Annotated in this window: 55 protein-coding genes, 4 tRNA genes, 3 rRNA genes and 4 pseudogenes (1 of these 66 running past the window's edge); 42 read left to right on the top strand and 24 right to left on the bottom strand. The window is 66.7% G+C overall.

What is annotated here, in order from left to right; translation table 11 throughout:
- Window positions 1-1,190, top strand: partial view of a glutamate--tRNA ligase gene (gene gltX / locus IQ220_RS12000; protein ID WP_193915246.1) — the 3' portion only. The gene continues 274 nt to the left of window position 1, outside the view; only the last 1,190 of its 1,464 coding nucleotides appear in the window; the start codon falls outside the window, past its left edge; the stop codon is at window positions 1,188-1,190.
- Here the strand turns inward: gltX and IQ220_RS11995 are convergent.
- Together IQ220_RS11995 and IQ220_RS11990 are read right to left on the bottom strand one after the other, a co-directional pair.
- Window positions 1,122-2,414, bottom strand: a complete 1,293-nt coding sequence (locus IQ220_RS11995; protein WP_193915244.1) for a cation:proton antiporter — start codon at window positions 2,412-2,414, stop codon at window positions 1,122-1,124. The two genes, gltX and IQ220_RS11995, sit on opposite strands and share 69 nt — an antisense overlap.
- Window positions 2,411-2,656: a hypothetical protein gene (locus IQ220_RS11990; RefSeq protein ID WP_193814193.1), complete on the bottom strand. Its 246-nt coding sequence runs from the start codon at window positions 2,654-2,656 to the stop codon at window positions 2,411-2,413. Before IQ220_RS11990 ends, IQ220_RS11995 begins: the two co-directional genes overlap by 4 nt.
- A gap of 89 nt (window positions 2,657-2,745) precedes the next feature.
- Between IQ220_RS11990 and polA the strand changes: the two genes are divergently transcribed.
- Entirely contained in the window at window positions 2,746-5,820 is a 3,075-nt protein-coding gene (gene polA / locus IQ220_RS11985; RefSeq protein ID WP_186699102.1) for a DNA polymerase I, read from the top strand.
- On the opposite strand, the gene IQ220_RS11980 is transcribed toward polA, so the two are convergent.
- The 6 genes from IQ220_RS11980 to IQ220_RS11955 form a co-directional block, all read right to left on the bottom strand.
- Window positions 5,762-6,223, bottom strand: coding sequence for a DUF6165 family protein (locus IQ220_RS11980; RefSeq protein ID WP_228009171.1), 462 nt, complete (start codon window positions 6,221-6,223; stop codon window positions 5,762-5,764). The genes polA and IQ220_RS11980 overlap by 59 nt on opposite strands.
- Before the next feature lie 79 nt (window positions 6,224-6,302).
- Window positions 6,303-6,419, bottom strand: a 5S ribosomal RNA gene (rrf, locus tag IQ220_RS11975).
- A gap of 146 nt (window positions 6,420-6,565) precedes the next feature.
- Window positions 6,566-9,451 (bottom strand): 23S ribosomal RNA (locus tag IQ220_RS11970).
- 497 nt (window positions 9,452-9,948) lie between these two features.
- Window positions 9,949-10,021 (bottom strand) — tRNA-Ala (locus tag IQ220_RS11965).
- A 9-nt stretch (window positions 10,022-10,030) separates the two neighbouring features.
- Window positions 10,031-10,104: transfer RNA gene (locus tag IQ220_RS11960), tRNA-Ile, on the bottom strand.
- Window positions 10,105-10,435: 331 nt separating this feature from the next.
- Window positions 10,436-11,920: ribosomal RNA gene (locus IQ220_RS11955) — 16S ribosomal RNA — on the bottom strand.
- The 16S, 23S and 5S rRNA genes sit together here with 2 tRNA genes alongside, the layout of an rRNA operon.
- Window positions 11,921-12,741: 821 nt before the next feature.
- Here IQ220_RS11955 and IQ220_RS11950 point away from each other — a divergent pair.
- On the top strand, window positions 12,742-14,205 hold the full coding sequence (locus tag IQ220_RS11950) for a glycoside hydrolase 100 family protein (RefSeq protein ID WP_186697212.1): 1,464 nt from the start codon (window positions 12,742-12,744) through the stop codon (window positions 14,203-14,205).
- A gap of 94 nt (window positions 14,206-14,299) precedes the next feature.
- Here the strand turns inward: IQ220_RS11950 and petD are convergent, their stop codons facing one another.
- On the bottom strand, window positions 14,300-14,782 hold the full coding sequence (gene petD / locus IQ220_RS11945) for a cytochrome b6-f complex subunit IV (RefSeq protein WP_186697213.1): 483 nt from the start codon (window positions 14,780-14,782) through the stop codon (window positions 14,300-14,302).
- Window positions 14,783-14,866: 84 nt separating this feature from the next.
- Complete coding sequence (gene petB, locus IQ220_RS11940; RefSeq protein WP_186697214.1) at window positions 14,867-15,538, bottom strand: cytochrome b6; 672 nt, start codon at window positions 15,536-15,538, stop codon at window positions 14,867-14,869.
- A 116-nt stretch (window positions 15,539-15,654) separates the two neighbouring features.
- Between petB and ctpZ the strand changes: the two genes are divergently transcribed.
- From ctpZ to IQ220_RS11905, 7 genes are all read left to right on the top strand, one after another.
- The gene (gene ctpZ / locus IQ220_RS11935) at window positions 15,655-16,902 is read left to right on the top strand and encodes a carboxyl-terminal processing protease CtpZ (protein WP_370561843.1); all 1,248 of its coding nucleotides are present in this window, start codon (window positions 15,655-15,657) and stop codon (window positions 16,900-16,902) included.
- On the top strand, window positions 16,899-18,140 hold the full coding sequence (locus IQ220_RS11930) for an HD domain-containing protein (RefSeq protein WP_193915242.1): 1,242 nt from the start codon (window positions 16,899-16,901) through the stop codon (window positions 18,138-18,140). Before ctpZ ends, IQ220_RS11930 begins: the two co-directional genes overlap by 4 nt.
- Window positions 18,140-18,865, top strand: a complete 726-nt coding sequence (minC, locus tag IQ220_RS11925; protein WP_193915240.1) for a septum site-determining protein MinC — start codon at window positions 18,140-18,142, stop codon at window positions 18,863-18,865. Before IQ220_RS11930 ends, minC begins: the two co-directional genes overlap by 1 nt.
- 84 nt (window positions 18,866-18,949) lie before the next feature.
- Window positions 18,950-19,768, top strand: coding sequence for a septum site-determining protein MinD (gene minD / locus IQ220_RS11920; RefSeq protein ID WP_193915238.1), 819 nt, complete (start codon window positions 18,950-18,952; stop codon window positions 19,766-19,768).
- A gap of 4 nt (window positions 19,769-19,772) precedes the next feature.
- A complete protein-coding gene (minE, locus tag IQ220_RS11915; protein WP_186697218.1) occupies window positions 19,773-20,090 on the top strand; it encodes a cell division topological specificity factor MinE in 318 nt (105 codons plus the stop codon).
- 59 nt (window positions 20,091-20,149) lie between these two features.
- A complete protein-coding gene (locus tag IQ220_RS11910; RefSeq protein ID WP_193915236.1) occupies window positions 20,150-20,359 on the top strand; it encodes a response regulator transcription factor in 210 nt (69 codons plus the stop codon).
- Window positions 20,360-20,432: 73 nt separating this feature from the next.
- Window positions 20,433-20,504, top strand: a tRNA-Thr gene (locus tag IQ220_RS11905).
- Between the two features lie 40 nt (window positions 20,505-20,544).
- On the opposite strand, the gene IQ220_RS11900 is transcribed toward IQ220_RS11905, so the two are convergent.
- The 7 genes from IQ220_RS11900 to IQ220_RS11870 form a co-directional block, all read right to left on the bottom strand.
- Window positions 20,545-21,114, bottom strand: coding sequence for a hypothetical protein (locus IQ220_RS11900; RefSeq protein WP_193915234.1), 570 nt, complete (start codon window positions 21,112-21,114; stop codon window positions 20,545-20,547).
- 26 nt (window positions 21,115-21,140) lie between these two features.
- On the bottom strand, window positions 21,141-22,406 hold the full coding sequence (locus tag IQ220_RS11895; RefSeq protein ID WP_228009170.1) for a family 10 glycosylhydrolase: 1,266 nt from the start codon (window positions 22,404-22,406) through the stop codon (window positions 21,141-21,143).
- A gap of 34 nt (window positions 22,407-22,440) precedes the next feature.
- Window positions 22,441-22,596: a hypothetical protein gene (locus IQ220_RS11890; protein ID WP_186697221.1), complete on the bottom strand. Its 156-nt coding sequence runs from the start codon at window positions 22,594-22,596 to the stop codon at window positions 22,441-22,443.
- 10 nt (window positions 22,597-22,606) lie between these two features.
- Window positions 22,607-23,230, bottom strand: a complete 624-nt coding sequence (locus tag IQ220_RS11885) for an L-threonylcarbamoyladenylate synthase (RefSeq protein WP_193915232.1) — start codon at window positions 23,228-23,230, stop codon at window positions 22,607-22,609.
- A complete protein-coding gene (gene prmC, locus IQ220_RS11880) occupies window positions 23,227-24,102 on the bottom strand; it encodes a peptide chain release factor N(5)-glutamine methyltransferase (RefSeq protein WP_193915223.1) in 876 nt (291 codons plus the stop codon). The genes IQ220_RS11885 and prmC overlap by 4 nt, the downstream gene beginning before the upstream one ends.
- Window positions 24,103-24,156: 54 nt before the next feature.
- Window positions 24,157-25,227, bottom strand: a complete 1,071-nt coding sequence (locus IQ220_RS11875; RefSeq protein WP_228009169.1) for a DNA-processing protein DprA — start codon at window positions 25,225-25,227, stop codon at window positions 24,157-24,159.
- Between the two features lie 198 nt (window positions 25,228-25,425).
- Window positions 25,426-25,878 carry an acyl-CoA thioesterase gene (locus IQ220_RS11870; RefSeq protein WP_193814561.1) on the bottom strand — a complete coding sequence of 151 codons (453 nt, stop codon included), beginning with the start codon at window positions 25,876-25,878 and terminating at the stop codon, window positions 25,426-25,428.
- A gap of 60 nt (window positions 25,879-25,938) precedes the next feature.
- Here IQ220_RS11870 and IQ220_RS11865 point away from each other — a divergent pair, with 60 nt between their 5' ends.
- Window positions 25,939-26,784: a universal stress protein gene (locus IQ220_RS11865; protein WP_186697225.1), complete on the top strand. Its 846-nt coding sequence runs from the start codon at window positions 25,939-25,941 to the stop codon at window positions 26,782-26,784.
- Window positions 26,785-26,834: 50 nt separating this feature from the next.
- On the opposite strand, the gene psbM is transcribed toward IQ220_RS11865, so the two are convergent.
- Window positions 26,835-26,942 carry a photosystem II reaction center protein PsbM gene (gene psbM / locus IQ220_RS11860; RefSeq protein ID WP_043368765.1) on the bottom strand — a complete coding sequence of 36 codons (108 nt, stop codon included), beginning with the start codon at window positions 26,940-26,942 and terminating at the stop codon, window positions 26,835-26,837.
- Between the two features lie 49 nt (window positions 26,943-26,991).
- Window positions 26,992-27,498 (bottom strand): 2Fe-2S iron-sulfur cluster-binding protein, encoded by a 507-nt coding sequence (locus tag IQ220_RS11855; protein ID WP_193915219.1) that lies wholly within the window; start codon window positions 27,496-27,498, stop codon window positions 26,992-26,994.
- A gap of 114 nt (window positions 27,499-27,612) precedes the next feature.
- Here IQ220_RS11855 and psbB point away from each other — a divergent pair, with 114 nt between their 5' ends.
- From psbB to IQ220_RS11795, 12 genes and pseudogenes are all read left to right on the top strand, one after another.
- Window positions 27,613-29,172, top strand: a complete 1,560-nt coding sequence (gene psbB / locus IQ220_RS11850) for a photosystem II chlorophyll-binding protein CP47 (protein ID WP_186697227.1) — start codon at window positions 27,613-27,615, stop codon at window positions 29,170-29,172.
- 15 nt (window positions 29,173-29,187) lie between these two features.
- The gene (locus tag IQ220_RS11845) at window positions 29,188-29,283 is read left to right on the top strand and encodes a photosystem II reaction center protein T (RefSeq protein ID WP_186697228.1); all 96 of its coding nucleotides are present in this window, start codon (window positions 29,188-29,190) and stop codon (window positions 29,281-29,283) included.
- A gap of 135 nt (window positions 29,284-29,418) precedes the next feature.
- Window positions 29,419-29,904 (top strand): transcriptional regulator NrdR, encoded by a 486-nt coding sequence (gene nrdR, locus IQ220_RS11840; RefSeq protein ID WP_186697229.1) that lies wholly within the window; start codon window positions 29,419-29,421, stop codon window positions 29,902-29,904.
- Window positions 29,905-30,004: 100 nt separating this feature from the next.
- Window positions 30,005-31,062 (top strand): annotated as a pseudogene (locus IQ220_RS11835) (30S ribosomal protein S1).
- 11 nt (window positions 31,063-31,073) lie between these two features.
- On the top strand, window positions 31,074-31,871 hold the full coding sequence (locus IQ220_RS11830; RefSeq protein ID WP_193915217.1) for an HAD family hydrolase: 798 nt from the start codon (window positions 31,074-31,076) through the stop codon (window positions 31,869-31,871).
- A 26-nt stretch (window positions 31,872-31,897) separates the two neighbouring features.
- Window positions 31,898-33,178 carry a methionine adenosyltransferase gene (gene metK / locus IQ220_RS11825; protein WP_193915215.1) on the top strand — a complete coding sequence of 427 codons (1,281 nt, stop codon included), beginning with the start codon at window positions 31,898-31,900 and terminating at the stop codon, window positions 33,176-33,178.
- A gap of 20 nt (window positions 33,179-33,198) precedes the next feature.
- Window positions 33,199-34,517: pseudogene (locus IQ220_RS11820) on the top strand (FGGY-family carbohydrate kinase).
- Window positions 34,518-34,667: 150 nt separating this feature from the next.
- Window positions 34,668-34,946 (top strand): DUF2470 domain-containing protein, encoded by a 279-nt coding sequence (locus IQ220_RS11815; RefSeq protein ID WP_193915213.1) that lies wholly within the window; start codon window positions 34,668-34,670, stop codon window positions 34,944-34,946.
- A 386-nt stretch (window positions 34,947-35,332) separates the two neighbouring features.
- Window positions 35,333-35,638 carry a phosphoribosyltransferase family protein gene (locus IQ220_RS11810; protein ID WP_193915211.1) on the top strand — a complete coding sequence of 102 codons (306 nt, stop codon included), beginning with the start codon at window positions 35,333-35,335 and terminating at the stop codon, window positions 35,636-35,638.
- A 30-nt stretch (window positions 35,639-35,668) separates the two neighbouring features.
- Window positions 35,669-35,741, top strand: a tRNA-Phe gene (locus IQ220_RS11805).
- A gap of 139 nt (window positions 35,742-35,880) precedes the next feature.
- A complete protein-coding gene (locus IQ220_RS11800; RefSeq protein WP_186697235.1) occupies window positions 35,881-36,114 on the top strand; it encodes a hypothetical protein in 234 nt (77 codons plus the stop codon).
- 73 nt (window positions 36,115-36,187) lie between these two features.
- Window positions 36,188-36,856, top strand: a complete 669-nt coding sequence (locus tag IQ220_RS11795) for a chromophore lyase CpcT/CpeT (protein ID WP_370566458.1) — start codon at window positions 36,188-36,190, stop codon at window positions 36,854-36,856.
- A gap of 6 nt (window positions 36,857-36,862) precedes the next feature.
- Here IQ220_RS11795 and IQ220_RS11790 read toward each other — a convergent pair whose 3' ends face one another.
- Window positions 36,863-37,201: a hypothetical protein gene (locus IQ220_RS11790; protein WP_193915209.1), complete on the bottom strand. Its 339-nt coding sequence runs from the start codon at window positions 37,199-37,201 to the stop codon at window positions 36,863-36,865.
- Window positions 37,202-37,558: 357 nt separating this feature from the next.
- Here IQ220_RS11790 and IQ220_RS11785 point away from each other — a divergent pair, with 357 nt between their 5' ends.
- The 7 genes from IQ220_RS11785 (at window position 37,559) to IQ220_RS11755 (ending at window position 42,291) form a co-directional block, all read left to right on the top strand.
- On the top strand, window positions 37,559-38,404 hold the full coding sequence (locus tag IQ220_RS11785; protein WP_186697237.1) for a phycobilisome rod-core linker polypeptide: 846 nt from the start codon (window positions 37,559-37,561) through the stop codon (window positions 38,402-38,404).
- A gap of 58 nt (window positions 38,405-38,462) precedes the next feature.
- A complete protein-coding gene (locus IQ220_RS11780) occupies window positions 38,463-38,729 on the top strand; it encodes a phycobilisome linker polypeptide (protein ID WP_193915207.1) in 267 nt (88 codons plus the stop codon).
- A gap of 289 nt (window positions 38,730-39,018) precedes the next feature.
- Window positions 39,019-39,537: a phycocyanin subunit beta gene (locus IQ220_RS11775; RefSeq protein WP_186697239.1), complete on the top strand. Its 519-nt coding sequence runs from the start codon at window positions 39,019-39,021 to the stop codon at window positions 39,535-39,537.
- Window positions 39,538-39,607: 70 nt separating this feature from the next.
- Entirely contained in the window at window positions 39,608-40,096 is a 489-nt protein-coding gene (gene cpcA / locus IQ220_RS11770) for a phycocyanin subunit alpha (RefSeq protein WP_186697240.1), read from the top strand.
- 214 nt (window positions 40,097-40,310) lie between these two features.
- On the top strand, window positions 40,311-41,135 hold the full coding sequence (locus tag IQ220_RS11765) for a HEAT repeat domain-containing protein (RefSeq protein WP_193915205.1): 825 nt from the start codon (window positions 40,311-40,313) through the stop codon (window positions 41,133-41,135).
- A gap of 5 nt (window positions 41,136-41,140) precedes the next feature.
- Window positions 41,141-41,803: a HEAT repeat domain-containing protein gene (locus IQ220_RS11760; protein WP_193915203.1), complete on the top strand. Its 663-nt coding sequence runs from the start codon at window positions 41,141-41,143 to the stop codon at window positions 41,801-41,803.
- Window positions 41,800-42,291 (top strand): low molecular weight protein-tyrosine-phosphatase, encoded by a 492-nt coding sequence (locus IQ220_RS11755; protein WP_193915201.1) that lies wholly within the window; start codon window positions 41,800-41,802, stop codon window positions 42,289-42,291. Before IQ220_RS11760 ends, IQ220_RS11755 begins: the two co-directional genes overlap by 4 nt.
- An 18-nt stretch (window positions 42,292-42,309) precedes the next feature.
- On the opposite strand, the gene IQ220_RS11750 is transcribed toward IQ220_RS11755, so the two are convergent.
- Together IQ220_RS11750 and IQ220_RS11745 are read right to left on the bottom strand one after the other, a co-directional pair.
- Window positions 42,310-43,860, bottom strand: coding sequence for a bifunctional pantoate--beta-alanine ligase/(d)CMP kinase (locus tag IQ220_RS11750; protein ID WP_193915199.1), 1,551 nt, complete (start codon window positions 43,858-43,860; stop codon window positions 42,310-42,312).
- 131 nt (window positions 43,861-43,991) lie between these two features.
- Complete coding sequence (locus tag IQ220_RS11745) at window positions 43,992-44,495, bottom strand: septal ring lytic transglycosylase RlpA family protein (RefSeq protein WP_193915197.1); 504 nt, start codon at window positions 44,493-44,495, stop codon at window positions 43,992-43,994.
- 414 nt (window positions 44,496-44,909) lie between these two features.
- Here IQ220_RS11745 and purM point away from each other — a divergent pair, with 414 nt between their 5' ends.
- Entirely contained in the window at window positions 44,910-45,950 is a 1,041-nt protein-coding gene (purM, locus tag IQ220_RS11740; RefSeq protein ID WP_186697247.1) for a phosphoribosylformylglycinamidine cyclo-ligase, read from the top strand.
- Window positions 45,951-46,044: 94 nt separating this feature from the next.
- Window positions 46,045-46,698: a 2-hydroxyacyl-CoA dehydratase gene (locus IQ220_RS11735; protein WP_193915195.1), complete on the top strand. Its 654-nt coding sequence runs from the start codon at window positions 46,045-46,047 to the stop codon at window positions 46,696-46,698.
- 27 nt (window positions 46,699-46,725) lie between these two features.
- Here IQ220_RS11735 and IQ220_RS11730 read toward each other — a convergent pair whose 3' ends face one another.
- Window positions 46,726-47,706 (bottom strand): aldo/keto reductase, encoded by a 981-nt coding sequence (locus IQ220_RS11730; RefSeq protein WP_193915193.1) that lies wholly within the window; start codon window positions 47,704-47,706, stop codon window positions 46,726-46,728.
- Between the two features lie 35 nt (window positions 47,707-47,741).
- On the opposite strand from IQ220_RS11730, the gene IQ220_RS11725 reads away from it, so the two are divergent.
- Together IQ220_RS11725 and IQ220_RS11720 are read left to right on the top strand one after the other, a co-directional pair.
- A complete protein-coding gene (locus IQ220_RS11725; RefSeq protein WP_186697250.1) occupies window positions 47,742-47,912 on the top strand; it encodes a hypothetical protein in 171 nt (56 codons plus the stop codon).
- A gap of 5 nt (window positions 47,913-47,917) precedes the next feature.
- Window positions 47,918-48,454 (top strand): hypothetical protein, encoded by a 537-nt coding sequence (locus IQ220_RS11720; RefSeq protein ID WP_186697251.1) that lies wholly within the window; start codon window positions 47,918-47,920, stop codon window positions 48,452-48,454.
- A gap of 175 nt (window positions 48,455-48,629) precedes the next feature.
- Here the strand turns inward: IQ220_RS11720 and IQ220_RS11715 are convergent.
- Window positions 48,630-49,766 (bottom strand): annotated as a pseudogene (locus IQ220_RS11715) (IS5 family transposase).
- Window positions 49,767-49,825: 59 nt separating this feature from the next.
- Between IQ220_RS11715 and IQ220_RS11710 the strand changes: the two are divergent.
- The 8 genes and pseudogenes from IQ220_RS11710 (at window position 49,826) to IQ220_RS11675 (ending at window position 54,566) form a co-directional block, all read left to right on the top strand.
- A complete protein-coding gene (locus IQ220_RS11710) occupies window positions 49,826-51,994 on the top strand; it encodes a DUF3427 domain-containing protein (RefSeq protein WP_228009168.1) in 2,169 nt (722 codons plus the stop codon).
- 9 nt (window positions 51,995-52,003) lie between these two features.
- A complete protein-coding gene (locus tag IQ220_RS11705; protein ID WP_193915189.1) occupies window positions 52,004-52,237 on the top strand; it encodes a DUF433 domain-containing protein in 234 nt (77 codons plus the stop codon).
- A gap of 47 nt (window positions 52,238-52,284) precedes the next feature.
- Window positions 52,285-52,479 carry a hypothetical protein gene (locus IQ220_RS11700; RefSeq protein WP_255460151.1) on the top strand — a complete coding sequence of 65 codons (195 nt, stop codon included), beginning with the start codon at window positions 52,285-52,287 and terminating at the stop codon, window positions 52,477-52,479.
- A 232-nt stretch (window positions 52,480-52,711) separates the two neighbouring features.
- The gene (locus IQ220_RS11695; protein WP_186699927.1) at window positions 52,712-52,906 is read left to right on the top strand and encodes a DNA-binding protein; all 195 of its coding nucleotides are present in this window, start codon (window positions 52,712-52,714) and stop codon (window positions 52,904-52,906) included.
- Window positions 52,903-53,292, top strand: a complete 390-nt coding sequence (locus IQ220_RS11690; RefSeq protein WP_193915187.1) for a type II toxin-antitoxin system death-on-curing family toxin — start codon at window positions 52,903-52,905, stop codon at window positions 53,290-53,292. Before IQ220_RS11695 ends, IQ220_RS11690 begins: the two co-directional genes overlap by 4 nt.
- A 216-nt stretch (window positions 53,293-53,508) precedes the next feature.
- Window positions 53,509-54,044 (top strand): annotated as a pseudogene (locus IQ220_RS11685) (DUF3427 domain-containing protein); the annotation flags it as partial.
- Between the two features lie 43 nt (window positions 54,045-54,087).
- Window positions 54,088-54,291 carry a DUF433 domain-containing protein gene (locus IQ220_RS11680; RefSeq protein WP_193915354.1) on the top strand — a complete coding sequence of 68 codons (204 nt, stop codon included), beginning with the start codon at window positions 54,088-54,090 and terminating at the stop codon, window positions 54,289-54,291.
- Entirely contained in the window at window positions 54,288-54,566 is a 279-nt protein-coding gene (locus IQ220_RS11675; protein ID WP_193915185.1) for a hypothetical protein, read from the top strand. Before IQ220_RS11680 ends, IQ220_RS11675 begins: the two co-directional genes overlap by 4 nt.
- Window positions 54,567-54,722 lie beyond the last annotated feature (156 nt).

Here is a 54,722-nt window from a genome sequence, read left to right as displayed (position 1 = left end):
AACTGCTGGACTCCGGCCATGCCTACCGCTGCTACGCCAGCGAGGCCGAACTCACCGCCATGCGCGAGCTGCAGGCGGCCAGCAAGCAGGCCCCCCGCTACGACAACCGCCACCGCTCGCTCAGCCCCGAGCAGCAGCAGGCCTTCATCGCTGAGGGGCGGGAACCCGTGATCCGCTTCCGCATCGACGACGGCCGCAGCATCGGCTGGAACGACCTGGTGCGCGGTGCCATGCGTTGGGCCGGCGCAGACCTGGGCGGCGACATGGTGATCGCCCGCCGCGCACCGGCCGATCGGATCGGCGACCCCCTCTACAACCTGGTGGTGGTGGTGGACGATGCCGCCATGGCGATCAGCCACGTGATCCGCGGCGAAGACCACATCGCCAACACCGCCAAACAGCTGCTCCTCTACGAGGCCCTGGGCCTGGAGCCCCCCGTGTTCGCCCACACCCCGCTGATCCTCAACCAGGCCGGCAAGAAGCTCTCGAAGCGCGACGGCGTGACCTCGATCAGCGATTTCCAGGCCATGGGCTACACGGCGGCGGCCCTGGCCAACTACATGACGCTGCTGGGCTGGTCGCCGCCTGAGGGCATGGGCGAGCGCTTCAGCCTGGAGGAGGCGGCGCGGGTGTTCGGCTTCGAGCGGGTGAACCGGGCCGGGGCCCGCTTCGACTGGGACAAGCTCAACTGGCTCAATGGCCAGGTGCTGCATGAGCAGGGACCGGAGGGCCTGCGGCAGCAGCTGCTGCCCCTGTGGGCGGCGCGGGGCTGGCCGGCGCCAGGGCACGACCAGGCCGCCGAGGCCCAGGCCGACCCCCACTGGCAGCGCGAGCTCTGCGCCCTGATCGGCCCCTCCCTCACCCTGCTGCAGGACGGCGTCGAGCAGGCCGAGCCCTTTTTCTGTCTGCCACCTCTGCAGGAGGCCGCCAGCCAGCAGCTGGAGGTTCCCGGCGCCAGGCAGAGCCTGACGGCCCTGGAGGGGCTGCTGCCGGAAGGGATGCTGGAGGCCGATCAGGCTCAGGTGCTGCTCACAGCGGCCGCCAAGCAGGCAGGCGTCAAGAAAGGGGTGCTGATGAAGAGTCTGCGGGCCGTGCTGCTGGGCAGCCTGCAGGGCCCCGACCTAGTGGCCACCTGGCTGCTGCTCCACCGCAGCGGGGAGGATCGGCGGCGGATCTCCCGCGGCCTCTGAGGCGGCGCCGGCCTTGGGCTTTTCACTGCCTGACTGATTGAGGCCGAGCCAGCTCACCAGGGGGCCTGCGCTCAGGCCCTGCAGCCCCACCGTGAGCAGGATCGTGAGGAACACCAGGCCCTGCAGCCGGCCGGCACCCACCACGCCCGCCTGCTCCAGGCGGATGGCGAACAGGCTGGCCACGGCGGCGGTCACGATGCCTCTGGGCGCCAGCCAGCTGAGCACGGCCTGCTGAGGCAGGCTGAACCCCATCCCCCAGGTGGCCAGGGCGATCGACAGGGGGCGCAACACCAGCATCAGGCAGAGCACACAGGCCACGCCCCCCCATCCCAGCGGACTCAGCTGGGCAAAGCTCACGTCGGCGGCCAGCAGCGGAAACAGCATCGTGATCGCCAGCTGGGCCAGCTGCCGGATCAGGGCGTCGAGCTCGGCGGCATCGCTCTCAAGCCGTCGACCCACCACCACCCCGGCGGCCACGGCGGCCGGCAGCCCCGACTCGGCCAGCACCTGCTCGGCACCGGTGAACATCAAAAAGAGGGTGCCGAGGGTGAGCTGCAGCCTCAGCGGATCGGTGCGCGGCTCCTCCGGCAGCCGCCGCAACACCTCCGCCAGCAGCCAGCCACAGGCGGCCCCCAGGGCCACACCGCCCCCCAGGCGCAGCAGCAGGCCCGTGGCCAGTTCGCGCCAACCGTGCAGGTTGCCGAGCACCAGTTCCAGCAGCAGCAGGGCGAGCACGGCCCCGATCGGCTCCAGCACCAGCCCCTCCCCCTCCAGCACTTCCCCAAGGGGGGGGCGCAGACCGATCTGGCGCACCAGGGGGGTCACCACCGTGGGCCCGGTGGCCAGCACGATGGCGCTGAACACCGCCGCCAGGGGCCAGTTGAGGCCGGCCAGGCCATGGCCCAGCAGCAGCCCACCCACCAGTGCCAGCACCAGGCGCACCCCCACGATACGCAGCACGGCCTGGCGGGTGCCGTCGTCCGGCAGGCGCAGGTTGAGGCCGCCATCGAACAGCACCAGGCTCACGAACAGACCCACCACGGTCTCGAGGCCATCGCCGAGGTCGAGGGGCTCCACCAGGCCCAGGCCAGCCCGGCCGATCAGGAGCCCGGAACTCAGCAGCAGCACCACTCCGGGCAGACCCGTGAGCCAGGCCAGGGCCTGGGCCACGGCGCCGGAGAACACCGTGACACCCCAGAGCAGCCCCAGTCGCTCAGGGGTCATGCATCATCAGCAGCACTGAACCGGGGCTCCACATGGATGCCGATCACCGCTGAGGGGCGCACCACCAGGTATTCCCCGTCGAGCTCGGAGATCGGCACATTCACAAAGGTGTCGGGGGCCGTGGCGGTGAGCAGGCCGCCATACCACTCCTGAAAGCCCTCCAGGCGCGGGAACATCACCGTCTGGGTCTGGCCGCCGCTGAGGTGGAGGTGAACGGCATAGCGCCGGGGGATGCGGGACATGGCAGAGGAGATCACCGGCAAGGCGTGTGCCCAGGATGGCCTAGCGGAGGGTGGATGGCAGGCTGGGGCTTGGAACGATCAGGACAGGCGTGGCAGCAGCGGAACCCGACAGCGCCAGGCCGCTGCTGCTGTTGATCGACGGCCATTCGCTCGCCTTCCGCAGCTACTACGCCCTCACCAAGGGGGGCGAAGGGGGGCTGAGCACCCGCGAGGGGGTGCCCACCTCGGTGACCTACGGCTTCCTCAAGGCCCTGCTCGACCACTGCAAGGGCCTGCAACCCCAGGGGCTGGTGGTGGCCTTCGACACCGCCGAGCCCACCTTCCGCCATCAGGCCGACGACACCTACAAGGCCCATCGGGATGAGGCCCCCGAAGCCTTCTTCCAGGACCTCGCCAACCTGCAGACGATCCTGCAGGAGAGCCTGGACATCCCCCTGTGCATGGCCCCGGGCTACGAGGCCGACGACGTGCTCGGAACCCTGGCCAACCAGGCGGCCAACGAAGGCTGGCGGGTGCGCATCCTCTCGGGCGATCGCGATCTGTTCCAGCTGGTGGATGACAGCCGCGACATCGCCGTGCTCTACATGGGCGGCGGCCCCTACGCCAGGAACAGCGGCCCCCTGGAGGTGCGCCGCGAGGGGGTGGTGGCGAAGCTGGGCGTGACGCCCGAAGAGGTGGTGGACCTCAAGGCGCTCACCGGCGACAGCAGCGACAACATCCCAGGGGTCAAGGGCGTGGGTCCCAAGACCGCGATCAACCTGCTGGCGGCCTACCAGCACCTCGATGGGATCTACCAGGCCCTGGCGGAGCTGGAGCAGGGCGGCGCCAAGGCGAAGGACCCCAAGGGAGTGCTCAAGGGGGCTCTGATCGGCCGCATGCAGGAAGGCCGCGACAAGGCCTACCTGTCTCGCATGCTGGCCGAAATCCTGGTGGACATCCCCCTGCCGCAGCCGCCGCGGCTGCGGCTCGGGGCCGTGGACTGTGACGCCCTGCGCACCAGCCTGGAGGAGCTGGAGCTGCACAGCCTGGCCAGGCAGGTGGAGCGCTTCGCGGCGCTGTTCTCGGCGGAGCCGCCCGCCCCTGAAGCCACGCCAGCCGGGGCCAGCGCTGCTGCAAGCAAGCCAGCGAAGCGTGCAACCCTCGGCAAAGAGCAGGCCTCTCCGCATCCCGAGCCTTCTGGCGCCCCCCACTCGACAGGATCGGAGCAGCCTGGGTCGCTACCAGCGGATTCCGAGCCACAGGACAGGCAGCAGAGCGAACCACCCGCCCTGGTGCCGCAGCTGATCACCACTGCCGAGGCCCTTGCAGAGCTGGTGGAACGACTGCAGGGCTGCAGCGATCCCCAAAGTCCCGTGGCCCTCGACACCGAAACCACGGCCCTGAATCCGTTTCAGGCCGAGCTGGTGGGGATCGGCGTGGCCTGGGGGGAAGGAGTCGCCGAGCTGGCCTACATCCCGATCGGCCACCAGGCCGCCATCGCTGACGATCTGCTCAGCCCGCCACCGCCCCCCCCGGTCCAGCTGCCCCTGGAGCAGGTGCTCACGGCCCTGGCCACCTGGCTGGCCAGCCCAGGCCACCCCAAGGCGCTGCAGAACGCCAAGTACGACCGGCTGGTGCTGCTGCGCCACGGCCTGGAGCTGCGCGGGGTGGTGATGGATACCCTGCTGGCGGATTACCTGCGCGATGCCAACGCCAAGCACGGCCTGGAGGTGCTGGCGCAGCGCAACTTCGGCTTCACGCCCACCAGCTATGGGGAGCTGGTGCCCAAGGGCGCCAGCTTCGCGGCTGTGCCGATCGAGGCAGCCGCCCACTACTGCGGCATGGATGTGCACGTGACCAGGCGGCTGGCGCCGCTGCTGCGCCGGGAACTCGAGGCCCTGGGCCCGGCCCTGCCCGCCCTGCTGGATCAGGTGGAGCTGCCCCTGGAGCCGGTGCTCGCGCTGATGGAAGCCACGGGCATCACCATCGACACCGCCTACCTCAAGGAGCTGGGGAGCTCCCTGGGCACCACCCTGGAGCGGCTGGAAGCCGAGGCCAGAGCCGCAGCGGGGGTGGACTTCAACCTGGCCAGCCCGAAGCAGCTGGGGGAGCTGCTGTTCGACACCCTGGGACTGGAGCGCAGGAAGTCGCGGCGCACCAAGACGGGCTGGAGCACCGACGCCACCGTGCTCGAAAAACTGGAGGACGACCATCCCGTGGTGCCCCTTGTGCTGGAACACCGCGTGCTCAGCAAGCTCAAGAGCACCTACGTGGATGCCCTCCCCAGCCTGGTGGAGCCGGAAACGGGCAGGGTGCACACGGACTTCAACCAGGCGGTGACGGCCACCGGCCGGCTCAGCAGCAGCCATCCGAACCTGCAGAACATCCCCATCCGCACGGAGTTCTCCAGGCGGATCCGCAAGGCCTTCCTGCCCCAGGAGGGCTGGACGCTGATCAGCGCCGACTACTCCCAGATCGAGCTGCGCATCCTCACCCATCTCTGCGGCGAAGAGGTGCTGGTGGAGGCCTACCGCAACGGGGACGACGTGCACGCCCTGACGGCGCGGCTGTTGCTGGAGAAGGAGGAGGTGAGCAGCGAGGAGCGGCGGCTGGGCAAGACGATCAACTTCGGCGTGATCTACGGCATGGGAGCCCAGCGCTTTGCCCGGGAGACCGGTGTGAGCCAGGCCGCCGCCAAGGACTTCCTGAGCCGCTACCGGCAGCGCTACCCCAAGGTGTTCGCCTTCCTGGAACTGCAGGAACGGCTGGCCCTCAGCCGCGGCTATGTGGAGACGATCCTGGGGCGGCGGCGGCCCTTTGCCTTTGATCCGGGCGGCCTGGGCCGCTACCTGGGTAAAGACCCGCTGAGCCTGGATCTGGAGCTGGCCCGCCGCGGCGGCCTTGAGGCCCAGCAGCTGCGGGCTGCGGCCAACGCGCCGATCCAGGGCTCCAGTGCCGACATCATCAAGCTGGCCATGGTGCAACTGCAGGGGCGTCTTGAGCACGAGGGCCTGCCGGCCAGGCTGCTCCTGCAGGTGCACGATGAACTGGTGCTGGAAGCCGCCCCCGAGGCCGCTGAGGCGGTGCTGGCACTCACCCGCCGCACCATGGAGCAGGCCATGCAGCTCAGCGTGCCGCTGGTGGTGGAGACGGGGGCTGGCCCGAACTGGATGGAGGCGAAGTAGGACGGATCTCGCCCTGTCGCTGCGGCAAGGCGTAGAGCTTTTCCTCAATCAGGGGACTGCCGCAGGCGAGATTGATGGCCCGTTTGATGGCGGAACGCCGATCGTTGAGGCGGTAGATGCTTCGGGCCAGCTCCACGAAAGAGGCGCCGAAGTCCTGGGACCGCTCCTTGGCACGGATGCCGTCCTCAGCCTCCCACAGCTGGGTATTGACAGCCTGGAGCTGTTGCTGGAGATCGGTAGGCACAACCAGGGGGGCATCCGCCAAGACCGCCTCCAACAACTGATGCTCCTGACGGACGTGCTCGAAGGCCACTCCTTCGAGGTGGTTGAGTTTCAACTCAAGGATGGAGAGTTTGTCGATCAACTCACCCACGGATACCGGGATCTGAATCAAGGAGTCCATGGCCACAGAGTAGGCACAAAAAAAGGCCACCCGTTCTTGGGTGACCTTTTGATCATCGGAGCAAAGCACAAAAAGTTTTACCTGGCATCGACCTATTTTCTCAGGGGGCTTCCCCCCAACTATCGTCGGCGCTGCAGCGTTTCACAACCGAGTTCGAGATGGATCGGTGTGGTTCCACTGCGCCATGGACACCAGGATAGAAGACTCATGATGGAGTCTTCTGCTTCTTGTCTTGCTCTCAGGTTGAACCCTGAGAACTGCATAGGTTAGATCAGCTCCAGACAACCTTGATGGTCATCTCTTGCTCATCCTCTGGAAACAAGCTGTTAAGAGCTCGAGTTGATGGTCAAGCCCTCGGTCTATTAGTACTCCTCCGCTTCACACATTACTGCGCTTCCACGTAGAGCCTATCAACGGGTGTTCTTCCCGTGACCTTACTGGGTTAACCCATGGGAATACTCATCTTGAGTGGGCTTCCCACTTAGATGCTTTCAGCGGTTATCCTCTCCGCACATGGCTACCCAGCGTTTACCGTTGGCACGATAACTGGTACACCAGAGGTGCGTTCCTCCCGGTCCTCTCGTACTAGGGAGAAATCCTCTCAATATTCCTGCGCATGCACCGGATATGGACCGAACTGTCTCACGACGTTCTGAACCCAGCTCGCGTACCGCTTTAATGGGCGAACAGCCCAACCCTTGGGACCGACTTCAGCCCCAGGTTGCGATGAGCCGACATCGAGGTGCCAAACCTCCCCGTCGATGTGAACTCTTGGGGGAGATCAGCCTGTTATCCCTAGAGTAACTTTTATCCGTTGAGCGACGGCCCTTCCACGCAGAACCGTCGGATCACTAAAGCCGAGTTTCCTCCCTGTTCGACTTGTAGGTCTCACAGTCAAGCTTGCTTCTGCTTTTACACTCGTCGCTGATTTCCAACCAGCCTGAGCAAACCTTTGCGCGCCTCCGTTACCTTTTAGGAGGCGACCGCCCCAGTCAAACTGCCCACCTGATACTGTCCAGCCCCCGGATAACGGGTGGCTGTTAGAACTCTAGCTCGGAAAGAGTGGTATCTCACCAGTGGCTCACCATCACCCACAAGCAATGGTTCATAGCCTCCCACCTATCCTGCGCATTCCGAGCCCGAGCACAATACCAAGCTACAGTAAAGCTTCATAGGGTCTTTCTGTCCGGGTGCACGTAGTCCGCATCTTCACAGACAATTCTATTTCGCCGAGCCTCTCTCCGAGACAGCGCCCAGATCGTTACGCCTTTCGTGCGGGTCGGAACTTACCCGACAAGGAATTTCGCTACCTTAGGACCGTTATAGTTACGGCCGCCGTTCACCGGGGCTTCAGTCGCTAGCTTCGCTTACGCTGACCAGCTTCCTTAACCTTCCGGCACTGGGCAGGCGTCAGCCCCCATACATCGTCTTGCGACTTAGCGGAGACCTGTGTTTTTGGTAAACAGTCGCCTGGGCCTCTTCACTGCGACCACCTTGCGGTGGCACCCCTTCTCCCGAAGTTACGGGGCCATTTTGCCGAGTTCCTTAGAGAGAGTTATCTCGCGCCCCTCGGTATTCTCTACCACCCCACCTGTGTCGGTTTCGGGTACAGGCCATCATGCCTTAACGGGTATAGGGCTTTTCTTGGAAGCTTGACGTCACCCACTTCGCTGCCGTAGCAGCTCGTACTCACGCCTCAGCTCAGGATGTTTTCTCCACCCCTCAACGCCTCGAACGCTTGAACCAGTAACCAACGTCTGGCTGGGCTAGCCTTCTCCGTCCCCCTTCCCAAAACATGACAGGTACAGGAATGTTAACCTGTTGTCCATCGACTACGCCTTTCGGCCTCGCCTTAGGTCCTGACTAACCCTCCGCGGACGAGCCTGCCGGAGGAACCCTTAGGGTTTCGGGGCATGGGATTCTCACCCATGTTTTCGCTACTCAAGCCGACATTCTCACTTCCATGCAGTCCACGCCCGCTTACGCTAACGCTTCACCCCACATGGAACGCTCCCCTACCACTTGATTGTTCCTAAGAACAATTAAATCCGCAGCTTCGGTACAATGCTTAGCCCCGTTCATTTTCGGCGCAGGATCGCTCGACCAGTGAGCTATTACGCACTCCTTTGAGGATGGCTGCTTCTGGGCAAACCTCCTGGTTGTCTGGGCAATCCCACCTCCTTTATCACTCAGCATTGATTTGGGGACCTTAGCTGGCGGTCTGGGCTGTTTCCCTTTCGACCATGGAGCTTATCCCCCACAGTCTGACTGCCTTGCTACACACAGGGTATTCAGAGTTCGTCTCGATTTGGTACCGCTCTCGCAGCCCGCACCGAAACGGTGGCTTTACCCCCCTGCTGGAGCACAAGACGCTACGCCTCAACGTATTTCGGGGAGAACCAGCTAGCTCCGGGTTCGATTGGCATTTCACCCCTAACCACAGCTCATCCGCTGGTTTTTCAACACCAGTCGGTTCGGACCTCCACTTGGTATCACCCAAGCTTCATCCTGGCCATGGTTAGATCACCCGGGTTCGGGTCTATAAACACTGACCAACGCCCTATTCAGACTCGCTTTCGCTATGGCTCCACCATTTCCGGTTTAACCTGCCAGTGCCTATAAGTCGCCGGCTCATTCTTCAACAGGCACACGGTCACCCGATCAGTCGGGCTCCCATTGCTTGTAAGCTCACGGTTTCATGTTCTATTTCACTCCCCTCCCGGGGTTCTTTTCACCTTTCCCTCGCGGTACTGTTGCGCTATCGGTCACACAGGAGTACTTAGCCTTACGAGGTGGTCCTCGCGGATTCACACGGAATTTCACGTGCTCCGTGCTACTCGGGATTCAGCTAGGCCAGTTTCGTTTTCGGTTACGGGGCTTTCACCCTCTATGGCGCGCCATTCAAACGCTTCTCCTAACGTCCCTGGTCCACGTTGCTGTCCCACAACCCCGATGCTCGAAAGCATCGGTTTAGGCTCTTCCCCGTTCGCTCGCCGCTACTGAGGGAGTCGTTTTTACTTTCCTTTCCTCCAGCTACTAAGATGTTTCAGTTCGCTGGGTTGGCTCGCGCCACCCTATGGATTCAGGTGGCCGTTCTAGGGGTTGCCCCATTCGGAAATTCCCGGATCAATGCGTGTTTCCAGCTCCCCGAGACTTATCGCAGGTAACTACGTCCTTCATCGCCTCTGTGTGCCAAGGTATCCACCGTGAGCCCTTTGTAGCTTGACCATTTCATCTCCCAGTGCTTCAGGCTGTTGAGGCCTATTCTCTCAACATTCACCTGCTCCCTTGCGGTTGCGGTTTGAATGAAGGATCAAACTCTTCACTCCTCGGCGGAGTGCTAAGAACACTGGAAGTTCTCGGCTCTTAACTTCATAGAATTGATTTGATCTCATCTGGATCTTTCAATCCATCTGAAATCAAACATTCCATTGAGATGCTTTATTTCCAGATTCACCTATGCAGTTGTCAAGGTTCTTCGCCAAACCCTCAGCCGCTAAAACATCTAAAATGCTCTAGCTACTGGGAGTCCAGCATCATGCCACCACCTGAAAAGATGGAGGCATGAGGCTGGAGTCGCGCTTGGGCTCACACCAATACCGGTTTACCGATACTGTCCTGTTACCGATACCGTCTTGGTCACGTCTCCCTCAGGACTGATCTCCTGTTTCTGAGAACTACTCTGAGAATTGATCTGAGAACTAGTCTGAGAACCTACACTTGAATGGAGGTTAGCGGACTCGAACCGCTGACATCCTGCTTGCAAAGCAGGCGCTCTACCAACTGAGCTAAACCCCCAGACATGAATGGGCCATCCTGGACTTGAACCAGGGACCTCACCCTTATCAGGGGTGCGCTCTAACCACCTGAGCTAATGGCCCAGGAGATTTCCAAACCGATCACACGGCTTGGGCTTACCCTCAGGGGGGTGACCTAGACAACGTTTAGGAACTGAAAAAGGCTTCACGCTCTCCCACACCACAACACTTCCACCAAGGCATCACCTGATCTCAACTCACCTTGCGGTGTGCTGATCCCTGATGACAACCTGGCTTGCATGCCGGATCTGTTCTGCGCTTGCCTCCTTGAGGTACCGATCGACCTTCGAGATGACAGGACCATGGCCTGAGACAAAAAGTGCTTCCTACCAACAGCCACAAAGACTGGATGGTTCTCAGCGCTCAGACATCATGATCAGTTATTGTCTCCCTGTTAGGAGGTGATCCAGCCGCACCTTCCGGTACGGCTACCTTGTTACGACTTCACCCCAGTCATCAGCCCCACCTTCGGCGTCCTCCTCCACAAGGGTTGGAGTAACGACTTCGGGCATGGCCAACTTCCATGGTGTGACGGGCGGTGTGTACAAGGCCCGGGAACGTATTCACCGCAGTATGCTGACCTGCGATTACTAGCGATTCCTCCTTCACGTRGCGAGTTGCAGCCTACGATCTGAACTGAGCCACGGTTTATGGGATTTGCTAGCTCTCGCGAGTTTGCTGCCCTCTGTCCGTAGCATTGTAGTACGTGTGTAGCCCAGGATGTAAGGGGCATGATGACTTGACGTCATCCACACCTTCCTCCGGTTTATCACCGGCGGTCTCTCTAGAGTGCCCAACTCAATGCTGGCAACTAAAGACGTGGGTTGCGCTCGTTGCGGGACTTAACCCAACATCTCACGACACGAGCTGACGACAGCCATGCACCACCTGTCTCTGCGCTCCCGAAGGCACTCTTCTGTTTCCAAAAGATTCGCAGGATGTCAAACCCTGGTAAGGTTCTTCGCGTTGCATCGAATTAAACCACATACTCCACCGCTTGTGCGGGCCCCCGTCAATTCCTTTGAGTTTCACACTTGCGTGCGTACTCCCCAGGCGGAACACTTAACGCGTTGGCTACGACACCGAGGGGGTCGATTCCCCCGACACCTAGTGTTCATCGTTTACGGCCAGGACTACAGGGGTATCTAATCCCTTTCGCTCCCCTGGCTTTCGTCCATGAGCGTCAGTTATGGCCCAGCAGAGCGCCTTCGCCACTGGTGTTCTTCCCGATATCTACGCATTTCACCGCTACACCGGGAATTCCCTCTGCCCCTACCACACTCTAGTCTTCTAGTTTCCATTGCTGAAATGGAGTTGAGCTCCACGCTTTAACAACAGACTTTCAAGACCGCCTGCGGACGCTTTACGCCCAATAATTCCGGATAACGCTTGCCACTCCCGTATTACCGCGGCTGCTGGCACGGAATTAGCCGTGGCTTATTCCTCAAGTACCGTCAGTTCTTCTTCCTTGAGAAAAGAGGTTTACAGCCCAGAGGCCTTCATCCCTCACGCGGCGTTGCTCCGTCAGGCTTGCGCCCATTGCGGAAAATTCCCCACTGCTGCCTCCCGTAGGAGTCTGGGCCGTGTCTCAGTCCCAGTGTGGCTGATCATCCTCTCAGACCAGCTACTGATCGATGCCTTGGTAGGCTCTTACCCCACCAACTAGCTAATCAGACGCGAGCTCATCCTCAGGCGATTTCTCATTTCACCTCGCGGCATATGGGGTATTAGCGGCCGTTTCCAGCCGTTATCCCCCTCCTGAGGGCAGATTCTCACGCGTTACTCACCCGTCCGCCACTAGCCCGAAGGCTCGTTCGACTTGCATGTGTTAAGCACGCCGCCAGCGTTCATCCTGAGCCAGGATCAAACTCTCCGTTGTAGACCGGTCCTCTAAAACAAACAAGATCTCTCCTGCTCATCCTCAACTCGGCTTGCTCACTCCTAAAATCAACCACCCATGCCTTCCTTCATGCCGAAGCATCCAGTCAGCCACAAGCCATCGTCTTAAGCGCTCGCCCCATTCGGTAAAATGGTTTCAAAGAGTGCACCTGATCGCCATCAACTCTCGTTCATAACAACCTGGTGACTTTCCCAGATCTCAGATCCGGTTCGCTTCCAGCATCAAACTATCCTTCAACAACATGGTCACTCGTGAGAAGCAATCACATCATCAACAGCTCAATACCAGTTGCTATTGTTTTTTTGACGGGACCTCACACCTTCACTGCTCTTTCGTCAATACTCCTTAACCATCCCCGCTCAACCTCGCCCTTTCACAGGCTCAGCTCAGCAAGCACACACTCAAGAAGCACTGACGCAGTGAAAGCGTCAGTTCCTAAACGTTTCGGTTGTCCAGGTTCTGCTACCTCCACTCCCGTTTCCAGAAGCTCTCGGTGGCTGTCGCCTCGCAGCGACCTAAGAAACCTACAGCACCGAAGGGCCGCTCTCGCAGGCGCTCTTCCATCTCTGTAAGCCTGCCCGCTTCAGCTTCCGCTTCAGGCGTGCAGCACATGAACATACCATGCCGGTTGCCGAGGCTGTCAAGCGCTGCTGCCCTGCTTAGCGGCACCCCCACCGAGCGTTGGGCTGACCAAGCCCAGGGCCTGGGCGGCGATCTACGGAAACGCGTCGAAAGGCTGACCAACACCACCACGCTGCTTAAGGTCAGGACGCCGGCCTCCGGGCCACGCCCCCATTTGGATGGCACCCCAATCCAGTCAGGAACGCCTCCGCGTCCGGCCCAGCTCCCGGGAGGAGGCGGTGGTGAGCCGGGCCCGCGACCACTTCGAGCGCACCCTTGTGCGCGTGGGCGGCGAGCTGGTGGGATCGGTGGCGGCCCTGGAGCACCCCCGCAGAGCCACCGAAGCCAACTACGGCGAAGTGTTCCTGCGCGACAACGTGCCGGTGATGGTGTACCTGCTGTTGCAGGGGCGCTACGAGATCGTGCGCAATTTCCTCAGCGTCTGCCTCGACCTGCAGAGCACCCGTTACCAGACCCGAGGCGTCTTCCCCACCAGCTTCGTGGAAACAGAGGGGAAGGTGCTGGCGGATTATGGCCAGCGCTCGATCGGACGCATCACCTCCGTGGATGCCAGCCTGTGGTGGCCCGTGCTGTGCTGGCTCTATGTGAAGCGCAGCCGCGACGTGGAGTTCGCCACGAGCCAGCGGGTGCAACGCGGCGTGCAGCTGCTGCTCGACCTGGTGCTGCATCCGAGCTTTGAGGGCAACCCGGTGCTGTTTGTGCCGGACTGCGCCTTCATGATTGACCGTCCCATGGACGTCTGGGGCGCCCCCCTGGAGGTGGAGGTGCTGTTGTTCGGTTGCCTGCGCAGCTGCTGCAACCTGATGGAGCTGGCCAAGACGAGTTCCACGAGCCGGCTGCTGGACCAGCGGCTGGAACTGACGCGGCAGTGGCAACACGATCTGCGCTCGTTCCTGTTGAAGCACTACTGGGTGACCAGCAAGACCATGCAGGTGCTGCGCCGTCGCCCCACGGAGCAGTACGGCGATCATCAGCACGAAAACGAATTCAACGTGCAGCCCCAGGTGATCCCCCCCTGGCTCCAGGACTGGCTCGAGAACCGTGGCGGCTACCTGATCGGCAACATCCGCACCGGCCGGCCGGACTTCCGCTTCTACAGCCTCGGCAACTCCCTGGCCTGCATGTTCGGCCTGCTCACGGCACCACAGCAACGGGCCCTGTTCCGGCTGGTGCTGCACAACCGCGCCGATCTGATGGCCCAGATGCCGATGCGCATCTGCCATCCGCCGATGGAGGCCGATGAGTGGCGCAACAAGACCGGATCAGACCCCAAGAACTGGCCCTGGAGCTACCACAACGGGGGGCATTGGCCCTGCCTGCTGTGGTTCCTGGGAGGCGCGATCCTGCTGCACGGGGAGCGCCATCCGGAAGCCGATGTGCTGCTGATGGGCCAGATGACGGCCATGCTGGAAGAGTGCTACTGGAGCCAGCTGAACCAGCTGCCGCGCCAGCAGTGGGCTGAATACTTCGATGGGCCCACCGGCACCTGGGTAGGCCAGCAGGCCCGCACCTACCAGACCTGGACGATCGTGGGATTCCTGCTCCTGCACCACATCCTGCGTGTCAAACCCCAGGATGTGACCCTGCTGGATCTGGAGCCCGGTCTGCATCGGCAGGGATGAGCATGGCCAGCAAAAAGCCGCGATCCAGGTCGCGGCTGAGAAGCTGAACGGGGCGAAGGCGTTGTCGAGAACGACATTCAGAACCCGCTGAGGTTCAGAACAGACCAAGCGTGAGGGACTTGTCGATCGGCAGGGCCGCACCGATGCCTAGGTAGATAGTGAAAGCCGTGCCGAACAGGAAGACGGCCATGGCCACGGGGCGACGGAAGGGGTTCTGGAACTTGTTGAAACTCTCGATGAAGGGGATCAACATCAGGCCCAGGGGGATCATCGTCTGCAGGGCAATGCCGAGCAGCTTGTTGGGCACCACCCGCAGGATCTGGAACACCGGGTAGAGGTACCACTCAGGCAGGATTTCCAGAGGCGTGGCAAAGGGATCGGCCTTGTCCGCGAGCATGGCGGGGTCAAGCACCGACAGCCCCACGATGCAGCCGATGGTTCCGAGGATCACCACCGGAAACATGTAGAGGAGATCGTTTGGCCAGGCGGGCTCACCGTAGTAGTTGTGACCCATGCCCTTGGCAAGCTTGGCGCGAAGGGCGGGGTCGGTGAGATCTGGTTTCTTGAGGATGTGCATGGCTGGTGCCGCTCGCAGGGATCGCTGGTGTTTGGGGAGGCTAGGGGTGCCGGGCAGGCAGGCGAGACAAGCTGTCTCGAAGGGTCACAACGGGCCGGAGATGCCCTGCTTGCGGATCATCAGGAAGTGCATGAGCATGAACACCGCCAGGAGCCAGGGCATCACGAAGGTATGCAGGCTGTAGAAGCGGGTGAGGGTGGACTGGCCCACGGACTCACCACCACGCAGCAGTTCCACCATGAAGTCGCCGACGACAGGCACGGCCGCAGGAACGCCGCTCACGATCTTGACGGCCCAGTAGCCGACCTGATCCCAGGGAAGGGAATAGCCGGTGACGCCAAAGGAGACGGTGATCACGGCCATGGTCACGCCGGTGACCCAGGTGAGCTCGCGGGGCCGTTTGAAGCCACCAGTGAGGTAGACGCGGAACACGTGCAGGATCAGCATCAGAACCATCATCGAGGCACTCCAGCGGTGCACCGAGCGGATCAGCCAGCCGAAGCTGACATCGCTCATCAGGTACTGCACCGAGGCGTAGGCCTCAGCCACGGTGGGCTTGTAATAAAACGTCATCGCGAAGCCCGTCGCGAACTGGATCAGGAAGCACACCAGGGTGATGCCGCCCAAGCAGTAAAAAATGTTGACGTGCGGTGGCACGTACTTTGCCGAGATGTCGTCGGCGATCGCCTGGATTTCAAGACGCTCCTCGAACCAGTCGTAGACCGGGGACGACTTTCCAGCAGGAGTGTTCGCCATGCAGCTGGGAGGTTGGGTTGCGAGAGTCTACGCACCGCCATCGAGAGTCCGTGAGCGCTGAACGCCTGCCGGTGCTGCCAGCCGATCCCCAGCGGGGAGGACAGGCCGCTGGCCCGTTGCCAAGGCCGCCTTCCGCAGCCGCCAGGCCCCTGGCCTGGAGCACCCTGCTGGCCTGGCTGCTGAGCGCCAGCCTGCTCTGGGCCCCGGCCCCGGCCATCGCCCTCAGCGACGCCCAGCAGCTGGTGGTGGAGGCCTGGCGGCTCGTGAACCAGAGCTACGTGGAGCCCCAGCGCTTTGAGGCGGTGCGCTGGCGCCGGCTGCGCCAGAAAGCGCTGGAGCGCTCGATCGTGAGCTCCGACGATGCCTATGCAGCGATCGAGGCCATGCTGGCGCCCCTGGGCGACCCCTACACCCGTCTGCTGCGCCCGGAGGACTACGCCAATCTGCGCTCCAGCACCCAGGGCAGCGTGACCGGCGTGGGCCTCCAGATCGGCCTGCGGGACGGCGACCAGCGGGTGGTGGTGATCGCCCCCCTCGACGATTCCCCAGCCGCCGAGGCGGCCCTGGCCAGTGGCATGGAACTGCTGGCGGTGGATGGCCAGCCCACGGCGAGCCTCGGGCTGGAGGGCACCGCCGCGGCCCTGAGGGGCTCCGCCGGCAGCCAGGTGTTGCTGCAGGTGGCGCGGCAGGGGCAACCCCAGGAAGTGGCGCTGGAACGGCGGCAGGTGAACCTGCGGCCGGTGCGCAGCCGGCGCCTGCGGCTGGAGGGGCACACGGTGGGCTATCTGCGCATCACCCAGTTCGCCGAGCCGGTGCCCGAGCAGGTGCACCAGGCCCTCACCGACCTGGTGGACCAGGACATCGAAGGGCTGATCCTCGACCTGCGCAACAACTCTGGCGGGCTGGTGAGCGCCGGCCTGGCCGTGGCCAACCAACTGCTCGACAGCCGCCCGATCGTGGAGACGGAAGACCGCAACGGGCTCAGCTCGCCCGTGCGCTCAGGCCCTGGCGAACTCTTCGACGGCCCGATGATCACCCTGGTGAACGGCGGCACCGCCAGCGCCAGCGAGATCCTGGCCGGAGCCCTGCAGGACAACGGCCGCAGCGAACTGGCCGGCAGCCGCACCTTCGGCAAGGGCCTGATTCAGAGCCTGCTCTCCCTCGGGGACAGCAGCGGCCTGGCGGTGACCGTGGCGCGCTACCTCACCCCCAGTGGCCGCGACATTCAGAACCAGGGCATCGAACCCGACTATCCCCTGGCTCCGCCTGAGCCCCTCAACCCCGGCGGCGAGAGCGACGCCTGGCTCGATCAGGCCTCCGACCTGCTGCTGAAGCAGCTCACCCCGGCCCAGGCCCCGGCATGAGCGGCCGCACCTACCACGATCCTCTGCATGGGGCGATCCGGCTGGAGCGCAGCGACCCCGCCGAGGCCCTCGCCATCGCCCTGATCGACACAGCCCCCTTTCAACGGCTGCGGCGGATCCGGCAACTGGGGCCGGCCTATCTCACCTTCCATGGGGCCGAGTTCAGCCGCTTCACCCACTCGCTCGGGGTGCTCCACCTGGCGCGACTGGCCCTGGCCCAGCTGGCCCCCCATCACCCCGAGCTGCTGGAGCACCGGGGGGTGCTCTACGCAGCCGCCCTGTTGCATGACGTGGGCCATGGCCCGCTGAGCCACTCCGGCGAGGAGATGTATGGACTCAACCACGAGGCCTGGTCAGGGCGGCTGGTGCGGGAGCACCCGCAGCTGCGCGGCCTGCTGGAGAGCCATGCCGAGGGTTGCGCCGATGCCGTGGCCGACCTGCTGGAGCATGGCCGCTACCCGGTGCAGGCCATCAAGGCCCTGGTGAGCAGCCAGCTCGACTGCGACCGGCTCGACTACCTGCAGCGCGATGGCTACAGCACGGGAGCCAGCTACGGGCGCCTCGATCTGCAGCGGATCCTGGCGGCCCTCACCCTGGCCCCGGACGGCGCCCTGGCCGTGCAGCCGAAGGGGTTGATGGCCGTGGAGCACTACCTGGTGGTGCGCAACCTGATGTACCGCAGCGTGTACAACCACCGGCTCAACGTGGTGTGCAACTGGCTGCTGCGGCGGCTGATCAGCGTGGCCCGCCAGCTGGGTCCGGGGCGGGTGTGGGCCGATGCCGTGATGGGCCGCTGGCTGTGGGAGCGGGGCAGCCTCGATCTCGCCTCCTTTCTGGCCAACGACGACATCCGCACCGGCTACCACCTGGAGCGCTGGCAGGAGGAGGGACCCAAGGAGCTGGCCGACCCCTGCCGGCGGCTGCTGGAGCGGCGGCTGCTGAAGGCCACCGATGTGGCCAGCCGGGACCGGGGCAGCCAGCTGGAACTGCTGGCCCAGGCCAGAACGCTGGCCAGCCAAGCGGGCTTCGATCCTGATGGCTGCTGCGCCCTGGAGCAGCGCCAGACCCGCGGCTACCACCCCTATGCCGGCGGGCTGCGGCTGTGGGATGGCCGCACGCTGCAGGCCCTCGAGCAGCGCTCCCCCCTGGTGCACAGCCTCAGCGAGCCGGCCCAGCTGGCCTGGCTGATCCACCCGGCCGAGGTGGCGCCTAAGTTGCGCCGGTTCCTCGACTCCTGATGAGCGCTCCGGCCCTCGGCGCCCTGTTCCTTCCCGGCAGCTCAGGGGGCGGCAGCCACCGGCTGGTGTTGCCGCCGAGCAGGCAAGCGGCCTCGCCTCAGGAGCTGGCGGTGCGGGCCCTCGAGAGCGCGGGGTTGCTCCAGGGGCCGCCCAGGCCTGGCCCCGTAGCACTCGAGGCGAATGGCTGGCCGCTCACGGCGCGGGGGCTGCGGGCCCTCCAGGAGCTGCTGCTCCAGCACGATCTGTGGCTAGAGAACGTGCAGAGCACCAACCCCCACACCCTGGTGGCTGCGGCCGCACTGGGGCTTGAGGCCCGGCCGCCCTGGCCTGGCGCGGCCAGCAGCTCCAGCCCGGACAGCCCCATGCCCGGGGGACGGGCAGGCGAACTGGTGGTGCACCGCGGCACCGTGCGCTCCGGCGATCACCTGCAGGCAGCAGGTTCTCTTCTGGTGCTGGGGGATGTGAACCCCGGGGCCCGGCTCAGTGCCGGCGGCCACGTGCTCGTGTGGGGCCGCCTGCGCGGCCTGGCCCATGCCGGAACGGGCGGCGATGGGGGCACCAGGATCGTGGCCCTGCAGCTGCGGCCCCTGCAGCTGCGCATCGCCGGCGCCGTGGCCCGGGGGCCCGAGGAGCCCCCCCCGGAGGGACTGGCCGAGCAGGCCCGGCTGGTGGGGGGCGTGATCCGGCTCGAGCCAGCGCCACCCCAGTGGCCCCTGAACGCCTGAACCCTGAAGGCGTTGGATTCCGGGGGGCGGGCTTCGGGTGAACGGCGTCTTTGGCCTTAGCCTGCCTCGATCTCAGCCACTGCCGTGCCAGCTGCGTCGACTCGCTTCATCCTGATCTGCTCCGGCAAGGGGGGAGTGGGCAAAACCACCCTCACCGCCAACCTCGGCATTGCCCTGGCCAAGCTCGGTGCCCGGACAGCGGTGCTCGATGCCGATTTCGGCCTGCGCAACCTGGATCTGCTGCTCGGTCTCGAAAACCGGATCATCTACACCGCCCAGGACGTGCTCTCCGAGCGCTGCCGACTGGAGCAGGCCCTGGTGAAGCACAAGCTGCAGCCGAACCTGGCCCTGCTGCCGGCCGGCGACCCCCGCATGCTCGAGTGGCTCAAGCCCGAAGACATGCAGGCGATCGGCGCCATGGTGGGCGAAACCGCCGACTACGTGCTGATCGACGCCCCAGCTGGCATCGAAGGTGGCTTCCGCAACGCCATGGCCGCTGCCCGGGAGGCCATCGTGATCACCACGCCGGAGGTGTCGGCGGTGCGGGACGCCGACCGCGTGATCGGCCTGCTCAACTCCGAGGCCGTCAAGCCCACCCAACTGGTGCTCAACCGGGTGCGGCCGAAGATGATGGCCAGCCAGGAGATGCTGGCGGTGGACGACGTGACCGACATCCTGGCCCTGCCGCTGCTGGGGCTGGTGCTGGAGGACGAACAGGTGATCGTGTCCACCAACCGGGGCGAGCCGCTCACCCTCAGCGACAACCTCTCGCCGGCCGCCAGGGCCTACAGCAACATCGCCCGGCGCCTGCAGGGGGAAGACGTGCCGCTGATCGACCCCGCCAAGGAACGCCAGGGTCTGAGGGCCCGGATCGGCCGGCTGATGCAAACCAAGATCTTCTGAGCCGATGACCCTGCGCGATCTGATCAACAAGCTGCTGGGTCGGGAACCGGCCAGTGCCCCCACGGCACGGCAGCGCCTCCAACTCGTGCTCGCCCACGACCGCAGCGACCTCAACCCGGAACTGCTGCAGCAGATGCGGCGTGAAATCCTCGACGTGGTGAGCCGCTACGTGGAGATCGACATGAGCGAAGGGGATGTGAGCCTCGAAACCGAAGACCGGGTCACAGCGCTGGTGGCCAATCTGCCGATCAAGGGCACCCGCTCAGTGCCCCTGCCATCCCCCACCGACAGCCCCGTGCCGAGCGCCGAAACGCCCTCCTGAGCGATCCGCCGGGCCTGTGGCAATCCTGAGCCATCAACAGCTCCGGATGGCGCCTGGCCATGGTTTCCCCTAATGCACAGCTGACGCCGCCAACCCCCGCTGAGTCGAAGGTGCTGGGCCTGCTATGCCGCGGCTTTAGCAACCGGGAGATTGCCGCCGCCCTGGTGCTGAGCGTGCGCACGGTGGAGAGCCACATCTCCCACCTGCTGGCCAAGAGCGGCTGCCACAGCCGCACCCAGCTGCTGATCTGGGCCCTCAGCAGCAGCTGAGGCTGGCCACCCCGGAATGGCCACTGCCCCCGTGTAACTTCAGCCTGGTCAGGCCATCCGGTCGTGACGCCATGCCGGCTTAGCTCAGCGGTAGAGCAGCGCTTTTGTAAAGCGAAGGTCATCGGTTCAAATCCGTTAGCCGGCTTCCAGCTTCCTTGGCGGGGCAGGGCTGGGGCTTCACCTGTTCAGAAGATCCCCAACAGACCTTCCTTCACCTGCACCTGGATCGGGTCCTCATCGGTGTCGAGGGTCACCTCGGTGGTCACCTGGAGCGGGTTGGGAGTGTCCACCTCCACAGAACCCTTCACGGGCAACGGCTCGGAGGCACTCACATCCACCGAGGCCTGAACCGGCAGGGGTTCAGCCGCCTTCACCGCCACGTTGCCCTGCACCGCCAGGGGCGCGCTCGCCTTCACCTCCACGGGGTTGGTCACCACCACGCGCGGTTCGCCGCTGATCGGAATGGGGGCCTTGGTGTCGATGCCCACGGAACCCCGCACCGTGAGCACCTCCTGAGCCCTGATCTCAATCGCTTCATTGAGCTGCTCCACCCGGATCGGTTGGGCCAGCTCCTTCACCTCGGCCCGCACGGGCAGGGGCTGATCGGGGGGCAGGGCGATCCGGATCGGAATCGGTTTGCTCAGCACGTGCAGGAGCACCCCGCCAAGCACGGCGGAGGAGGCCACCACCGCACAGGGCCACCGCAGCGCCAGCAGCACCTTGAACCACTGGGCTTCATCAACGGCATCAGGCATGGGGGCTCAAGGGCAGCTGGGCGCATTCAACCCGAGGCCGAGGGAAGGCTGGGTAGTGGAGGTGGCGGTGCGGGCAGCCGCCTAGGGGGGGGCGGGGCTGGCTGAGGGCTGGGGGCAGCGGCAGTCCGGCGCGGCGCCGGCGCGGCAAACCAGCGCCCCAGCTCGGCCTTGCGCTGTTCGGGAGACTCGGGCCCCAGATTCCAGAGGCTCTCGAAATAGAAGAAGGCCACCCCGAGGCCCTGGCTGCGGTTGGCCCGCACCTTCTCCCCCAGCAGAGGCAGGGGGGCCGGGCGGTTGCGCTGGCCGCTCATGATCGCGATTGCCGTGGGAATCTTGGCCCTGGCCTCGATCACCTCCGCCCTCCCCAGATGGGGCAGGTAGTCCTCCAGGTCCGGGCGGTAGATCTGCACCAGCAGCTCATCCACCAGCCCCCGGCGCACCCAGGCGAGCCAGTCCTGCAGCTGCAGCTTGTAGGCAAAGGCGTAGTAGTTCGGCGACACCGAGATCACAGCCCCGGGCCGCACCCGCCTCACCTCCTTGGTGAGCCGCTCCATGAAGGCGGTGATCTTGTCGGCGCGCCACTTCACCCAGGCCCCGTCAGCCGGATTAGCCGGAGCGGCTCGACCCGTTTCCTTGCGGTAGAGCGCCAGGGTGAAGGGGTCGTAGCCGAAGTCCTTCGGCAGGCTCATGTGGTCGTCGAACTGAATGCCATCGGCGCCGTAGCGACCCACCACCTCCACCACCAGGTCGGTGATCAGCTGCTGCACCTCAGGCCGGAAGGGATTGAGCCAGGCCACCTCCCCCGCGGCGCTGATCGAGGTCATGCCGCCGTCCTGCTTGCGGGTGAGCCAGTCGGGGTGGCGGCGGGCCAGCACCGAATCCTTGGGGGCCATGAAGCCGAATTCGAACCAGGGAATCACCAGCAGCCCCTGCCGCTTGCCCTCGGCAATCAGCTCGCCCAGCACGTCCTGGCCCTGGAGCCCCAGGTAGGTGAAGGTCTGCAGCTGGCGCTCCTGCACCACCTGGCTGGGGTAGTAGGCGATGGCACCGTTCCAGACCACTGGATAGAGGGTGTTGAACTGGAGGGTCGCCAGCTGGGCAACGGCCTCCGTCATCCGCTGGCGATCGCGCAGCACCGGCATGTCGTTGGCGGTGAGCCACACGCCCCGCAGCTCAGTTCCGGTGCCGGTGCTCTGGGCGCGCACCGCCAGAGCGCTGCCATGGCCCAGCAGAGTCAGCCCCCAGGTGAGCAGGGCCAGAAGCACGGCCAGGAACCGGACGGGACGACGCAATGGGCCTGGGCAGCAGGCCAGAACCTAAACCCGTTCAGCGCTTCCCAGCCAGGAGCCAGATCAGCACCAGAGCTGGCAGTAATGGCAGCCAACCAGCCTGAAAGAGGCCGCTGAGCAGGCCGTTGAGCGGGGTGCTCAGCCAGTTGTAGAGCCCCATGGTGAGCGCCACGAGCACGAGAAGGGCGGCCATGGGGAGGCGTTCAGGCGGAGGGCAGAGAGGAGGGCGCGGGCAGCGGGAACGGCACCGCGCCGGAGCGCAGCAGCTGCCATCCTCCGGCACCCTCCCAGGCCAGAACGGTGCTGGCCTGCCCGCTGGCCGGCGGCCAGGGCAGCGGGCCCAGCAGGGCCAGCTGCGGGAAGAAGGCGGCAGCTTCGGCCGCCGTGGTGGCGGCAGGCTCACCGGAGGGGTTGGCACTCGTGGTGGCCAGCGGGCCGGTGAGCTGCAGCAGCTCCCGGGCCGCAGCACAGGCCGGGATGCGCAGACCCAGGCTGCCGCGGCCGGGGTTGAGGGCCTCGGCCAGCGGCCCCTGAGCCGGCAGCACCAGGGTGAGGGCACCGGGCCAGCCGCGGCCGGCCAGGGCCAGCCACTCCGGCTTCCAGGCCAGCCCCAGCAGCGGCTGAAGCTGCTCGAGGCCGGCCCCCATCAGGATCAGGGGCTTCTCCTGGGGACGGCGCTTCAGCTCCCAGATCTGAGCGGCATGGCGGGGCAGGGCCGCCAGCGCCGGCAGGGTGTCGGTTGGCATCAGCCCTGCCTCACCGGCCAGCAGCCGGGCGGCCAGCTCGTGGGGGGGACACACCTGGTGCTGCTGGGGCGCTGAGGTCATGGGAGTGCCCTCCGGGCGGAGGCAAAGCGCAGCACGCCCTCCAGATCCCGGTGGGCCTGCACCTGCTGCAGACCCGCCTGGCGGAGCAACCCCAGCACCGTCCCGCTCTGGTCGTGGTGGTGCTCCAGCAGCAGGACGCCGCCGGGGGCGAGGGCCTGAGCGGCCCCCCGGGCGATGGTGCGGAGGGACCGGAGGCCATCGGGGCCGCCGTCGAGGGCCAGGCGGGGCTCGTGATCGCGAACCCCAGGTTCGAGGCCGGCCCACACGGCGCTGGGGATGTAGGGCGGGTTGGCCAGCACCAGGCCCAGGGCGCCCCACCACGGCTGCAGGGGATCCCACCAATGGCCCTGCAGCAGCCTCACCCTGGAGAGCGCCCCCACGGTTTCGAGGTTGGCTTCGGCCTGCCGCAGCGCCTCGGGGCTGAGGTCCACGGCCAGACCGCTGGAGCCGGGCCAGAGGCCAGCCAGGGCCGCAGCCAGACAACCGGAGCCCGTGCCGAGATCCGCCCAGAGGGCCGGCGGAACGGCCACCAGCCCGCCAGCCAGCTCCACCAGGAGCTCGGTCTCCTGGCGGGGGATGAGCACACCTGGCCCCACCTTCAGCTCCAGGTCGCGCCAGGGGCAGAGGCCCAGGAGGTATTGCAGAGGCTCACCGCCAGCCAGATGGCGCTGCCACAGCGCTTCGAGGCTGGCCACCGGGCAGACCAGCTGCACCGGACGGGCCGGATCCAGATGCAGGCGCTGCAGTTCGCTCCAGGGCAGACCGCCAGCCAGATCCAGCAGCCAGTCGAAATCGGCCCTGCGGCCTCCCTGGGCCAGACAGCGGCGGCGCCAGGAGAGCAGGTCGTGGGCCGTCCAGGAGCGCGCACCCATGGGCTGCTGGCGGGAGGGGCTCTGAGTGGCAAGGCCGCGCAGCATGGCCCCAGCCTAAAGGCGGCGCCAGTGGAGGCCTGGCTCGGCGCGCACCACACCGGCCAGCTCGAGGCTGAGCAGCCGAGCGGCGAGCTGGGCGGCGCTCTGGTCAAACGTGAGGCAGAGCTGCTCCAGGGAGGCCCCTCCCTCCAGGGCTTGCAGCAGCGCCGCCTCGGGGTGGGCCTGGGAGGCGACCCCGCGCGGCCCAGCCGACCCCCCTGCCGGGCCAGGGCCCAGCTGGCGGATCAGGTCGGCGGGTTCGAGCAGGGCCGAGGCTCCCTGGCTGAGCAGGCGGTTGCTGCCCCGGGCCGAGAGCCGTGCGGCATCGGCGGGCACCACCCACAGCGGCAGCTGCTCCTGCCAGGCCAACCGCGCCGAGTGCAGCGCCCCGCTGGGCTCGGGGCACTCCACCAGCACCACGGCCCTGGCGAGAGCGACCTGGAGGCGATTGCGGGCGGCGAAGTGGCCACGCTGCACAGCGGCTCCTGGAGGCTGCTCGCTCAGCAGCAGGCCCTGGGCCGCCACCTGGCCCTGCAGGGCGCCGTGGTGGCGGGGGTAGACCCGCTCCAGCGGCGTGCCCAGCACCCCCACCGGCAGGCCTCCTGCGGCCAGACAACCCCGGTGGGCCGCCGCATCGATGCCCTCCGCCAGCCCGCTCACCACGGGCCAGCCCGCCCGCGCCAACGCAGCCCCCAGGGCTTCGGCCATCGCCAGGCCATGGCGCGATGGCCGCCGCGTGCCGAGCACCGCCACCCCCTGGCGCCTGGCGAGCCAAGGCCAGAGCGAGCCCCGCCCGCGCCAGTGGAGCGCCAGCGGGGGGCGCTCCAGCTGCGTCATCGCCTCCGGATAGCTGGGGTCACCCGGCACCAGCAGCCTGTGGTCTGCTGGCAGACGCCCGCTCTCCAGCGGATCAGCCCCCCAGCGCCGCCGGAACGCCTCCAGGCCGGCCAGCCAGGCCTCCCCTATCCCGGGCATCGCGGCAAAGGCGGCGGCAGGAGCCTCCCAGGCCCTGGCCAGGGTGCCGAATCTCGCCTCGATCGCCCGCAGCCGCACCCAGCCGACGCCAGGGCATGAGGCCCACAGCAACCACCAGCGCCGTCGCGCCTGCCCCCAGGCCGGCTCTGCCCGGCAAGACTCCAGGGCCCGAGCCCCTCGCAGACACTCCCTAAGACCTTGCCGCGACGGCGATCCCAGCCGCGATGGCGAACCCTCGCCGGAGCGCCCAAGCGGCAACCGGGCCAGCGTTCCCATGACGATCAGTACATCTGTACCAATGCTAGGCCCTCAGGCCGCTGGCGGCCCTCGCCGCAGGGCCGCCAGCGCCACCTCCAGATCGGCTGGCAGGCCGCGGCACACACGCCGCGCCAGACCCGCGGCCCCATCCACCAACACCAGCTCCACTGCGGCTGTGGCCGCCACCCTCCCATCAGGGGCCAGGAACCAGCTGCGCCAGGGGATCCGCACGCCTCGGCGCGCCTCCACCACGCTGGCCAGCCGCACGCTGTCGCCGTGGCGCAGGGCCTGGCGGTAATCGATCGAGAGGGCCACCACCGGCAGTTCCAGGCCACGGGCCGCAAGGGCGCTGTAGGCCAGGCCAGCCGCCACCAGGGCCTCCACCCGCGCCTCCTCCAGCCAGGCCACGTAGGCGCCATGCCACATCACGCCGGCATGGTCGGTGTGCTGGGGCAGAACCCGGCGCTGGAGCACCCAGGCGTTGGGCTCTATCAAGGTCTGCATGGCGGCAGCCTCGTGCTCGGCAAACCGCCATAGGCTGCCTGAAAGCCCACCGCAGCACCCGTGTTTCGCAACGTTCTGATCGCCGATTCCGGCAAAGGCCACGTCGAGGAAATGGTGCGGATGCTCCGCGACATCCCCGTGGTACGCCAGGCACGCCTCAACCTCCTGCACGTGGTGCCGGAGCAGGCGGGAGCCAATTTCCAGGAGCACTGGCAGGAGGCCGCCGGCATCGTGGCCGCCGCCGTGGGCCGGCTGCAGCTTGACCCCAGCGAAGTGAACACGATCATTCGCCAGGGGGACACCAAACAGACCGTGCTGCTGGTGGCCGAGGAGCTCAACGCCGATCTGATCGTGATGGGGTCGAGGGGCCTGAGCCGGCTGCAGTCAATCCTCAGCAACAGCGCCAGCCAGTACGTTTTCCAGCTCTCGACCAGGCCGATGCTGCTGGTGCGCGACGACCTCTACGTGCGCCATGTGAACAAGCTTCTGGTGGCCATCGACGGCACCGGCGTGGGCGACGACGCCCTCAAGCTGGCCTGCGAGCTGGTGCGGGAGATTCCCGGTGGCAGTCTCACCGGAGTGCATGTCACCCGCCAGGATCTGACCCCGTCGCGGGGGGGGCGCTCACCTGCCGATGAGGTGCTCGATAGGGCCGTACAACGGGCCCGGGGCCTGGGGGTGACGCTTCAACCGCTGCATCGCACCGGCGACGTGGGGCGCACCGTGTGCAGCGCCGCCGAGGACATCAAGGCCGATCTGGTGGTGATCGCCTCCCAGGATCGACGCCCCGTGGTGGCCAAGGCTCTGGTGGATCTCGACCGTCTGCTGGGCAGCTCCGTGAGCGATTACATCCGGGTGCATGCACCGGCACCGGTGCTGCTGGTGCGGGAGCCGGAACAGGGATAAGTGCTGAGGCCCCGTTGGCATGCGGGGCCTGAGGACAGCAGTCGGGAGGTTCAGCCGCGCTGACGGCTGCTGGTCTGGATGTAGAGCACCAGCAGGAACACGGTGGGAACCAACACGAACATCAGGCTGGCAACAAAGCCGAGATCGTTGGTTTCCATGGATGAGCTGAGGTTTCACCGGAGGGTATCACCGGCGATCGGGCCCCTCTCAGGGGCCTTCACCGGCCGTTGCACCGCGATCCGCGCCCAGGTCGGCGGCGTCTGCGGCGGCGACGTCCACTGCATCGGGCTTCGGATCGGGGCCGGCCTCCTCCTGGCTGGCGGCAGGGGGCTCGGGCCAGGTCGTGGGTCCAGGCGGCAGCGGTGAGGCCATGGCGGCCGCCTGGCGGCGGTCCTTGTCGGCCAGACCCACCTGGGGCCGGGTGATCACCACCAACGACTGCTGCACCAGGGTCTGGCAGGCCAGCCGCCAGTTGCCCGGGCGGCGCTTGAGCTTCTGGTCTTCCACCGGGGTGCGCCCAGTGAGGGCCTGAGTGGCCTGGCCCTCGGGGACTTCCACGAAGCAGGTGATGCACTGGCCGCAGCCACCACAGTTGCCCAGGGCACCCTTGAGCCCGTAGAGCTGAACCCCTTCGCGCAGAGCCACCTCCCGGAGGTTCTCGCCCGGGTAGCACTCCACATCACGCTCCTCTCGCAGGAACCGGATCACGGGCATCAGAGCTGGCGCAGCAGGCCCCATTCTGGGCCGCGCCGTTGCGGTCCGTAACCAGCGCCGCGCCGGAGGCGTGCCCACCCTTACGATCGCCCAACCCACCCAGAACGACTCCCCATGGGACTGCCCTGGTATCGGGTGCACACGGTCGTGATCAACGACCCGGGCCGACTGTTGGCCGTGCACCTCATGCACACCGCGCTGGTGGCCGGCTGGGCCGGCTCCATGGCGCTCTATGAGCTTGCGATCTTCGATCCATCCGACCCGGTGCTCAACCCCATGTGGCGCCAGGGGATGTTCGTCATGCCCTTCATGGCCCGCCTGGGGGTCACCGGCAGCTGGGGTGGCTGGAGCATCACCGGTGAAACCGGGGTGGACCCTGGCTTCTGGAGCTTCGAAGGCGTAGCCGCCGCCCACATCATCTTCAGCGGCCTGCTCTTCCTGGCCGCCATCTGGCACTGGACCTTCTGGGATCTCGAGATCTGGCAGGACCCCCGCACCGGCGAACCCGCCCTCGACCTGCCGAAGATCTTCGGCATCCACCTGCTGCTGGCTGGCCTCGGCTGCTTCGGCTTCGGCGCCTTCCACCTCACGGGCGTCTTCGGCCCGGGGATGTGGGTGAGCGATGCCTACGGCATTGCCGGGCATCTGGAGCCCGTACAGCCCTCCTGGGGACCTGAGGGCTTCAACCCCTTCAACCCCGGCGGCATCGTGGCCCACCACATCGCCGCCGGCATCGTGGGCATCATCGCCGGCATCTTCCACATCACCACCCGACCGCCGGAACGCCTCTACAAGGCCCTGCGGATGGGCAACATCGAAACGGTGCTGGCCTCGGCCATTGCCGCCGTGTTCTTTGCCGCCTTCGTGGTGGCAGGCACCATGTGGTACGGCGCTGCCGCCACCCCGGTGGAGTTGTTCGGCCCCACCCGCTTCCAGTGGGACCAGAGCTACTTCAAGGCTGAGATCAGCCGTCGGGTGCAGACCGCCCTCGACAACGGTGCCTCCATGGAGGAGGCCTATGGTTCCATCCCCGAGAAACTCGCCTTCTACGACTACGTCGGCAACAGTCCCGCCAAGGGCGGCCTGTTCCGTGTGGGCCCGATGGTGAACGGCGACGGCCTGCCCACCGGCTGGCTCGGCCACATCTCCTTCACCGACAAGGAGGGCCGCGACCTGCAGGTGCGCCGCCTGCCCAACTTCTTCGAGAACTTCCCCGTGGTGCTCGAAGACCAGGACGGCATCGTCCGGGGCGACATTCCCTTCCGCCGGGCTGAAGCCAAGTACTCCTTCGAGCAGACCGGCATCACCGCCACGGTCTATGGCGGTGCCCTAAACGGCCAGACCTTCACCGATCCGGCCGCTGTGAAACGGCTGGCCCGAAAGGCCCAGCTTGGTGAGGCGTTCGAGTTCGACCGCGAGACCTACAACTCCGACGGCACCTTCCGCAGCTCACCCCGCGGCTGGTTCACCTTCGGCCATGCCACCTTCGCCCTGCTGTTCTTCTTCGGCCACATCTGGCACGGTGCCCGCACCCTCTACCGCGACGTATTCGCCGGGATCGATCCCGATCTGGGCGACCAGGTGGAGTTCGGCCTGTTCCAGAAGCTGGGCGACAAGTCGACCCGCCGCCTGCCGGAGGGCTACGTGCCCCCGGCCGGCTCCACCCTCAGCTGACCCGGGAGTCACCCCATGGAGAGCTTCGCCTACATCCTGATCCTGGCCCTGGCCCTGGCCACCCTCTTCTTTGCGATCGCCTTCCGCGATCCGCCGAAGATTGGCAAATAGACCCTGGTTTCATTGATCCCATCAGCCTTCGAGCTGGCCTCGCCCCTGACTCCGTCAGGGGCTTTTTGCTGCTCAGCCCTTCTCAAGGGCGGATCGGCTGCTTAAACTTCTCAAACCCAGCGCGGAATTTCGGGGATGCAATGCCCCTCCTGCCAACACACCGACAGCCGGGTGCTCGAATCACGGGCCGCAGACAGCGGCAGGAGCGTGCGGCGACGCCGCGAATGTCTGAACTGTGAGTTCCGTTTCACCACCTATGAACGGGTGGAAACGGTGCCCATCACCGTGGTGAAGCGCAACGGCAGCCGTGAAACCTTCAACCGCGCCAAGCTGCTGCACGGCTTGCTGAGAGCCTGTGAAAAAACCGGACTCGAGCCAGCACGGCTGGAGCTGGTGGTGGACGAGATCGAGCTGCAGCTGCAGCAGCGCTCCTGCCGGGAAGTGACCAGCGCCGACATCGGCGAGCTGGTGTTGCAGCAACTGGCCGAGATGAGCGAAGTGGCCTACGTGCGCTTTGCCTCGGTGTACCGGCAGTTCCAGGGCATCAGCGATTTCGTGGCCGCCCTCGAGCGGCTCAATCGCCGCGCCAGCAAGGCCACGCAGCTGGCGGCGATCGGCTAAGCCTCCCGGCCCCGTTGATACAGTGATGGATCGCGACGTACCGCTGGCGGGCGGGCGCGTCGATCCCTTCACCCTGCCTCGGGCAGACCGCCACTTCTCCATGACCGTGACCCCTTCCGACATCAGCAGCACTGAGGCCGCCGATCTCGCCGTTGCCGCTGAAGCGGCCGACGATCTCGACCTCGCCATTCCGGAAGAGGTCCCGACAGCGGACGACCCGAGCAGCCGCGCCGCCACCGGTGACCTCGACGGCGTGGGCTTCACGCTGGATGAGTTCGCGGCCCTGCTCAGCAAGTACGACTACAACTTCAAGCCTGGCGACGTCGTCAACGGCACCGTGTTCGCCCTGGAATCCAAGGGCGCGATGATCGACATCGGCGCCAAGACGGCCGCCTTCATGCCCCTGCAGGAGGTGTCGATCAACCGGGTGGAGGGTCTCAGCGATGTGCTGGAGCCCGGCGAGATCCGCGAGTTCTTCATCCTCAGCGAGGAGAACGAAGACGGCCAGCTCACCCTCTCGATCCGCCGCATCGAGTACCAGCGTGCCTGGGAGCGGGTGCGCCAGCTGCAGAAGGAAGACGCCACCATCTACTCCGAGGTGTTCGCCACCAACCGCGGTGGTGCCCTGGTGCGGGTGGAGGGCCTGCGGGGCTTCATCCCCGGCAGCCACATCAGCACCCGCAAGGCCAAGGAAGAGCTGGTGGCCGATTTCCTGCCCCTCAAGTTCCTGGAGGTGGACGAGGAGCGCAACCGCCTGGTGCTCAGCCATCGCCGCGCCTGGTGGAGCGCAAGATGAATCGCCTCGAGGTGGGCGAAGTGGTGCTGGGTACCGTGCGCGGCATCAAGCCCTACGGCGCCTTCATCGACATCGGCGGCGTGAGTGGCCTGCTGCACATCTCCGAGATCAGCCACGAGCACATCGAAACGCCCCACACGGTGCTGAATGTGAACGACCAGATGAAGGTGATGATCATCGACCTCGATGCCGAGCGCGGTCGCATCTCCCTCTCCACCAAGGCCCTGGAGCCGGAACCCGGCGACATGCTCACCGACCCCCAGAAGGTGTTCGACAAGGCGGAGGAGATGGCCGCCCGCTACAAGCAGATGCTGCTTGAGCAGGCTGAAGACAACGAGCCCATGGGTGTCACCGTCGACTGAGCCCAGCCACCGTGGCCCTGCTGCTGCTGAGGGGTGAACCGATCGGGGAGGTGGACGCCGTGCTGTTCGACAAGGACGGCACCCTCTCGATCAGCGAGCCCATGCTCCATGCCCTGGCCACGGCCCGGGTGACACATGGGCTGAAGCTTCTGGGAGAGCGCCATGGCCCGCTGCATGCCAGGCAAGGATCCCGCGCCAGAGATCTGCTGGAGCAGGCCTACGGATTGCGGGGCCAGGGCATCGATCCAGCCGGCACCACGGCCGTGGCCTGCCGCGAGCACAACCTCATCTCCACGGCCACGGCCCTGACCCAGGTGGGTCTCGGTTGGCCGGAGGCGCTTGAGCTCAGCCAGGAGGTCTTCACCGTCACCGACCACCTGCACGGCCAGGGCAGCGCCAGCCCTCCAGGAGCCAGCCCAGGGCTGCATGGGTTGGTGCAGCGGCTGGCCGGAGCCGGGCTGCGCTGCGCCGTGATCAGCAACGACGACCAGGCCGGCATCGAGGCCTTTCTGCTGAGCCAGGGGATGCGACCGCACTTTCAGGCCAGCTGGAGCGCCGAGCACACCCCCCGCAAACCCGACCCCGCCGCCGTGCTGGGCCTCTGCGAAGCCCTGGGGGTGGAACCGGATCGCTGCGCGCTGATCGGCGATGCCAACAGCGACCTGCGCATGGCCCGCAGCGCCGGCGTCGGCGTGGTGCTGGGCTACCTGGCGGGCTGGAGCAGCCCACCTCCCCTGGATCCCTCCTTCCCCCAGCTCAGCCACTGGGCTGAGCTGGACGCGCGCCAGGGTGAGGTGATCACGCCATAAGCTGGTGCCCCCAAAGGCCCCATGCCATGAGCCGGTATGTGTTCACCTCGGAGTCGGTGACCGAAGGTCATCCCGACAAGATCTGTGACCAGGTGAGCGACGCTGTGCTTGACGCCCTGCTGCACCAGGATCCCGCCTCCAGGGTGGCCTGCGAAACGGTGGTCAACACCGGCCTCTGCCTGATCACCGGCGAGGTGACCACGACGGCCCGGGTGGACTTCAACAGCCTGGTGCGGGACGTGATCAGCCGGATCGGCTACAGCGGTGCCAGAGCGGGCGGCTTCGATTCCCACAGCTGTGCCGTGCTGGTGGCCCTGGATCAGCAGTCGCCTGACATCGCCCAGGGCGTCGATGAGGCCGACGACCACGCCGGCGATCCGCTTGACAAGATCGGCGCCGGCGACCAGGGCATCATGTTCGGCTACGCCTGCAACGAAACGCCCGAACTGATGCCGCTGCCGATCAGCCTGGCGCACCGCCTGGCCCGCCGGCTGGCGGCAGTGCGTCATGACGGCAGCCTTCCCTACCTGCTGCCGGATGGCAAAACCCAGGTGAGCGTGGTGTACGAGAACGACGTTCCCGTGGCTATCGACACGATCCTGATCTCCACCCAGCACATCCCCGAGATCGACGGCATCAGCGACGAGAAGGGGCTGCGTGAGCGCATCGCCGCCGATCTCTGGACCGAGGTGGTGCTGCCAGCCACCGCCGATCTGGACCTGAAGCCGAGCCGGGAAGCCACCCGCTTCCTGGTGAACCCCACCGGCAAGTTCGTGGTGGGAGGCCCCCAGGGGGATGCGGGCCTCACCGGGCGCAAGATCATTGTTGACACCTATGGCGGCTATGCCCGCCACGGCGGCGGCGCCTTCTCCGGCAAGGACCCCACCAAGGTGGATCGCTCCGCTGCCTATGCCGCCCGCTACGTGGCCAAGGCCCTGGTGGCTGCGGAGCTGGCCCGCAAGGTCGAAGTGCAGCTGAGCTACGCCATCGGCGTTGCCAGGCCGGTGAGCATCCTGGTGGAGAGTTTCGGCACCGGCAGCCTGAGCAATGCCGACCTCACCGCCCTGGTGCAGGAACACTTCGACCTGCGTCCAGGCGCCATCATCGAAACCTTCGCGTTGCGCGATCTTCCCCAGCAGCGCGGCGGCCGCTTCTACCAGGACGTGGCAGCCTACGGCCACTTCGGGCGCACCGATCTGAACCTTCCATGGGAGAACGTCGACGGCATCGCCGCCACCCTGAAGGAGGCCAGCCAGGGCGCCAGTTCACCTAGCGGCGAGCGCAGCGCCGTCGCCGCAGCGGCCTGAGCCTGGCCGGCCGAATCGGGATGGCTGGCGTGCCCAGCCCCTGCGCCCTTGGCCTGGACCTGGGCAGCAGCGGCCTGCGGCTGGCCGCTTGCAACGCCAGCGGCGATCTGCTGGCTGAGCAAGCCGGCGCCTATCCCGTTGCCTTCAGCGATCCCACCAGCTGGCGCGAGGGCCTGGTGGACCTCTGCGCCCGTCTGTCGCCCGAGCTGCGCGCCAGCGTGGGCGCCATCGCCATCGACGGCACCTCCGGCACCCTGCTGCTCTGCCACCGGGACGGCAGCCTGCTGGAGGGTGCCCTCGGCCAGGCCATCTCCTACGCCACGGCCTGCCCCGAGCAGGTCCGCAGAGCCCGGCAGCTGAGTGAGGGCGACGACAGGGCAGACGCCTCCAGCGATGGGGCGGCCGCCTCCCCCGCCGCCAGTGCCAGCGGCAGCCTGGCCCGGGCGCTGCGGTTGCTGGAGGCCGCCCCGGCCCCGGGCGCCGAGCTGCTGCTGCGCCATCAGGCCGACTGGCTGATGGGCTGGCTGCTGGGGGACTGGCGCTGGGGTGAAGCCGCCAACAACCTGCGTCTGGGCTGGGATCCTTTGCTCCAGGCTGGCAGGGCACCATCGCCTTCCAGCCCTGGAGCCCTGCCCTGCCGAGGATCTGCGCCAGCGGCAGCGTGCTCGGCCGCCTCGCCGCCGCCACTGCCCGCAGCCTGGGCCTGCCGGCCAGCTGCCAGGTGGTGGCCGGCAGCACAGACGCCAATGCCGCCGTGCTCGCGGCCGCTCCAGGCCCCGGCGATGGAGTGGCCGTGCTGGGCACCACCCTGGTGCTGAAGCAGTTCTGCAGCCAGCCCCTGCAGGGCCCTGGCCTCAGTTGCCACCGGGTGGCCGGCCGCTGGCTGGTGGGAGGCGCCTCCAACAGCGGCGCCGGCGTGCTGGGCCAGTTCTTCAGCCCGGCTCAACTGGCCGAGCTGAGCCGCCAGATCGACCCCTCACGGCCCACAGGCCTGGAGCTGCGGCCCCTGCCCGGGCGCGGTGAGCGCTTCCCCGTGGACGACCCCGACCTGGAGCCGATCCTGGGGCCCAGGCCCGTGAGTGACGTGCACTTCCTCCAGGCGTTGCTGGAGGGATTGGCGGCGATCGAGCAGGCCGGCTGGCAGCGGCTGTCCAGCCTGGGGGCACCCCCGATCCAGCGGGTGATCAGCCTCGGCGGCGGCGCCCGCAATCCCCAGTGGCGGCGGCTGCGCCAGCAGCGCCTCGGGGTGCCCGTGCTCAACCGGCCTGGCCTGTCAGCCGCCCTGGGCATGGCAAGACTGGCTGCATCCACCCTCAAGCCAACTCCCGAACTCCGATGAACGACCGTCTGCGCACCTGGATCTCCATGGGCCTGTTCGTGCTGCTGGCGGGCTACGTGAGCTTCAGCGCCATCCGGCTGGGCCTGCTCCTGTGGCAGCGCTTCGCCGCCGGCTAGAAGCCCCAGAATCAGATCACCCGCCCTGACCCCTATGGCCGCCGACCCTCTCACCGCCGCCGTGAGCGATCGGATCTGCAAGCACATGAACGACGACCACGCTGAAGCGGTGCTCAGCTATGCCCGCCACTACGGCGGGGTGGCCGACGCCAGCGAGGCCCGCATGATCGCGGTTCAGCCCGGAGCGATGCAGCTCGACGTGGACGGCCGCAGCATTGAGGTGGCCTTCGACCACACCCTCACCGACAGCGAGGACGCCCACCGCACCCTGGTGGCGATGCTGCGGGCCATGCCCCAGCAGGCGCCGGGCTGACGCCAATGGGGCAAAGCTGAAACCGTGTCGAGCCGTAGGGCGATGGTTGCAGGGTTCTGGGCTGGCCTGGGGGAACTGCTGCCCCTGGAGTGGCTGGTGCGCGACCCCAGCCGCCCAGCAGGGGGCGCCGCCGGGGCCTGGACGCTGGAGGCAGCTCCCCTTCACGGCAGCGAGCCCCTGGCCTGGTGGTCCGCCGGGCTCTACGACGGTGCCCTGCGCCGCCACCTGCTGGGGCTGCGCCGTGAGTTGCAGCCTCAGGGATTGCTGCCCCTGGTGAGAACACTGGCGGAGGCACTCCGGAGCGATTCAGGCCGGCGCCGGGCGGGGAGCATCCCCTGCTCGTTCCCATCCCCAGCTGGAAGAGTCGGCCCAATCCCCTGCCGCCCTTGCTGGCGAAGCAGCTCTCGAGCCAACTCCGCTGGCCCGAGGCGCCCCTGCTCGCCCGAAGCCGGCCTGTGCTGGGTCAGCACCGCCTCAACAGGGAGCTGCGCTGGGCCAACCAGGAAGGTGCCTTCCATTGCGCGATTCAAGCCCGGGGGGATCGCCGTGGCCGGCGCCCGCTGATGCTGCTCGATGACATCCTCACCACCGGAGCCACGGCGTGTCACGCCGCGGCAGCCCTCGAAACCGCCGGCTGGCGCGTCCTGGGCCTGGCCTGCCTGGCTCGCACCCCAGAGCGTCGGGGGTCGTGATCTAAGATCCCTGAGTCGCCAAGGCGACGGGCCGGGATAGCTCAGTTGGTAGAGCAGGCGACTGAAAATCGCCGTGTCCCCAGTTCAAATCTGGGTCCTGGCATTTCAATCCTGGAAGTGCAAACCTGTCAGCGCATCCCTGGCCTCGCAGCAGCAGCATCTGAACAGGGAGCTTGCTGACAACCCCGGTCTTGCCTTCTCCTCTGCGTGGCGCGTTTCTTGGGCGCCCACCCTCCCCCACCATGCGCGAGCCCCCAGGCAGCTTCCCCCAGGTGTTCGACAACGCCGATAGTTTTGCCCAGGCCTTCGATGAAGCCTGGTTCAAGCTGGCCAACCAGACCTCAAGCCTGGATCAACCCCGCGAAGCCCGCCTCGCCGCTGTGCTCGAGGCCGTCGCCGACCATCCGTTCCGCCGCTCATCACCTGAGCTGGCCGAGCAGGTGGCGCAGTTCCGGCTCAGACTGCTCGGCCTCTGAGGCCGCTGTGCATGGCTCTGGCCAGGGCACGTTCGGGTCTTAACTTGACGGCCAACGAGTTGAGCCACGGGAGTTGAGCGAGCGCACCACGGACGACAGCGGCATGGGCGAGCGCGGCACGGGTGCCAGGGGCACCGACGCCGCCGGCGCCCTGACCCGGTTGGTGCAGCTGCTCAGTGCCGGCTTCAGCAACCAGCAGCAGGCCTTCGACAACCCCCCCCTCTATGCCCACATCCTGGTGACGCTGCGGCCCCTGCCCCAGCTCGCTCCGGGCTCGCTGCTGCTGGAGCAGAGCTACGCCATCAATCCAGGCGTGCCCTACAGAATCCGGGTGCTGCGGGCCGAACGCCAGGGCGAGGCTCTGGTGATCCACAACCAGGCCCTCGCCGACGACCAACGCTTCTGGGGCGCGGTGGACGACGAGGCACGGCGCAACCGCATCAGCCCCTCCGACCTGGTGCCGCTGGAGGGGTGTGCCTACATGGTGCGCCAGGAAGCCGCGGGATTCGTCGGCGAAGTGGAGCCTGGCTGCCGCTGTCTGGTGGAGCGCAAGGGGCAGACCACGTACCTTGTCAGCCGCCTGGAGCTCGATGCCACAGGAATGCGCACGATCGATACGGGCCACGACCCCGGCTCCCATGCCCAGGTCTGGGGCTCGCTCGCCGGCCCGTTCCAGTTCAGCCGCACGGCTGACTACAGCCACGAGATTCCCACTGCCTGGTACGAGGCCTTCCGGATCTGACGCCGATCAGGCCGGCACGTCATCCATGAAGGGCTGCTCCAGCTCTTCGGGGAAAGGGCCGTCGATGGCCATCAAGGGTGGGGCAGACTCAGGGAACGAGGCCTGCGGGCCGGGGCTGTGGGCCAGCTGCAGCAGCTGTTCCAGGTGGCTCAGGCGCTGTTCGGTCTGATCGAAGCGCAGCTTGCGCAGGGCGTCTTGGTGCTCGTCTTCCCGATCGGAAGCCTCCACCAGGGGCTCCAGCCGCTGCTGCTGGACGGACACCTTCTCCTCCAGCTCCAGAAGCCGAAAGGTGATGGCTTCCACCAGCTCCGAGAGGGTGTTGAGCTGGTGGGCCAGTCGATCCATCGCCGGAGCAACCCTGGCGGTCGGCTCGGGGCAGGCCCGGAGTGAAGGATCAGGATGGCCAGCTGGATCGCCCATCGCCCCTCCGTGCGGGTTGGTTGCGGGTTGGTATGGCGGTGCGCCACAGCTCTGGAGCCCAGGCGTCGCCTGGCCGGATGGTATCTGGATCAGGCGCGGGCGCCAGGGGCAAACTTTGTAACGATTGTGAAAGGCTGGCGGTGGGCCTGCCGGTGGCCCATAGGATCTGCCCATGCAGCCGTTGGCAGCGTCGCCTTAAGGTGTCCCGCCCTGCCAGGCCGCCTGGTCTGCCCAGGCGGTCCAACGGCCACGTCGCGTTTCCTCCCCCCCGGCCCGAAGCCCATGACCCTCGCCAACGCTGCCTATCTGGGCATTGAGCGTTTCGCCAACGACAGCGCCAAAGAGAACTGGACCAACGCCTCCGAGAACGACAAGGCGCTCCTGATCCGCGCGGTCTACCGCCAGGTGCTGGGCAACCAGTACGTGATGAAGAGCGAGCGGCTCACAGGACCTGAATCCCTGTTCAAGCGTGGCTACCTCAGCATCCGGGAATTCGTGCGCCAGGTGGCCAAGAGCGGCCTGTACAAGCAAAAGTTCTTCGAGAACTGCAACCCTTACCGCTTCATCGAACTCAACTTTAAGCATCTGCTCGGCCGAGCTCCTCAGAACAAGGCCGAAATGCTCCATCACTTCACCATCCTGCAGGAGCAGGGATTCGACGCCGAGATCGACTCCTACATCGACAGCGCTGAATATCAGGAACGCTTCGGCGAAGAGGCTGTTCCCTACCTGCATGGCTTCAACTACAACTCCGGCCAGCAGGGGCTGCAGTTTTCCTACATGCTGCAGCTCACCCGCGGCGTAGGTGCCTCCGTCCGCGGCGACCTGCTCAAGACCCAGTCCCGGCTCAATCCTGCCGTCCATACCGAGCAGCCGATGCCGGTGGTCAGCCCCAACGCCAAGGGGGCTGTGTTCCGCAAGGTCACCAGTGATGGGGTCACCCGCCAGGGCGTGGGTTCCGGAGAGGAAGGCCGCACGTTCAGGGTGGAAATCACCGGATTCAACAACTACAGACTGCACAAGCGCAGCAACCGGGTGCGCTTCATTCCCTTCAACAAACTGCTGGAATACCAGCAACAGATCCACCGTGAGGGTGGTCGGGTCGCCAGCATCACGCCGGTGAACTGAAACGCGCTTTGACGCGAGCCTCGTTCGTCTTCCCTTTCACTCCTTCGCCCGAAACACCATGAAGGTTTCTGCAGGTAGCCGCGGCACCAGCTTCACCAGCAGCCGTCAGGTCACGTTCACCGTCACCGGTCTTGCCAACAACGATTACTCGCGTACGGCAGACATGACCATGAATGTGCCCTACACCAGAATGAACGAAACCATGCGACTCGTTCAGCGGATGGGTGGCAAGATCACCGGCGTCAGCGTCAATGGCGGCGACCTCGTCGGCACGGGCAAGGTGGCACCAGCCCGCAAGAAGGCGAAGTCAAAGGCCGAAGGCTGAACCCAGCTTCAACACCAAGCAGGTCCACCAGTGGTCCCCACCATGGGGTCAGCCACGGATTCGGTTCATTGGAATGTTCTGCCCCCAACCGGGGGCTTTTTCATGGCCAGATCATGGCTCGGCAGACCAGGAGACGATGACCGTTTGTTAATTGGCGAGACGCCTGCCGCAGGGCCAACCAACAATGGTCAAGTCAAGTTGACAGGTGCCCGGCGTTGCCGGGCGACGGACAACCTGGCCATCTCTATCAACCCTCCCCGACATTTCGTCGCGACCAGGAGCTCTCCCCATGTTCGACGCCTTCACCAAGGTTGTAGCCCAGGCTGATGCCCGGGGCGAATTCATCAACGCCGGCCAGATTGATGCCCTCGCTGCCATGGTGGCCGAGAGCAACAAGCGCATGGACACGGTGAACCGCATCACCTCCAACGCTTCCAAAATCGTCACCAACGCTGCTCGCGATCTCTTCGATTCGCAGCCCGCTCTGATCGCCCCCGGCGGTAACGCCTACACCCATCGCCGCATGGCTGCCTGCCTGCGCGACATGGAGATCGTTCTCCGCTACGTCACCTACGCCATCTTCACCGGCGATGCTTCCGTCCTGGAAGATCGTTGCCTCAATGGCCTCCGTGAGACCTACCTCGCCCTCGGCGTCCCCGGCGCTTCCGTCGCAGAAGGCATCCGCAAGATGAAGGACGCCGCCATCGGCATCGCCAACGACCGCAACGGCATCACCCCAGGCGACTGCGCCGCCCTCATGAGCGAAGTCGGCACCTACTTCGATCGCGCTGCTGCCGCCGTCGGCTGATCGCCTCGGCCCTCTCTTCTCTTGAACTCACCCGCCTCCACGCGGGTTCACCTTCTCCTTCTCTCTCACCATGAAGACTCCCCTCACCGAGGCCGTCGCCGCCGCTGATTCCCAGGGCCGCTTCCTCTCCAACACCGAGCTCAACGCCGCCTTCGGTCGCTTTGAGCGCGCTGCCAACGCCCTCAGCGCCGCCAAAACCCTCACCGCCAAAGCCGATGAGCTGGTGAACGGTGCCGCCCAGGCCGTCTACAGCAAGTTCCCCTACACCACCCAGATGCAGGGCAGCAACTACGCCTCCGATTCACGCGGCAAGGCCAAGTGCGCACGCGACATCGGCTACTACCTCCGCATGGTCACCTACTGCCTCGTCGCTGGTGGCACCGGCCCCATGGATGAGTACCTCGTCGCCGGTCTCGATGAGATCAACCGCGCCTTCGAGCTCTCCCCCTCCTGGTACGTCGAGGCCCTCTCCTACATCAAGGCCAACCACGGCATCTCCGGCGACCCCGGCGTCATCGCCAACAACTACATCGACTACGCCATCAGCGCCCTCGTCTGATTCCTGCTCAGGACTCAGCCGCAACCGCAACCCAAACATCCCTTCCCCTCCAAAGGGGGGATCGGCTTCCTCGCCCCCATCTGGGGGCTTTTGCTTGAACTCCGCTACGGGGCGGCTTCCCTGTTCCCGGGCGCGAGGACGCCTGCCGGACAGCCGTCACCCGTACTGCCATCATCAGATCCAGCTCTCCCCCCCTTCCGCGGGGACGCGTTCCATGGCCGCACCCCCCAGGGCAGCCCCAGCCGGGGAGCCGATCAGCGAAGCCGAGGCCCTGGCGCGCCTGCGCCAAGGCGCTGACCCCTCACAGCAGTACTACGCCGCCTGGTGGGTGGGCCGCATGCGCTGCGGCCACCCCGACACCATCCCCCTGCTGCAGCAGGCCCTGCGCCAGCGACGGCCACGGGACCCAGGGGCAGGGGTGGAGGAGAACGCCGTGGCCCGCAACGCGGCACGCTCCCTCGGGAAGCTCGCGCCCGCCTCAGCTGTGGCCATCCCCGATCTGCTCGACGCCCTGGAGGATGCCGACCACGGACTGCGGGAAGCGGCCGCCCGCGCCCTCGGCGAGATCGGCGCCGTGGAGGCCGTGGAGGCCCTCTGCCAGCGTCTGGCCAGCGGCCCCCAGAGCGCAGGAGCCCAGGAGCCTGACAGCCCCCGGCTGCAGGAGCCCTGCGAAGCCCTGCTGGAGGCCCTGGGCGAGATCGGCGTTGCCCGGCCTGAGGTGATCGCCGTGCTGCGGCCCTTCATCGATCACCCCCGCCCCCTCGTGCGCAGCGCCGCCGCCCGCAGCCTGCTGCAGCTGAACGGCGACCCCTGCTGGGGTGAGCTGCTGGTGGAGCTGCTGGGCCATCCCCAGTTGCAGGTGCGGCGGGCTGCCCTGATGGACCTGGGCGCCGCCGGCTGGCGGCCGGCCCTGGGCGCGATCAGTGCCACCCTGGCCGAAAACAGCCTCAAACTGATCGCCCTGCGGGGTCTGGTGGAACGGGGCCAGGGCGAGCCGGGTGAGCTGGCCCTGTTCGCCAGCATGGACGCCCTGCTGTGAGCGGCATGAAGAGCGCCATCCAGCCCCAGACCAGCCCTGAGCTGGACCAGCTGATCGAGGCGGTGGAGCGGGCCGACAGCAGCCTGGCGCTGGCGCAGGCCACCCGGGCCCTGGCCAGCCACAGCGATCCCCAGGCCGCGGCCACCCTGGTGAAGGTGCTCGGCTTCAACAACCCCGGCGCCGCCGTGGCCGCCGTGGAGGGGCTGGTGAGCATCGGCGAGGGGGCCGTGGAAGCCCTGCTCCAGCTCGATGCCGAGAACTACGGCGCCCGGGCCTGGGCGGTGCGGGCCCTGGCGGGGATCGGCGACATCCGCGGCCTGGAGCTGCTGATCGAAGCGCTGGGTACCGACGTGGCCGCCAGTGTGCGGCGCGCTGCCGCCCGGGGCCTGGGCCAGCTGGAGCTGGCGGCGTTGCCACCGGAGCGGGCCCTGGCCGTGCAGCAGCAATGCCTTCAGGCGCTGCTGGCCGCCAGCGTGGATGGCGAGTGGGTGGTGCGCTACGCGGTGGCCGTAGGGCTCGAAGCCCTGGCTGCAGACCTGCCAGCGAGCTGCGAGGGGTTTCGGCAGTGCCTGGACGGCCTGGGCAGGCTGACGCTGGACGAGGCCGGCAATCCCCCGGTGGTGCGCCAACGGGCCGCGTTGGCCCTGCAACGGCTGAGCACACCATGACCCCCCCTCAACCCACCCGGGTGCTGTTCGTCTGCCTGGGCAACATCTGCCGCTCCCCCGCCGCCGAGGGGGTGTTCCTGCATCAGCTGGCCCTTGAGCAGCTCCAGGATCACTTCCTGGTCGACTCCGCCGGCACCGGCGGCTGGCATCGGGGCCACCCGCCGGACGAGCGCATGCAGGCGGCCGCCGCCCAACGGGGCATTCAGCTCACCAGCCGGGCCCGCCAGATCCAGCTCGCCGACATCAGCAGCTTCGATCACATCCTCACCATGGACGAGGACAACCTCACCCAGGTGAGGGCCCTCAGCCAGCGGGTCCAATCCGGCTCGCAGCGGGCCCGCATCACTCCCCTCACCCGGTTCTGCCGGCAGCGCAAGGCCGCAGCGGTGCCCGACCCCTACTACGGCGGCCCCGAGGGATTTGAGCAGGTGCTCGACCTGCTGGAGGACGCCTGCGCGGGGCTGCTGGAGGCGCTGCGGCCCCGCTGAACGCGGCGGGCGGGCCTCTCAGGGCGCCGGATCCGGCCAGGCGTCGTGGGGAATGCGCTGGCGAAACAAGTCCACCAGGGCCTCGATCACCGCCTCGATCGTCATGCCATCGGTGATCAGTTCCACGGCATCGCCGGCCCGGCAGAGGGGAGCGATGCTGCGGCTCGAGTCCTGGTGGTCGCGATCGGCGATCTGGGCCTCCAGCTCCGCCTGGGGCGGCACCACAAAGCCTCGCTGGGTCAGATCCTGGGCCCGGCGTCGGGCCCGCTCGGCCACCGTGGCGGTGAGGAACACCTTGAGGTCGGCGTCGGGGTACACGGCTGTACCGATGTCCCGGCCCTCGGCCACCAGGCCGCCGCTTTTCCCCATGGCCTGTTGCTGGCCGGTGAGGGCCTCCCGGACGCAGGCGTGGGCCGCCACCACGGACACCTGGGCCGTCACCTCCGGGCTGCGGATCACTGCGGTGATGTCCTGCCCCCCCAGCAGCACCCGCTGCTCGGCACCACCAAGCAACTGCAGGTCGAGATCGAGCAGCAGGGGGGCCACGGCGGCGGCATCGGCCGGATCGGCCCCCTGCTGCCGCACCAACCAGGTGACGGCCCGGTACATCGCGCCGGTGTCGAGGTAGATCAGGCCAAGACGGCTGGCAAAGGCACGGGTCACGGTGCTCTTGCCAGCTCCAGCGGGGCCATCGATGGCGACGATCGGGGCGCGACTCATCAAGAAGGTGTGATCGATCAGGCGGGCAGATCCACAGCGGACTGCCGCCGCTAACAGGGTCAACCCTGCCACCCGGTGAACGGGCTTCAGGCTGTGGGCCTCCACCAAGGCGGTGTACTCCACATCGAGGCCACTCTGCTCCAGTCGCCGGCGCAACTCTGCAGCGGCTGCTGGGGTCGGCTCGCTGCCGCCCCTCAGCCCATCTCGGGCGATGGCCGTGAGCAGGGTGGGCAGGGCGGTCGCCCGGCGCTGCTCCTGGGCCGAGAGGTAGGCGTGACGCGAACTGAAGGCCAGGCCATCGGGCTGCCGCACCGTGGCACAGCCCTGCACGGTCACCGGCAGGCCCAGATCCCGCACCACCCGCCGCAGGATCACCAGCTGCTGCCAGTCTTTTTCCCCCAGCAGCAGCAGCTGGGGACGCACCAGGGCAAGCAGCCGCACCACCACCGTGGCCACGCCGGCGAAGTGGCCGGGGCGCCCGGGCGCGCACAGGCTCTGCAGCAGGCTCTGCGGCGGCTGGATGCGCGTGAGTTCGGCCTCTCCGCCTGGGAACAGCTCGGCAGGCTCCGGAGCGAACACAGCAGCCGCCCCAGCGGCTGCGGCAACGGCGCCGTCACGGGCCAGGTGCCTGGGGTAGCGGCTGAAGTCTTCGCCGGCTCCGAACTGCAGCGGATTCACGAACACGCTCACCAGAACCACCGGCAGGCCTTCTGCCCGGGGCTGGGCCGCCTGGGCGATCAGCGCCTCGTGGCCCCGGTGCAGCGCCCCCATCGTGGGCACAAAGTGGAGAGGCCCCCGCTGCTGCCGGCGCCAGGCCTCGAGCTCTTGGCGGGTTCTGAGCAGGGCCACGGAGGAGGGAGTCGACAGAACAAACCCCCCAGGCCCTGAATGGGCCTGGGGGGAAGCATCATCCTGGACATGACCCCGGCCGTTGAGCCGGGGACGGGCCCAGGGCCGGATCTCAGCGCAGGACCCAGATCTCAGCGCAACACTTCGAGCTTCACCGGAGCCAGGCCGGAGGACACCAGGCCCACCTCATGGGCGGCGCCGTGGGCGAGGTCGATCACCCGGTTGCCGACGAAGGGGCCGCGGTCGTTGATGCGCACCACCGTGGTGCGGCCGTTGCGCAGGTTCGTGACGCGCACCTTGGTGCCGAAGGGCAGGGTGCGGTGGGCGGCCGTGAGGGTGCCGGGGCGGAAGCGCTCACCATTGGCGGTGCGGTTGCCGAAGAAGCCAGGGCCATACCAGCTGGCCTGGCCCCGGATCACCTTGACCACACCGGGGTTGCTGGTGGCGATCCGAACGACCGGGGCAATCTCGTTGAGCCCCTCGAAGGGAGCCGGGGAGTACTCGCTGTCGAAGATGGCCAGACCCTGGGCCGGCTCGGCAGCGTTGAGGCTGCTGGGATCGACCGCCAGGGCGGGAGCAACAGCGCCTGCAGCCAGGGTGAGGGCCAGGGCCCCGAAGGAAAGAGTGCGACGCATAACAGGCGAAATCCGCTGCAGAACAGCAACCTGAATGAGGTTCGCAAGCATTGGTATCTCCCAGCTAAAGCTTGTAAGCGGGAGCACGTAAGCCTGCGGAATTCCTGGACCGGAACAACAACTTCGCTAAATTAAGGGCAACCCAAGCCGGGTTTTGGCACTTTTGGCTACAAGGAATCTGATCAGAATTCATGATCAGAGCGCACTCGCAAGCCGCAGACTGGGATTGGGAGCTGTTCTGAGCCAGACAATCATCAGCCAATCCGATCAAGGCGATAAGCCCAGCTGATTCAAGCTTGTGCCGATCGCGCAACCGGCCAACCCCTCAGCCGGCCCGTGCCTCGGCTGGGCCTGCCTGCGGCGCCCTGGCCGGCGGCATCGGAGGATCAGTGGCGTGAACGCGGGCTGAAAGCGATGGATTACCGCACTGCCGGGGTGGACGTGGTGGCCGGTCGCGCCTTTGTCGATCGCATCCGCAGCTCGGTGGAGGCCACCCGACGCCCCGAAGTGATGGGCGGGCTCGGGGGCTTCGGCGGCCTCTGCCGGCTGCCGGCCGGCCTCAAGGACCCCCTGCTGGTGTCAGGCACAGACGGCGTCGGCACCAAACTGGAGCTGGCCCAGGCCCACCAGAGCCACCATGGGGTAGGCCTTGACCTGGTGGCGATGTGCGTCAACGACGTGATCACCACCGGCGCCGAGCCGCTGTTTTTTCTCGACTACATCGCCACCGGCAAGCTCAGCCCTGAGGCGATGGCGGCGGTGGTGGAGGGCATCGCCGCTGGCTGCAGCCAGAGCGGCTGTGCCCTGCTTGGGGGGGAAACGGCGGAGATGCCCGGCTTCTACGGCCCAGGGCGCTACGACCTGGCCGGCTTCTGCGTGGCCGTGGTGGAGGCCGACGCCCTGATCGACGGCACCCGGATCAAGGCCGGCGACCGCATCGTGGCGATCGCCAGCAGTGGCGTCCACAGCAACGGCTTCAGCCTGGTGCGGCGCATCCTGGAGGCCAGCGGAGCCGGGGTCGACACCGCCCTGCCAGGCGCGGACCGCCCCCTGATCGACACCCTGCTCACCCCGACCCGCCTCTACGGCGCCCTGGTGAAGGCCCTGCTGGCCAGCGCCATCCCCGTGCGCGGCATGGCCCACATCACCGGCGGAGGACTGCCGGAAAACCTGCCCCGCTGCCTGCCCGCGGGGCTCCAGGCGGCCATCGATCCCGACAGCTGGCAGCGACCGGCCGTGTTCCGCTGGCTGCAGGAGGCCGGCGATGTGCCGGAGGCCGACCTCTGGAACACCTTCAACCTGGGGGTGGGGTTCTGCCTGGTGGTGCCGCCTGAGGCGCAGGAGCCGGCCCTGGCCTGCTGTGCCGCCACGGGATACGCGGCCTGGCCCGTGGGAGAGGTGCGGGCCGCAGACGATCCGAACGGCGCTCCAGGCGTGGCAGGGTTGCCACTCTGAGCGACACCAGCCGTCGCCGCCGCTGCGCTGGCAGATTGAGCCGGTCCGCTCCGCCTGCAGACCATCCGACTCCCCCTGTCCAAGGCATGAATGCATGAATAAGTCGCAACCTCCCTTCACTTCCGGTTCCCGCATCACCCGACGCCGCAGCTCGGCCGGGCCGGTGCCACCGATTCGGCCAATCCGGCCGCGGGAGGGCCATGCCGGCACGATCCGCACTGGCCTGCGGCCCACCTTCCTCACCCTGCGCGACCACGGCAAGGTGTTTGTGGCGGATCTGCCACGGCTCTCCGATGGGCAGCTGGCCCATATCGCCAAGGAGGCCCGCGAAGTGCTGGAGAGCCTGCTGCGGCGGCTGGCTGAACTGGAGGGCCAGCTCAGCCTCACCCAGACCGAACTCGACACCCGAATCCGGGCCAGCACCAAACGGGATGTGACCGAGCGGTTCATCCGCGCCATCGCCGAGGAACAGGAGCTGCGCCGCAACAATCCAGCCCTGCGGGCCGCAGCTGGGGAATCCCTGGCCCGGGCCTTCATGGAACTGGCCCGCCACCGTCTGCCGGGAGCCACCTTCGACTCGCTCCTCCAGGAGGCCCTGGAGGCCTGCGGCCCTGAGCTGGTCACTCAGGCAGCAGCCCCCAGCAGGGCGACCGACAGCCGCGCCAGTGTCCCAGCCCCTGCCGATGGGGAGAGGCCCACGCCCGAGGTGCTGCCCGTGGTGCTCACTCCGGCGCCCTCCTCCTTTTGAGCGGCAGGATCAGTTTGAGCGGCAGGATCAGTCGCTGGCCAGGGGGTTGGCGGGCATTCTGCGCATCAGTCCACCGGCCAGCTGGTCAAGCAGCTCACGCTCAGCTGGCTCCAGGAGCCAGCGGCCGGCGGCGGCGGCGGCCTCGGCCTGGGCGGGGCTGCGCAGTCCGGGAATCGGCATGGCACCGTGGGAACGGCACCAGTTGAGCGCCACGGCCGCCGCCGGCGCGGCGCGGCGCTGAGCCATCACCGCCATCGCCTCGCGCAACGGAGCCAGCTGGGGCGCCAAGCGGCGAAACAGTGCCCCCCTGGCTCCTGCTGGGGCCGGTGCCTCGTGGCTGGCCGCCAGCAACCCGAGGGCCAGCGGGCTGTAGGCGATCAGCTCGATGCCCAGCTCCCGGCACACCTCGGCCACGCCGCCAGGTTCGATCGGGGCAGGCGAGAGCAGTGAGAGCTGCACCTGAACGCTTGCGAGCCGCACGCCACGGGCCGCCAGGCGCCGATGCATCTGGCGCAACCGCCGCGGGCCCACGTTGGACACCCCCAGCTCCGCCACCTCAGCCTGGGTCACCAGATCGGCCAGGCCCTCCAGCAGCGGCCCCTCCTGCCAGGGCGCATAGCGGGCCGTGCTCCAGTGCAGCTGGACCCGGTCGAGCTTCCCCTGCAGGCGTCGACGGGAGGCGGCAAACGCCCGCCGGAAGCCGCCGCGGCCCAACCGCCACGGGAAGGGGGCCAGCTTGGTGGCCACCAGGAGGCGTTCGCTCTGCTGCGGCGGCAGCGCCGCGCAGAAACGACCCAGCAACTGCTCACTGCGGCCGTTCAGGCGCCCCGTGCCATAGGAGTCAGCCGTGTCGAACCAGTGCAGCCCCAGCTCAACCGCCCGCTGGAACGTGGCCTGCAGGATGGCGTCCTGGCTGGGGTCATAGCCCCAGAGCAGCTGATTGCCCCAGGCCCAGGTGCCCACGCCGATGCCGGGGGCGACGGGCAGGGACGGGGAGGAATGCGCCATGGTGTGGGGATGAGCCCGGGGTGAAAGGGTCGAAGATGAGCGCGCTGCCAACGCCCGAGTCCTCCAGCCAGCCTGCCGAACTGCCGTGTTCCAGTTCCTCTCCGCCAGCGGCCGGCGCCGAGCCGGTGCTCTGCAACCACTGTGGCCGCACCGCCAGCAATGGCATCAGCTGCCAGGGGTTCTGCGTGGCGGATTCCGGCTACTGAGGTCTGTGCGGCCACTGAGCCCTGGTGGGGCAGCCAGGGCGCCCTGGCTGGGCGGGGCGACGGGCCTGCTGCTGGCGACAGCCGCTCTGGCGGGTCTCCTGGCTGGGCGCCTGACGGCCCGGGCCGAGGGCTTCGGACGCTGGGCCAGCCCCACGCGCCAGTGCGATCTGCAGATCAACCGACGCGAGCAGAATTGCCAGGCACTGCGCCTGGATCAGAACCTGGCCGGACTGCTCACGGTGCGGTTTCTGGTGGAGGCTGATGGGTCCCGGACCATGGCCGAGGAGCTGCTGTTCGTGGGCCAGCTCCAGGCCGGGCAGCCCGCGATGCGCTGCTCCGTGGATGGCCAGTGCGAGCCGCAATGGCCCACGCGGCTGCTGGTGAGCACGGTGGCGGACAGCCGCTACGACGACAGGGGATTGATCATGGGGCTGCCCCAGACCCATCTGGTGCAGGGCAGTTGCGTTCTGGAGCGCGACCGGGTGCTCTGTGATGCCAGCAGCCGGGAGGGAGGTTCGTGGATCGCCGAGGCAGCCCCCTAGGAGTTTGCGGAAAAACCGCCTGAGAATCCGCGTTTCCCCTCCTGAGAGCTGGTGCAGCCCCCTTTCGGTCGGGTTTTCCAACTTTCAGCGGCTCAGAGCTCCCGTTTTGGTGTGTTTTGCCCCTTTGGGCTCCCTGATCGCGGCCTCCTGGCCACACCTCTGGGCAACCCGCTGTTCATGCCGTCGCCATCGCTTGTTTGAGCAGGTTGCCCAGGCGGATCAGGTTGAGGCGATCACGTGCAGGCCAAACACTGCGCCCACCTTCTCGGTGCCGCGCAGCTTGAACTGGCGCAGACCTCCCCACTGTTTGATCCAGCCAAACACCTTCTCGATGCCGCGGCGGGCATGGATCGACTTGGCGTAGCCCTCGTGGCGGGTGGTGCGGCCATCGATGGCGGAACCACCAGGGCGGCTGGTGTTCTGAGCGACGTGCGGTGTCACGGCGATACGGCGCATCTCGGCGACAAAGCCCTTGGTCGTAGTTCTTGTCGGCACCGATGGTTTTCTGGTGGGCACCGGGACGATCGGCCGCCATGGCTTTGGCGGCATCCCTCTCCCCGGTGCCCGTGGCCTGCGTCACCTTGCAATCGACGATCAAGGCATGGCGGTTGTCCATGAGCACGTGCCCCCGGTAGCTGGGGAGTGCGGGGTGGGCATTGGACTTCCGGCACAGCAGCGCGTCTGGATCGACGCTGGAGCGATGGGTCTTGTTGCTGAGCTTGATGCCGCGGAAATCCCCTTTCGCTCGCTTCTTGCCGGGCTTTGGAGCGCCAAAACCCTCGCCAGGGCCTGACGGCGGGGGCGGTGGATCCTCCTGCCCATCGATCCGCTCCAGTGAGGCATGGGAGGCCCAGGCCTGCAGCAAGGTGCCATCGACTGAGAAGTGCTCGTCACTGAGCAGCGGCTTGACCTCCGGAGCACCCATCAGCTTCTCCAGGAAGCGCCCCATGACGTCGTCATTGAGTAGCCGCTCACGGTTCTTGGTGAATGTGGTGGGATGCTGCCAGATCGGATCATCCGGGCTCAAGCCCACAAACCAGCGGAACAGCAGGTTGTAGTGGAGCTGCTCAAGCAGCAACCGCTCCGAGCGGATGCCGTAGAACGCCTGCAGCAACGAGGCCAGCAGCAGTTGCTCCGGCGGCACCGATGGCCGGCCTTCTGCGGCGTAGAGCTTGCAGAAGGTGGGATTGAGGCGATCGAGGGCCTGTTCAGCGAGCTTGCGGATTCGCCGCAGCGGATGGCCGGCCGGGATCCGATCCTCAATCGACACGTACGAGAACAGGGAGCCGCTGCGCTCCCGTTGACCTCGCATCTGGGCTGGGCAGCTGGCCCATTGTCGCAAAGATGGCCGGGTTTTTCAGCGAACTCCTAATGAGCCTCGCCCGAGCCTTCCCCATGGGGGCCGCCGAGCGCAGCCACCATGGCCGCTGGCGCAACCTGGTGGTGGCCGCCACCGGCAGGGGCAAAGCCGTGATCGCCGCCCTTGATTACGCCCGCCAGGCCGGTCTGGGTCACCCGAGCCTGTTGTTCGTGGCCCACCGGCGCGAGATCCTGCAGCAGAGCCTCGCCACCTTCCGCCAGGTGCTGCGCGATGGCTCCTTTGGGGAGCTGCTGGTGGATGGCCAGCGCCCCAGCCAGTGGCGCCATGTGTTCGCCTCGGTGCAGTCGCTCGCTGGGCTGGATCCGGCAAACCTTGCGCCGGACACGTTCGACGTGGTGATCGTCGATGAGTTCCACCACGCCGCATCCGCCAGCTACGAGCGCTGGCTGCGCCACCTGGCGCCCGTCCTGCTGCTGGGCCTCACCGCCACCCCCGAGCGCACCGGCGGCGAGGACATCCTTCATTGGTTTGACGGCCGAATCGCCGCCGAACTGCGCCTCTGGAGCGCCTTGGAGCAGGGCCTGCTGTGCCCCTTCCACTACTTCGGCCTCCACGACGGCACTGATCTGTCGCAGATCGAATGGCGCCGCAACGGCTACGCCACCGAAGCCCTGTCGAACCTCTACACCGCCGACGACGCCCGCCTGCGCCTGATCCTGCGCGAACTGGCAGACAAGGTCACCAACCTGGCAGCGATGCGGGCTCTGGGCTTCTGCGTGAGCGTGGAGCACGCCCATTGGATGGCACGCAAGTTTGTGGCGGCCGGCCTGCGCGCCGCTGCCCTGGATGCCTCCAGCCCCCGGGAGCAGCGCGCCGAGCAGATCCGCCGCCTGCGCTCCGGCGAGCTCCAGATCCTGTTTGCCGTGGATCTGTTCAACGAAGGCCTCGACATCCCCGAGATCGACACGGTGCTGTTCCTGCGGCCCACCGAGAGAGCGATTGTGTTCCTGCAGCAGCTCGGCTGCGGGTTGCGCCTCTGCCGGGGCAAGAGCTGCCTCACCGTTCTCGACTTCATCGGCCAGTCCCACCGCCGCTTCCGCTTCGACCTCCGCTACCGCAGCCTGTTCGGCGGCACGCGCGACCAGCTGCGCCAGCAGATCGAAACCGGCATTCCCTTCCTGCCGGCCGGCTGCAGCCTGCAGCTCGATCGCGTGTCCAGTGAGCGGGTGCTGGAGAACCTGCGCGAGTCGCTGCCCAGCCGGCGGCCCCAGCTGGTAGCCGAATGCCGCAGCCTCGGGCGCTGTTCGCTGGCGGGGGTGTTGGAGGCGCTGGGGATGGAGCTGGGGGAGTTCTACCGGGTGGCGGGGTCGTGGGCGTTGCTGCAGCGGGAGCTGGGCTGGTTGGCGCTGGGCGAGCCCAGCGCCGATGAGCAGCGTCTGGGGCGGGGCATCTCCGGGGGCCTGCTGCATCTGGATGACCCCGAGCGCTTGTGCTGGCTGGCGAATCAACTGCAGCAGCCCATGGCGCCTGATCCGGCGGGCTTCGATTCCGCCACCGAGCGCAGCTGGCGCATGCTGATGGCCCAGCTGTGGGGCAGCGGCCGGCACCACGTGCCCCTGGCCGAGGCCCTCGTCCGGCTCTGGGTTGCCGCCCACCTCCGCGCCGAACTGGTGGAGCTTGTTGAGCTGCTGAAAGAGCGCACCGACCACCTGGTGGGCGCCCTCGACTGGGGCCGTGCCAAACCACCTCCCATTCCCCTGAAACTCCACGGCCGCTACTCCCGCTCCGAGGTGTTCGCCGCCTTTGGGTTGTTGAACGAGGCCCGCCCCTTCCCCGGCCGCGAGGGGGTGTTCTTTGACGAAGCCACCCAGTGCGACGTCTTCTTCATCACCCTCAAGAAATCCGAGCGCCTGTTCTCCCCCACCACCCGCTACAACGACTACGCCATCTCCCCATGGGAGTTCCACTGGGAGAGCCAGAGCCTCGCCAGGGAAGCCTCCGCCACCGGGCAGCGCTACATCCACCACCGCGAGCGGGGCAGCAAGGTGCTGCTGTTTGTTCGCGAGGAAAACAAAAGGGGCGGCGTCACCATGCCGTTCCACTGCCTTGGTTTTGCCGACTACCTGAGCCACGAGGGCGAGCGGCCGATGGCGATTCGCTGGCGGCTGCAGCAGCCGATCCCGGCGGCGTGGCTGCCGGTGATGGGGTTGGCGGTTTAGCGTTAATCCATGGACATCCAGTCCCGGATCACCATCAACCCGGCGGTGCGCTTCGGCAAGCCCTGCGTGCGCGGCACGCGCCTCACCGTGGGGGACGTGCTCGGTTCGCTGGCCAGCGGCATGAGTGAAGCGGAATTGCTGGAGGATTTCCCTCAGCTCAGCCACGACGAAGTGCTCGCCTGCCTTGCCTATGCGGCAGATCGCGAGCGTTGCCTGGTCACGCTGTCTTCATCGGTGGCGTGAGCGTCTGCCTGCTCCTGGACGAAAACCTCTCAGAATGGCTTCTACCAATGATCCTGGATCGGTTTCCCGATTCCAGCCATGTGCGGCTGCTCGGCCTGGGTGGCGCTGATGATCTGGTGATCTGGGAGAAGGCCCGCCCCCAAGGTGATCTGCCTGGCTATCGGCAACGCCGGCAATGCTGCAACAGCGGCCCTGTTGCTTGCTCACGTCGAGGCCATCGAGGGATTCTCCACCCATCCTGAGGCTGGGTTCCTCCTCCTGCGGCCAGCAGGCCAGGCCCTATAGAACCTTCAGCGCCACCAAGGCGAGCGGCCGATGGCGGGGCCCTTCCCGGGGTGGCGGCTGGAACGGGAGATCCCGGCGGCGTGGCTGCCAGGCTGTTGCTTGGCATAACGGCGGGGTTGGCGGTTAGAGGGGGGCTGTTCGGAGCTCTGGCATCGGGTTTCACCTAGGCTCAGGCCAGTGAGGGTCGCCATGGTCTTTGCCATCCAGCTCAGCGACGAGCAGACCAGAGCCCTGGCTGAAACGGCCCGTCGACTGAACGTGCCCCAGGAAGACCTGGCAGCTGCAGCCATTCGGGATCTGCTCAGTCGCCCTTCCGCCGATTTCGAAACCATCGCTGCGAGAGTTCTCTCAAAGAATGAGGAGCTCTACCGTCGTCTGGCGTGATCCGCTTTCTTCAACTTGGTGAGGTGCTGGAGCTTCACCGCCAGCTGATCATCACCAGCGGCGGCTCACCAGGACTGAGAGATCTTGGCCTGCTGGAAGCTGCACTGAGCCAGCCTCGCCAAACCTTTGCCGGGGATGATCTTTATCCAACGATCATCAATAAAGCCGCCTGTCTCGATTTTTCACTCATCACCAATCATCCCTTCGTGGATGGTAACAAACGAATTGGTCACGCCGACACGGAGGTGATGTTGATGCTGAACGGCCATCAACTCAGGACCTCAGTGGATGCGGCAGAAGCCTCAATCCTTGCTGTGGCTTCTGGTGGCCTTGATCGAAGGGCATACACAAGCTGGGTTGAGCGGCATAGCCATCCCCTGACGTGACCATCATCCAGTGCTAGTCACAAATCGGAATCCCAGCGCTCCTCACCACGCGCCAGGGAACCGTAGCCGCAGGCTTCTGCGCAGGAGTACTGGATCACCTTCTCGGGGGCGTAGCGCTCCACCAGCCGCTGCGAGAACGCCGGCAGCGCCTCGCGGCCTCGCGGCTCACCAGTGGGGGCGGTGTGGTGGTCATGGGCTTCATCATCGCGATGCCACGAAGACCAGGCCGTGCTCTGGCAGGCCGGAGCCTGGCGCCGGGTGTGCCGATCACCGCCTCCACCCCCTGCCCTGGGCGCTGCCGGTGCCCCTGCTGCGCGTGCACGGCCGTTACAGCCGGGCCGAGATCGAAGCCGCCTACTGCTTCGCAGAAGCCTTGCGGCTACGGCGTGCTCACCGATCACGCCCCCTGGATCCATCGCGAAACCCTCAGGAAGAGCGAAGCCCTCTTCTCCCCCACCACCCGCTACCGCGACCTGGCCCTCGGGCCGTCCCTGTTCCATTGGGAGAGTCAGAGCACCACCACAGCTGCTTCCGCCACCGGCCAGCGGTATGTCAACCACCAGGCGCGCGGCTCACGGGTGCTGCTGTTTGTGCGGGAGCAGCGCAGGCAGGGCACGGTCACGGAGCCGTCTGTTTGCCTCGGGTTTGCCACGTATGCAAGCCACGAAGGGGAGCGGCCGATGGCGATTCGCTGGCGGCTGGAGCGGGAGATTCCGGCGATGTGGATGCCGGTGATGGCGCTGGCGGTTTGAGGGGGGCTGGAGCCACTAACTTGAACCCAAGGATCATTCACGCATCACCCACAACCCAGCCCAGTGCGGGGGCAAGGCCTGCATCAGAGGCATGCGGATCCGCGTCAGCGATGTGCTCGATCTGTATGCCGCTGGCCTTTCCCCCGATCAGATCCTTGCCGAGCTACCTGATCTTGAGCCCGACGGTCTGCAGGCGGCTCTCAGCTACGTTGGACGCGAGTTGGATCATCCCGTGCTGGTGGCGTGATTCTCTGGCTCGATGCCCAGTTGTCGCCAGCCCTGGCACATTGGATCACAGCACAGTTCGCCCCGATCAAGGCGGTGCCAGTCAGAGAGCTCGGCCTCAGGGATGCCGATGACCATGTGATCTCCGTGCAGGGCCCGCCACCTCAGGTGATCTGGCTCCGTGTGGAGAACAGTTCCAACGAGGCTCTTCAGGCCGTGCTCCTGCGCACCCTTGAGCAGGCGGTGACCAGCCTTGGCGAAGGGGAATCCTGGGTCGAAATTCGCTCGCCAAGCTGAAGCCCCAGCCACCCATGCCGTTCCACTGCTGTCCCGTGTCAATCAGGTTGACGGGTGGCGTCAATCTGGTTGACCGGTAGAGAGTGGTTGTTCGGAAGCCCGCTGGAGCCTGAGATCGCAGCGGGGATCGGGATCGTGACCAGGCTGTCGCGGCGC

The sequence above is a fragment of the Cyanobium sp. LEGE 06113 genome (assembly GCF_015207615.1).
This window is presented reverse-complemented; position numbering and strand designations above follow the sequence as displayed.

Bases quoted from the DNA above. Each gene is read 5' to 3' on its own strand.
- IQ220_RS11995 (WP_193915244.1), bottom strand. From the start codon at position 2,414: ATGACCCCTGAGCGACTGGGGCTGCTCTGGGGTGTCACGGTGTTCTCC.
- IQ220_RS11990 (WP_193814193.1), bottom strand. From the start codon at position 2,656: ATGTCCCGCATCCCCCGGCGCTATGCCGTTCACCTCCACCTCAGCGGC.
- IQ220_RS11980 (WP_228009171.1), bottom strand. From the start codon at position 6,223: ATGGACTCCTTGATTCAGATCCCGGTATCCGTGGGTGAGTTGATCGAC.
- IQ220_RS11950 (WP_186697212.1), top strand. From the start codon at position 12,742: ATGGCACCCCAATCCAGTCAGGAACGCCTCCGCGTCCGGCCCAGCTCC.
- petD (WP_186697213.1), bottom strand. From the start codon at position 14,782: ATGCACATCCTCAAGAAACCAGATCTCACCGACCCCGCCCTTCGCGCC.
- petB (WP_186697214.1), bottom strand. From the start codon at position 15,538: ATGGCGAACACTCCTGCTGGAAAGTCGTCCCCGGTCTACGACTGGTTC.
- IQ220_RS11930 (WP_193915242.1), top strand. From the start codon at position 16,899: ATGAGCGGCCGCACCTACCACGATCCTCTGCATGGGGCGATCCGGCTG.
- minC (WP_193915240.1), top strand. From the start codon at position 18,140: ATGAGCGCTCCGGCCCTCGGCGCCCTGTTCCTTCCCGGCAGCTCAGGG.
- minE (WP_186697218.1), top strand. From the start codon at position 19,773: ATGACCCTGCGCGATCTGATCAACAAGCTGCTGGGTCGGGAACCGGCC.
- IQ220_RS11910 (WP_193915236.1), top strand. From the start codon at position 20,150: ATGGTTTCCCCTAATGCACAGCTGACGCCGCCAACCCCCGCTGAGTCG.
- IQ220_RS11900 (WP_193915234.1), bottom strand. From the start codon at position 21,114: ATGCCTGATGCCGTTGATGAAGCCCAGTGGTTCAAGGTGCTGCTGGCG.
- IQ220_RS11890 (WP_186697221.1), bottom strand. From the start codon at position 22,596: ATGGCCGCCCTTCTCGTGCTCGTGGCGCTCACCATGGGGCTCTACAAC.
- IQ220_RS11885 (WP_193915232.1), bottom strand. From the start codon at position 23,230: ATGACCTCAGCGCCCCAGCAGCACCAGGTGTGTCCCCCCCACGAGCTG.
- prmC (WP_193915223.1), bottom strand. From the start codon at position 24,102: ATGGGTGCGCGCTCCTGGACGGCCCACGACCTGCTCTCCTGGCGCCGC.
- IQ220_RS11870 (WP_193814561.1), bottom strand. From the start codon at position 25,878: ATGCAGACCTTGATAGAGCCCAACGCCTGGGTGCTCCAGCGCCGGGTT.
- psbM (WP_043368765.1), bottom strand. From the start codon at position 26,942: ATGGAAACCAACGATCTCGGCTTTGTTGCCAGCCTGATGTTCGTGTTG.
- IQ220_RS11855 (WP_193915219.1), bottom strand. From the start codon at position 27,498: ATGCCCGTGATCCGGTTCCTGCGAGAGGAGCGTGATGTGGAGTGCTAC.
- psbB (WP_186697227.1), top strand. From the start codon at position 27,613: ATGGGACTGCCCTGGTATCGGGTGCACACGGTCGTGATCAACGACCCG.
- IQ220_RS11845 (WP_186697228.1), top strand. From the start codon at position 29,188: ATGGAGAGCTTCGCCTACATCCTGATCCTGGCCCTGGCCCTGGCCACC.
- nrdR (WP_186697229.1), top strand. From the start codon at position 29,419: ATGCAATGCCCCTCCTGCCAACACACCGACAGCCGGGTGCTCGAATCA.
- metK (WP_193915215.1), top strand. From the start codon at position 31,898: ATGAGCCGGTATGTGTTCACCTCGGAGTCGGTGACCGAAGGTCATCCC.
- IQ220_RS11815 (WP_193915213.1), top strand. From the start codon at position 34,668: ATGGCCGCCGACCCTCTCACCGCCGCCGTGAGCGATCGGATCTGCAAG.
- IQ220_RS11800 (WP_186697235.1), top strand. From the start codon at position 35,881: ATGCGCGAGCCCCCAGGCAGCTTCCCCCAGGTGTTCGACAACGCCGAT.
- IQ220_RS11790 (WP_193915209.1), bottom strand. From the start codon at position 37,201: ATGGATCGACTGGCCCACCAGCTCAACACCCTCTCGGAGCTGGTGGAA.
- IQ220_RS11785 (WP_186697237.1), top strand. From the start codon at position 37,559: ATGACCCTCGCCAACGCTGCCTATCTGGGCATTGAGCGTTTCGCCAAC.
- IQ220_RS11780 (WP_193915207.1), top strand. From the start codon at position 38,463: ATGAAGGTTTCTGCAGGTAGCCGCGGCACCAGCTTCACCAGCAGCCGT.
- IQ220_RS11775 (WP_186697239.1), top strand. From the start codon at position 39,019: ATGTTCGACGCCTTCACCAAGGTTGTAGCCCAGGCTGATGCCCGGGGC.
- cpcA (WP_186697240.1), top strand. From the start codon at position 39,608: ATGAAGACTCCCCTCACCGAGGCCGTCGCCGCCGCTGATTCCCAGGGC.
- IQ220_RS11765 (WP_193915205.1), top strand. From the start codon at position 40,311: ATGGCCGCACCCCCCAGGGCAGCCCCAGCCGGGGAGCCGATCAGCGAA.
- IQ220_RS11760 (WP_193915203.1), top strand. From the start codon at position 41,141: ATGAAGAGCGCCATCCAGCCCCAGACCAGCCCTGAGCTGGACCAGCTG.
- IQ220_RS11755 (WP_193915201.1), top strand. From the start codon at position 41,800: ATGACCCCCCCTCAACCCACCCGGGTGCTGTTCGTCTGCCTGGGCAAC.
- IQ220_RS11745 (WP_193915197.1), bottom strand. From the start codon at position 44,495: ATGCGTCGCACTCTTTCCTTCGGGGCCCTGGCCCTCACCCTGGCTGCA.
- purM (WP_186697247.1), top strand. From the start codon at position 44,910: ATGGATTACCGCACTGCCGGGGTGGACGTGGTGGCCGGTCGCGCCTTT.
- IQ220_RS11735 (WP_193915195.1), top strand. From the start codon at position 46,045: ATGAATAAGTCGCAACCTCCCTTCACTTCCGGTTCCCGCATCACCCGA.
- IQ220_RS11730 (WP_193915193.1), bottom strand. From the start codon at position 47,706: ATGGCGCATTCCTCCCCGTCCCTGCCCGTCGCCCCCGGCATCGGCGTG.
- IQ220_RS11725 (WP_186697250.1), top strand. From the start codon at position 47,742: ATGAGCGCGCTGCCAACGCCCGAGTCCTCCAGCCAGCCTGCCGAACTG.
- IQ220_RS11710 (WP_228009168.1), top strand. From the start codon at position 49,826: ATGAGCCTCGCCCGAGCCTTCCCCATGGGGGCCGCCGAGCGCAGCCAC.
- IQ220_RS11705 (WP_193915189.1), top strand. From the start codon at position 52,004: ATGGACATCCAGTCCCGGATCACCATCAACCCGGCGGTGCGCTTCGGC.
- IQ220_RS11700 (WP_255460151.1), top strand. From the start codon at position 52,285: ATGATCCTGGATCGGTTTCCCGATTCCAGCCATGTGCGGCTGCTCGGC.
- IQ220_RS11695 (WP_186699927.1), top strand. From the start codon at position 52,712: ATGGTCTTTGCCATCCAGCTCAGCGACGAGCAGACCAGAGCCCTGGCT.